This is a genomic window from Streptomyces griseus, from assembly GCF_900460065.1.
Taxonomy (GTDB): domain Bacteria; phylum Actinomycetota; class Actinomycetes; order Streptomycetales; family Streptomycetaceae; genus Streptomyces; species Streptomyces griseus.
Genome location: NZ_UAVD01000041.1, coordinates 1 through 57,671, shown reverse-complemented (window position 1 = coordinate 57,671; position 57,671 = coordinate 1). Strand labels below are relative to the sequence as shown.

The following is a 57,671-nucleotide window of genomic DNA, read 5'->3' as shown; positions in this document are numbered from 1 at the left end:
AAGCCTTTCCCGGTAACGAGACACGGGAAACCACCCTCAGGGTGATTATCACTCGGCGTGCCGAGTGTGGCGATCGTTGACGCACCCCGAGTGACTGCCTACCTTCGAGTGGGCAGGTCAAGGACGGAGGTCGGCGTGAGAAGCAGCGGCGACGGTACGGCGGCGGGTGGGCCGTATCCGCAGCACGGCAGTGGAGCCGACCACGCCATCAGGCAGCCGGTTCAACCGGCAGCGGTGGCAGCGGGCGGCGTGGCAGCGGCGAGCGATGCCGGCGACATCGGCTATCGCGGACCTACGGCGTGCGCGGCGGCGGGGATCACCTACCGCCAGTTGGACTACTGGGCCCGTACGGGACTGGTCGAGCCCAGTGTGCGCCCGGCCTACGGGTCGGGAACCCAGCGTCTCTACAGTTTCCGGGACGTGGTTCTCCTCAAGATCGTCAAGCGGTTCCTGGACACCGGGGTCGCTCTGCAGAACATCCGCACCACGGTCCAGCATCTGCGGGCCCGCGGTTTCCAGGATCTTGAGCGCATGACGCTGATGAGCGACGGGGCAACGGTCTACGAGTGCTCCTCGCCCGACGAGGTCGTCAGCCTGCTCCAGGGCGGGCAGGGAGTCTTCGGGATCGCCGTCGGCGTCGTCTGGCGGGACGTGGAGGCGGCGCTCTCGCAGCTGCACGGCGAGCGGGTCGACACCGGCGAGACGCTCGTCGGCCACAACCCCGCCGACGAGCTGGCGCGGCGCCGCAACCGCGCCGTCTGAGGACCCCGGAGCCCCGCACGGCGGGCAGCGCGCGCAGGACGACGGGACGGTCCGGCACCCCACGGGGCGCCGGACCGTCCCGTTGTCAGTGCCGTAGGGCAGCATCGACGGTGTGAGACCCGCGCCCACCATCCTGCACCTGGACATGGACGCCTTCTACGCGTCGGCGGAGCAGGCGGCCAAGCCGAGCCTGCGCGGCAAGGCGGTCGTGGTGGGCGGCCTCGGACCCCGCGGAGTGGTCGCCACCGCCTCGTACGAGGCGCGGCGGCTGGGCGTGCACTCGGCGATGCCCACCGCGCAGGCCCGGCGGCTCGCGCCGAACGCCGCCTACCTGGTGCCCCGCTTCGCGCTGTACCGGACGGTGAGCGAGAAGGTGATGGAGCTGCTGGGGCGGCTCTCGCCCCTGGTGGAGCCGCTCAGCCTGGACGAGGCCTTCGTGGACCTGGAGGCCGGCGGGACGGCCGACGACTCGGCGTCGGCCCGGGCGACGGGGGAAGGGCTGCGGGCGGCCATCCGCGCGGTGACCGGCCTCAGCGGGTCCGTCGGGCTGGCCGGCTCCAAGATGCTCGCCAAGATCGCCTCCGAGGAGGCCAAGCCCGACGGACTGCTCGTCATCGAGCCCGGCACCGAACGCGACCTGCTCGCCCCCATGTCCGTGCGCATCCTGCCCGGGGTCGGCCCGGCCACCGGCGACCATCTCAGACGCGCGGGGATGACCACGGTCCACGACCTGGCCGAGGCGGGCGAGGCGGAGCTCGTGCGGCTGGTCGGCAAGGCCCACGGCCACGGGCTCTACCGGATGGCGCTCGGGCTCGACGACCGCCCGGTGGTCGCCGAGCGGGACGCCAAGTCCGTATCGGTGGAGGACACCTTCGACGTGGACCTGCACGACCGGGTGCGGGTGCGGGCCGAGGTGGAGCGGCTCGCCGCCCGGTGCGTGGAGCGGCTGCGCGCCGCCGACCGGTCGGGCCGCACGGTGGTGCTGAAGGTGCGCCGCTACGACTTCTCCACCCTGACCCGCTCCGAGACGCTCAGAGGCCCCACGGACGACCCCACGGTGGTCCGTGAGGCGGCGGGGCGGCTGCTGGAGTCCGTCGACACGACGGGGGGCGTACGACTCCTGGGCGTCGGCGTGACGGGGCTGGCCGACTACACCCAGGAGGACCTGTTCGCCCAGGCCGCCGACGCCCGGGAGCTCGCCCAGCGGACCCGGGAGGAGGAGCACCGGGCGCCGACGGAGGGCGACGAGGAGAACACGCCGGCGGAGCCCGGGCCGGACGACGCCGAGCCGCTCGCAGCGCGGCGCTGGCCCGCCGGACACGACGTGCACCACGAGGAGCACGGGCACGGCTGGGTGCAGGGGAGCGGCGTGGGGCGGGTCACCGTCCGGTTCGAGGAGCCGTGGAGCGCACCCGGCCGGGTGCTGACGTTCCGCGTCGACGATCCGCTGCTGCGGCCCGCCGACCCGCTGCCGCTCGTCCGTGACGCGGCGGACTACTCCTCCTGGCCCGCCAGCCTGCCGAAGTCCCGGTCGGGCGCCGACTCCGCCGAGGGCGGGGAGTCCAGACCGTAGTGGCGGTAGAGCTGCAGTTCCTGCTCGGGCGAGAGGTGCCGGCCGACGCCGAAGTCCGGCGCGCTCCTGATGAGAGCGCGTTCGAAGGGGACGCGCAGGGTGTCCTCGACGAATTCGCTGGGCTCCAGGGGGACGAAGGCGTCCCTGCTGAACAGGCCGGTGCGGACAGCCGCCCACTCGGGGACGCCCGTCGCGTCGTCGAGATAGACCTCATCCACCGTTCCGATCTTGGCCCCCTTGCGATCGAATGCCTTGCGGCCGATCAGGCGGCGCGGATCGATGTCCGTCTGCACGGTGCCTCCCACTGGTTCGCGGACTGCTCAGGGCGGTCCTGTCGCTCCACCAGGACCAGACAAATGCAGATCCGTGGCGTCGGCCACTCGAGAAACTCCGGCGCGGTGGCCGCTGGTAGGCTGGCGGTGGCTGCTGACCCCGTGCGGGAGAGTCCTCCGGTGGAGAATCCGGAGGCGCCGAAGGAGCAACTCCTCCCCGGAATCTCTCAGGCCCCCGTACCGCACGGACGAGGTCACTCTGGAAAGCAGGGCGGTTCCGTGCGGGCGCAGGCCCGGGTGGATTCGACCCTCACCGACGGTGAAAGCCGGCACGCCCCCGGGCGGGCCGGTGAAGCTCTCAGGTTGAGATGACAGAGGGGAGGCCGTCCGGGCACCCGCGCCGTGGTGCCCCTCGCAGGTCGTGACAGACCAGGAGGCCTCCACCATGACCCCCCGTCGCACTCCGCTCTCCCAGCTGGAGCAGGGCATTCCGTTCGAGCAGCGCCACATAGGGCCCGACGCGGAAGCCCAGGCGAAGATGCTCGCCCAGGTCGGCTACGGCTCCCTCGACGAGCTGACCGCCGCCGCGGTGCCCGACGTGATCAAGAGCGCGGAGGCCCTGAACCTTCCGTCGGCGCGCACCGAGGCGGAGGTGCTGGCCGAGCTGCGCTCGCTGGCCGACCGCAACCAGGTGCTCGCCCCGATGATCGGCCTCGGCTACTACGGCACCTTCACGCCGCCCGTCATCCTGCGCAACGTCATGGAGAACCCCGCGTGGTACACGGCCTACACGCCGTACCAGCCGGAGATCTCCCAGGGCCGCCTCGAAGCCCTCCTCAACTTCCAGACGATGGTCGCCGAGCTGACCGGACTGCCCACCTCCGGCGCCTCCCTGCTCGACGAGGGCACCGCGGCCGCCGAAGCGATGGCGCTGTCCCGGCGCGTCGGCAAGGTCAAGAAGGGCGTCTTCCTGGTCGACGCCGACACCCTGCCGCAGACCGTCGCGGTCATCGAGACCCGCGCCGAGCCCACCGGCGTCGAGGTCGTCGTCGCGGACCTGAGCGACGGCATCCCCGCCGAGATCGCCGAGCGCGGCGTCTTCGGCGTCCTCCTCCAGTACCCGGGCGCCTCGGGTGCCGTGCGTGCCATCGAGCCCGTCATCGAGCAGGCCCACGAGCTCGGCGCGATCGTCACCGTCGCCGCCGACCTGCTGGCCCTCACGCTCCTCACCTCGCCCGGCGCGCTCGGCGCCGACATCGCGGTCGGCACCACCCAGCGCTTCGGCGTGCCGATGGGCTTCGGCGGGCCGCACGCCGGCTTCATGGCGGTCCGCGAGAAGTTCGCCCGCTCCCTGCCCGGCCGCCTCGTCGGCGTCTCCGTCGACGCCGACGGCAACAAGGCCTACCGCCTGGCCCTCCAGACCCGCGAGCAGCACATCCGCCGCGAGAAGGCCACCAGCAACATCTGTACGGCGCAGGTCCTGCTCGCCGTCATGGCCGGCATGTACGCGGTCTACCACGGCCCCGACGGGCTGCGGACGATCGCCCGGCGCACCCACCGCTTCGCCGCGATCCTGGCCGACGGCCTGCGGAGCGCCGGCGTCGACGTCGTGCACGGCGCGTTCTTCGACACCCTGACCGTGCGGGTGCCCGGCAAGGCCGCCGGCATCGTCGCCGAGGCCCGCGAGCGCGGGGTCAACCTCCGCCTCGTCGACGCCGACCACGTCTCCATCGCCTGCGACGAGACCACCACCCGCTCCCAGATCTCCGCCGTCTGGGCGGCCTTCGGCGCCGAGGGCGACATCGAGGCGCTGGACGCCGCGGTCGCCGACGCGCTGCCCGAGGGGCTGCTGCGCTCCGACGACATCCTGACCCACCCGGTCTTCCACCAGCACCGCTCCGAGACCGCGATGCTGCGCTACCTCCGCAAGCTCGCCGACCGCGACTACGCGCTGGACCGCGGCATGATTCCGCTCGGCTCCTGCACCATGAAGCTGAACGCGACCGCCGAGATGGAGTCGATCACCTGGCCCGAGTTCGGCGCGCTGCACCCCTTCGCCCCGGCCGACCAGGCGCAGGGCTTCCTCACGCTCATCCGTGAGCTGGAGGAGCGCCTCGCGGAGGTCACCGGCTACGACGCGGTGTCCATCCAGCCCAACGCCGGCTCGCAGGGCGAGTTCGCGGGTCTGCTGGCCGTCCGCGCGTACCACCGGGCCAACGGCGACGACCAGCGCACCGTCTGCCTCATCCCGTCCTCCGCCCACGGCACCAACGCGGCCAGCGCCGTCATGGCGGGCATGAAGGTCGTCGTGGTGAAGACCGCCGACGACGGCGAGGTCGACATCGCGGACCTGCGCGCCAAGATCGAGCAGCACCGCGACGAGCTGGCCGTGCTCATGATCACCTACCCGTCCACGCACGGGGTGTTCGAGGAGCACGTCGCCGAGATCTGCGGCGAGGTGCACGACGCGGGCGGCCAGGTCTACGTCGACGGCGCCAACCTCAACGCGCTGGTCGGGCTCGCCAAGCCCGGCAAGTTCGGCGGCGACGTCTCGCACCTGAACCTGCACAAGACCTTCTGCATCCCGCACGGCGGCGGCGGCCCCGGCGTCGGCCCGGTCGGCGTCCGCGCGCACCTCGCGCCGTACCTCCCCAACCACCCCCTCCAGCCCGCCGCGGGCCCGGAGACCGGCGTGGGCCCGATCTCGGCCGCCCCGTGGGGCTCGGCGGGCATTCTGCCGATCTCGTGGGCGTACGTCCGTCTGATGGGCGGCGAGGGGCTCAAGCGGGCCACTCAGGTCGCCGTGCTGGCCGCGAACTACATCGCCAAGCGCCTGGAGCCGCACTTCCCGATCCTGTACAACGGCCCGGCCGGTCTGGTCGCGCACGAGTGCATCGTGGACCTGCGACCGATCTCGAAGGCGACCGGCGTCTCCATCGACGACGTGGCCAAGCGCCTGATCGACTACGGCTTCCACTCGCCGACCATGTCGTTCCCGGTGGCCGGCACGCTGATGATCGAGCCGACGGAGAGCGAGGACCTCGCGGAGCTCGACCGGTTCTGCGACACCATGATCGCGATCCGCGCCGAGATCGAGAAGGTCGCCTCGGGGGAGTGGAGCGCGGACGACAACCCGTTGTCCAACGCCCCGCACACCGCCGCCGCGCTCGGCGGTGACTGGGAGCACGGTTACAGCCGCGAGGAGGCCGTCTTCCCGGCCGGGGTGTCCGCCGCCGACAAGTACTGGCCGCCGGTGCGCCGCATCGACGGGGCCTTCGGCGACCGGAACCTGGTCTGCTCCTGCCCTCCGCTGGACGCGTACGACGACTGAGGCAGGTCGCGGCAGGGCGTGCGCCGTGAGCGGTGCGCGCCGGGCATGCGTCGGGGCCGGTGCGGAGATCTCTCCGGGCCGGCCCCTGTTCGTCGGCCCGCCCTCAGGCGGCCTTCACCACGCGGCCGGTTGCCAGGGGCCGGTGCGGGGCGATGATCTGCCCGTCGGGCAGCAGTTCGCCGGTGTCCTCGAAGAGGAGGACGCCGTTGCACAAGAGGCTCCACCCCTGTTCGGGGTGGTGGGCCGTCAGGCGCGCGGCTTCCCGGTCGGGTGATTCGGCGGTGGGGCAGGGTGGCTGGTGCTGGCACATGGATGGGTTCTTTCGCTGCGTCGAGTCGAGTGTCCTGCGGCTGGATGAGTCGTTCATGGCCGCCCCCGTATCAGTCGGTCCGGTCCCAGTGTTGCCCTACGGGGAAGATTCCGCAGGGATTTCGCTGCAGCACCCGTACTCCTCCCATGACGCATCACCCGCGCGGACGGTTCACCGCAACTGCACTGTCCCTTTGGGTGGTTCGGGGTGGCCGGATGGGGCTAGTCCGAGTGGGCAGCGCAACGCCCCCGCAGTGACCCCTGCCCCGCCCGGCGTCCGGGCGGGGCAGGGCGGGGTCACTGCGGGGGCGCCGTGTCGCGGCGGCGCAGGTCAGGCCGGACTGAGGAGCGGTCCGGGGGCCACGCGCAGGGAGATGACGGGCAGCAGATCGGCGACCCGGTGCGGTCTGTGGGCGGCGATGCCCGGCGGGGCCGGCGCCAGGGGTACGAGGACGTCCGTGGGCGCGAGCACCCCCTCGGCGGGATCGGCCTCGGTGTCGCCGTGCAGCCAGAGGGTGAGCATGTACAGCTCCGGGATGGACAGCAGCCGGACCTGGCAGGCGGTGGACGACCCCTCCGCCTGGCGGAGGGCCAGTTCGGTCGAGGCGAGGTAGGGCCCCTCGAAGAAGTGCGAGAAGGCCCAGCCGTCGGGCGTGAGCACGGTGTCCGCCGCGGCGACCGCGCGGCCCTCGCTCCGGATCAGGAAACGCCAGGCCGTGAGGCGCGTCAGGGGTGCTGTCCTGGTGGGCGAGATCCGGTCCAGCACGTGCACGGGAAGCGGTAGTTCGGGGCTCAGCGGTCCCTGGACGGACCGGAGGGCGGAGGTTTTGGCCTCGCGGACGGCGGTGGGAGAACCGAGGGCCGCGAGAACACTGCGCAGGGCGGGCGCGGGAGCCGGGGGAACATGCAGCGGCATAGTGGGTCGCCTCTCACTTCGGAGACACGGTGGCGCTTGGGCGGGTGCAGACGGCGCTGTCGGCATGGAAGGCCGGAGACGGCCGGTGACGGGCGAGTCGTATCAACGCTCTGCCTCGTTGAGCTGAGTTTATATGACATGTGTTCACACAGTGTTTCCGCTAGCAGTCGCGGATATGTCGCACAAGGCGTCATCCGGCCTTCGCATTGCGGTATTGCTGGTGATTTGAGAGGGAGTCGGCGGCGCCGACCTGGCACCCTTCCGGCGGAGCGGTAGGCCGAAACTCGCCGGTGTTTCCGCCGTGCATACTCCGGGCGAAAATGCTGGGAGCCCCATGCCAAGGGAATGTGCCCCAGGTCTCCTTCAACAAGACTATCGGGTATCGGAAGCCCGTGGGGGCGTTACGGATCACTCCCACTGGGCATTATCGATCGTGATGCGAGCGGCCTGGGCCGCGGGCCGCCCACTGGAGGAGGGACCCCTCGATGGGGGAGAAGGTCGTGGCGGAAGCCGTTGACCTGTCCGATCGACAGGCGTACCGCACCAAGCTCAACCAGTGCCTGGAGGGGCTGGGCAGACTCCTGGCGGAACGGAGGTTCGATCGTCCGCGGAACCTGATGGGGCTGGAGATAGAGCTGAATCTCGCGGGTTCCGACGGGATGCCCCGGATGATGAATCAGCAGGTGCTCCAGCGCATCGCGAGCCGGGATTTCCAGACCGAACTGGGGATGTTCAATCTCGAAGTGAATATCGTCCCGCACCGCCTCGGCGGCCGGGTTTTCGATCAGCTCGCCGAGGAGTTGCGGACCGGTCTCGCCTATGCGCACCGCAAGGCGGGAGAGGTGGACGCGGGGATCGTGATGATCGGAATCCTGCCAACTCTGGGCGAGCACGACGTGGTGTCCGCGAATCTCTCGGACGTGGACCGCTACACCCTGCTCAACGATCAAATGGCGGCTGCCCGGGGGGAAGATTTCCTGCTGGATATCGAAGGCGTCGAGCGGCTGGTCTGCACCTCTCCCTCGATTGCTCCGGAGGCGGCCTGTACCTCCGTACAGCTGCACCTCCAGGTGACGCCCGCCCGGTTCGCCGACGTGTGGAACGCGGCCCAGGCGATCACCGGCGTCCAGATCGCGCTGGGCGCCAACTCCCCCTTCCTCTTCGGCAAGGAGCTCTGGCGGGAGTCCCGGCCGCCCCTGTTCCAGCAGGCCACCGACGTACGGCCGCCGGAGCTGGCCAACCAGGGGGTGCGCCCCAGGACCTGGTTCGGGGAGCGCTGGATCGGCTCCGCCCACGAGCTGTTCGAGGAGAACCTGCGCTACTTCCCGCCGCTGCTGCCGATCTGCGACGACGAGGACCCCCTGAAGGTGCTCGACGAGGGCGGGGTGCCCGAACTGGCGGAGCTGGTGCTGCACAACGGCACCGTCTACCGCTGGAACCGCCCGGTGTACGGGATCGCCGACGGTGTTCCCCATCTGCGGGTGGAGAACCGGGTGCTGCCGGCCGGGCCGACGGTCACCGACGTGGTCGCCAACGCGGCCTTCTACTACGGGCTCGTACGGGCGCTCGCCGAGGAGTCCCGGCCGGTGTGGAGCAGGCTGCCGTTCGAGGCCGCCGAGGAGAACTTCACCGAGGCCTGCCGGCACGGCATCGAGGCCGAGCTGCTCTGGCCCCGGTCGGGCCGCTCCGGCGGGCTGGCCAGGATCCCCGCCGTCCAGTTGGTGCTGGAGGAGTTGCTGCCGCTGGCCGCCGCGGGGCTGGACGCCTGGCACATCGAACCCGCCGACCGGGACCGCTGTCTCGGGGTGATCGAGGAGCGCTGCAAACGGCGCGTCAACGGGGCCTCCTGGCAGGTGGCCACGTACCGCCGGGCCCTCGACGCCGGGCTGGGGCGGGACGCGGCGCTCGCGGCCACCACCCGCCGCTACGCCGAACTGATGCACGCGGGGGAGCCGGTCCACACCTGGCCGGTGGGCTTCCCGGCGCCCTGACGGCTCCCGGGAGGCCGGCGCCGGTCACCGGACCGGCGCCGGCCTCCCGGGCGGTCACTCCTGTGCGACGAGCCCGTTCTGCCCGGCCGCCATGATGGCCTGGAGGATCACCGCACGGATCTCGGCCGGGTCGCTCACCTCGTAGCCGTCGCCGCCGGTGACCCGCGCGATCTCGGCGACCTCGTCGCGGTCCGCGTCCGGGCCCACCGCGATGGCGATGACGGGGACCGGGCGCTCCGGGTCGCGCAGCGCCTTGAGCTCCGCGACGAGTCCGCTCCGCGAGATGCTCCGATCGTCCTGGTTGGAGCCGTCGGTGAGGATCACCAGGGCGTTGAACTTGCCCTTCACGAACGTCGACCGGGCTTCCTTGTACGAGGCCAGCGTGGTGTCGTACAGCCCCGTCGCACCACCGGGCACCGGCCGCAGCCCCGCGAAGGCGGCCGTGAGCTCCTCCCGGTGGGTCCCGCCGCCCTCGGCCGGGTCGCCGAGCCGCTTCGTCGGCATGAGCCGCCGGTAGTCCCTGTCGCCGTCCAGCGTGGTGGCGAACTCCCACAGCCCGATCTCGTCGTTCGGGGTGAACTGCTCCAGCGCCTGGATCAACGACTCCTTGGTGACGTCCATCCGTGACTGGCCCCGCCCCGGGACCGGTGTCGCCATGGACCCCGAGGCGTCGACCACGGTGGTCAGCCGGGCGCTCTGCACGGTGATCGTCCACATCCCGAGCGTCTCCCGGAGCTCCTTCGCCGAGGGCGCCTCGGCGGCCGGCGTGGCGTACGGCTGCGGCTTCCTTCCGCCGGCCGCGGCGACGAGGGAGTCCTCCGCGCTCCCGTCGCCGGCCCGGAAGCCGTGCTCGGCGAAGACGGCCCGGGCGTCCCGGTCACCCAGCAGGGTCATGAAGCGCAGGGCCGCCCGGGACTCCGCGACGCTGAGGTCCGCCTCGTTGACCAGGGTGTACGGGTAGTCCAGCAGCGGAGCGCCGTCCCGCGGGTAGAAGAGGTCCAGCTCACCGCCGCCGGTCGCCTCCGCGTTGTGCGCGAAGGCCGCCTGCTCGGAGACCAGGACCGCCTGGTTCCGCTTCGGATTGCCCTCCTCCGCTCCTGAGGTGCTCCGCGCCAGGGTCCCCAGCACCTGGGCGTCCCCGTCCGACATCCGCTCGGCGAGGGCCTTCGCGGTCTGGGCGACCCGGGTGTCGCTGTCCCCGCCCTGCCGTGCCGACGAGGCGCCGATGCCGGCGAGCGCCAGCAGTCCGGTGGCGCTGCGCGCCGGGTCCGCCGCGCCGAGACGCACCCGGTCGGCACCGAGCTCCGCGACCAACGCGGACCAGGAGTAGGTCTTCTCGGGCCAGCCGAGCTTCCGGGAAGCCGACGGCACCACGGCCAGGGCCACGGGGGAGGAGGCCACCGAGTCGGACGGGGAGACGGGAACGCCCTCGCCCAGTCCCTTGGCCCGCTCCAGCCACAGTTCGGAGTCGGGCAGCCAGACCTGGAAGTCGGGCTTCTCGTCCCCCGCCGCGAGGGATTCGGCGACCTTGTGCGCATCGCGGGCCAGCACCTCCACGACGAGACAGCGGCCGTCGGCCCTCATCTCCTCGGCGGGGGCCCGCTCGGCTATGGAGCGCACGGCCGGGGCGATGTCCGGGGAGGCCACCACGGACAGCCGTACGGTGGACTCCTCGCAGGACCGGGAGAACGACAGCAGGCCGGCCTTGGCCGCCACGGCCGTCCCGGTCGCCACGGTGAGGACGAGGAGGGTGGCGATGACGACCGTACGACGCCGTCGCCGGGGGCTCGGACGGTCCCGGCGTCCTTCCGCCGCGCGGCTGTCGGGCAAGCTATGACGTCCCATGTCGGTGGTGCCCCTCGTTGAGGACGGAACAAGGAAAAAGGGGGACCGCCCCATCGGTGATGGTGGTCGTCCCCCGGCCTGTCGCGCATGATCTTCGTACCTCTATTCGAGACCCTAGTGCGGCGGTCGGTGGGATGAGACGTGATTGCAGAACAAAAGGCAGGTGGACAGGTGGAGGCCGGGCGCGTGGCTGATTCTTTTCCTCAAGAGGCCGTGTCACGAAGGATCTTGCGGTCCGAGGTGCTGCTGGTCCTGGCGCTCTCGCTGGGCGCCAGCGCGGTGTCCTCCCTTATCAGTTTTGTCGGATCACTGACGAAACCAGGGGGTTTGAAGGACCAGGCCGCGACGCTCAACGGCTCGTACGCTCCGGACCGCCCATGGCTTGATCTGTCATGGCAAATGTTCGGGATCGCAACGGCTCTGGTGCCGGTCGCGCTGGTCGCGCATCTGCTGATCCGGGAAGGAGCGGGCCTGCGGTCCATCGGATTCGACCGCACGAAGCCCTCGTTCGACCTCGGCCGCGGAACCCTCGTGGCGGCCGGCATCGGCAGCGCCGGCCTCGCCTTCTATCTGGTGGCCCGCGCCACCGGGTTCAACCTGACGGTCGTCCCCGAGTCCCTGCCCGACGTCTGGTGGAAGTTCCCCGTACTGATCCTCTCGGCGATCCAGAACTCCGTGGTGGAGGAGGTCATCGTCGTCGGCTATCTGCTGCGCAGGCTCGGACAGCTGGGCTGGACGCCGATGGCCGCGCTGGTGGCCAGCTCCGTGCTGCGCGGGTCCTACCACCTGTATCAGGGCATCGGCGGCTTCATCGGCAACGTGGTGATGGGCGTCGTGTTCGTCCTGCTCTACCGGCGCTGGGGCCGGGTGGGTCCGCTGGTCGTCGCGCACGCACTGCTGGACATCGGCGCGTTCGTCGGATACGCGCTGCTCGCGGGCCGGGTCGACTGGCTGCCGACGCCCTGAGCGCCGCGCTGCCGGGACGATGGGGGGCGCGCGGCCCGCGAAGGGCCCCGCGCACCCCGGCGGGCTGTCAGAACGTGGTGAGCAACTCGCCGTCGATCACCGTGACCGCCGTACCGGTCAGCAGGGTGCGCTCGCCGCGCAGCGCGGTACGGACCAGCCCCGAGCGGGCGGAAGCCTGGAGGCCGGTGAGGTCGTCACGCCCGAGGCGGGCCGACCAGAAGGGGGCCAGCGCGGTGTGGGCGCTGCCGGTGACCGGGTCCTCGTCGATGCCGACACCCGGGAAGAAGCCACGCGAGACGTAGTCGTATCCCCGGGCGGGGTCCTCGGCCGCGGCGGTGGCGATGACACCGCGCCGGGAGTGGGACACCAGCGCGGCGAAGTCCGGCGCGAGCGCCCGCACGGCCGCCTCGTCGCGGAGCTCGACGAGCAGGTCCCCGATGTGCTCACCGGTGTCGTGCACCGAGACGGGGTCCGCCCCGAGGGCGTCGGCCAGGCCGTAGGGCACCGGCTCCTCGGTCAGCGGTGAGGTGGGGAAATCGAGGGTCAGGGAGCCGTCCGGGTGCGCGGTCGCGGTCAGGATCCCGCAGCGCGCGGCGAAGCGCACCGGACCCGTGGCCAGATCGGTGGTGTGCAGGACATGGGCGGTGGCGAGCGTCGCGTGCCCGCACATGTCCACCTCGGTGGCCGGAGTGAACCAGCGCAGCGCCCAGTCGGCCGTGCCGCCCGGAGGCAGCGGGTGGGCGAACGCCGTCTCGGAGAGGTTGACCTCGGTGGCGATCTCCTGCAGACGCGCGTCTGCAGGGAACGCGGAGCCCTCCAGCAGGAGCACGCCGGCGGGGTTTCCGGAGAAGGGGCGGTCGGTGAACGCGTCGACGATACGAATCCTCATGGGGCGACCGTAGATTGTCGGTGCGGAGGCGGGCCAAGGCCAATTCCGGGTGGCCGGCCCCTGCCCGTCCCGCCGGAGCGGCCGAGCCCGGCGGCGGTTCGCGGCTCACCGACGGGTCACCGGGACCGACGGAGCCCATCAGGAGGAGAACGCACGCGCCCGGCACCGGGAGCGTAGGCGTCGAGGCACGGGAGAGAGCGGCATGCGCACCCTGGCGATCACGCAGAACATCACCGTCGACGGCTCGATCGAGATGATCACGGACTGGTTCGATCCCCAGGGGCAGCCGGGCGTGGACATGAGCGACGTCCTGGAGGAGAGCCACCGGCAGGACGCCCGCGCCGACGCACTGCTCCTGGGGCGGCGGACCTTCGAGGACTTCCGCGGCTACTGGCCGCTGCAGACCGATGACCCCACGGGCATCGCCGCCTACCTCGACCAAGTGCCCAAGTACGTCGTCTCCGGCACCCTCACCGACCCCGGGTGGCGGAACGCGACGGTGCTCACGGGCGACCCCGTCGAGGAGGTCCGCCGGCTCAAGGCCGAGGAGGGCGGCAAGGACATCGTCCTCACCGGCAGCATCACCCTGGCCCATGCGCTGATCGCGGCCGGTGCGGTCGACGAGTACCGCCTCTTCGTCCACCCGGCCGTCCAGGGGCGCGGCCGGCGTCTCTTCCCCGACGGCTACGAGCTCCCCCGGCTGCGGCTCCTGGAATCGAGGGAGTTCCGCAGCGGGATCACCCTGCAGCGGTACGCCCCGGCCTGACCCCGCCGGAGGAGAGCCTCACGCCCGCGGGGCCGGGAGCACCCGGCCCAGGCGCGCGAGCGGTGACACGGCCATCAGGACCGGCGACAGCATCATGCCCGCGGCCGACACCAGGAGACCGGTGCGGGGACCCCAGCCCTCGGCGAGGAGGCCGCCGAGCAGCGAGCCGAGCGGGGTGAACCCCATCCCGACGAAGGTGATCGTCGCCGCCGCGCGACCCTGCATCCCGTCCGGTGTGACGGCCTGCCGCACCGACATGACCGTGACGTTCACCAACTGGCTGAACGTCCCGAACACGAAGTTGACGGCGACGAGCGCGAGGACCGTCGCGGTCGAGGAACCGCGCAGGGCCGGTACGCACAGCAGCGCACCGTTGCCCAGCATCGCGGCGGAGACGAGCACCACACCGTGGCCGAACCGGCCCGGCAGCCGTGCGGCCAGGACCGAACCCAGGAGCGCGCCCGGACCGGTCGCCGCGAGGGCGAGGCCGACGGCGACGCCCGTCAGCCGCAGTTCGTGCGGGAGGAAGACCAGATAGGCGGTCATCGTGGCCGCGAAGGACAGCTGGAAGGCGGCAGAGGCGAGGCACACGGCCCGCAGCCAGGCGTTCTCGGCCACGAAACGAATCCCCTCCCGGATCCGACGCCTGACCGGGGACGCGCGCTCCGCTACCGGGCCCACGCGCCCGGGCACGGCCTCCGGGCGGCGGATCCGGCTCAGGGACCCGAACGACACCGCGAAGAACAGCGCTCCGGCGGCCACGGCGACCGGAGCCGACAGCAGCGACACCAACGCTCCGCCGAGCGCGGGGCCGCCGATCTGCGCCGCCGACCGGCTGCCCTCCAACGCACTGTTGCCCCGCACGAGTTGATCGCTCCGCACCCTACGTACGAGGGACGCCTGGTACGCCACGTCGAAGAGGACCGACAGGGCTCCGACGGTGAACGCCACCACGAACAGCGCGGGCAGGCCGAGCAGTCCGAGGAGCCCGGCAGCGACCGCCGCGCCCAGGACCACGGCACGCCCGGCGTCGGTGAGCACCATCACCGTACGGGCCCGCCACCGGTCCACCCAGGCGCCCGCGAGGAGCGAGAGCAGCAGGATCGGCGCCTGCCCCACGGCGCGGAGGACACCCAACTGGCCCGCGCCCGCGTCGAGCGTCAGGACGGCGAAGATCGGCAGTACGACGAGCGTCGTGTGTTCGCCGAGCTGAGAGGCCGTCTGCCCCGCCCAGAGCCTGCGGAAGTCGGCGTCGCGCCGCAGGCCCGACGGCGCGGTCGTACCGGAAGCGGGTACGTCGGAGGGAGGGGTGGGGGAGGAAGGAGAAGGGGAGAAGGGCCGCACAGGAACCTCTGGGGTCGCCGGGCACGAGACCCGCGGCCGGCGCACGGAGGCGCACCCGGGCATCGGGCGGGAAAGGGCTCGCCGTGCCGCGACCACAAGGGCAGCACGCGATGACGGGCCGATCTTGGCTACGACGTCAGCGCGCGCTCGGACGACCGGGCATGTCCCTCCGCTCCTGGTGGGGTCACTCCCCGCCCGGAACGCTAACGCGCTCCGGGCGGGGAAGGAAAGGCAATTGAGGGGAGCGCACCCGAAGCGCGTCCGGCGCGGACGGGCGCGACCGGGCGGCGGCGCGGTACCCCTCGGCGTCCGCGACGCGGAGCACCGGAGAGCGGATCGCCACCCGTCACCGCTCGGCCCGCCCGTGCCCCACCACCCCCGCTCCTCCCCACGCCCGTGCCCCACCAACCCGTGCCTCACCACCCCCGTGCCGTTCCCGCCGGTTCGGGCGACGGAAGGGCACGGGAGGCGAGGCCGCCTCACGCGACGGCGGTGCCCTCGAGCTCGACCAACTGGCCGGGGACCGCCAGGCGCGTCACCCCGAGCAGAGTGCTGGCCGGCGCCACTTCGGCCGCGCTCAGCCGCCCCACCAGCGCGCCGTAGTGCCGGAGCAGCAGATCGACGTCCGTGGTGTAGACGTTGAGGCGGACGAGGTTCGCAAGGGACATGCCCGCCTCGCTCAGCACGGCCTCCAGGTTGTCGGCGCTCAGCGCCAACTGCGCCGCCATGTCCCCGTCGTGCCGGGGCTCGCCGTCGTCGCCCATCGCGGTCTGCCCCGAGACGTACAGGGTCCGGGTCTGCCCGGAAACGACTTCACCCTGGTTGAACCCCAGGTCCACCGACCACGTCACCGGGTTCACGGCCGTTCGTTCCAGTGCCACTTCAGCTCCATTCCATGCGGAGAAACAAGGAGATCCGCCTGCCGGCCAGTCGCCGGGCGGCCTCGGCGTCCTACAGGGGGAGCCTTCCAACAAATGACGACACCCTTGGTCATGTATTCGCTACCGTTCCCGTATGCGCGCCGACCGACTGGTCTCGTTGGTACTGCTGTTGCGTCAACGGGGCCGGCTGACCGCCGACACGCTGGCCCGTGAGCTGGAGGTGTCCACCCGTACCGTGCTGCGCGACATCGAGGCACTGTCCGCGGCAGGCGTCCCGGTCTACGCCGAACGCGGCAGGCACGGCGGCTTCGCCCTGCTGCCCGGTTTCCGGACCGAGCTCACCGGGCTGAACCACGACGAGACCCTCGCCCTGCTGGCCGCCGGATCGGGGCGCGGGGAGCAGGTGTTCGGCCTCGGGCCCGCGCTCGCCTCGGCGATGCGGAAGGTGCTCGACGCGCTGCCCGAGAGCCATCAGGCCGCGGCGAGCGACGCGGCCCAGCGGTTTCTCGTCGACCCGGAGACCGACCTGCTCTCCCGCCCCACGGTCACCGATCAGGTACCGGGCACCACCATGATCGAGGTCCGCCGGGCCGTGCTCTCCGGCCGCAAGCTGCGCATTCACTACGCGGCCAATGGCCGGGCCCCGCAGTGGCGCACGGTGGACCCGATCGGCCTGGTGACCGTACGGGACCGGGGCTATCTGCTGGCCACGAGATCCGGCGCGGACCGCACCTACCGGCTGTCACGGATGCTGGCCGCCGAGGAACTGCCCGAACCGGCCCAGCGGCCGAACCGGGTCGACCTGGACCGGATCTGGCGGGACCGCTCCGCGCGGTTCCTCGCCGGCGGCGACCACGTCACCGCGCTGGTGCGGGTGAACCCGGCGCGGCGGGAGGAACTGCTGGGCACCGTGCTGGCCGTCCGCGCGGAGGATCCCGACACGGACGGCTGGCCACGGCTGGAGGTCACCTTCCAGGACGCACGGCACGCCGAATGGGCGATGTGGCGGCTCGGTACGGATGCGGAGGCCCTGGCCCCGCAGTCCTTGCGCAGCGCCCTGCACGATCTGGCCGTCACGCTCGCGGCCCGCTACGGACCCTCGTAGCGCCTCCGACGGCGGGCGGCTCCCGAGGCGCTGCGCTCTGCCGCCCGGCGCGGCTCGGCGACCGAACGGACGAAGGCGATCGTGCGTGAGAGCAGGCCTTCCCGGCGCGAGGCGATGATCTCGTCGACCGGCCGGTCGACGGCCTCGCGGACCGGCTTGCCGTGCACCTTCACCGCGCAGTCGAGGTCGGTGCACAGGAGGAGACCGACCGCGTCGAGGCGTTCGCGTTTGTCCCGCGAGGGACGCTGGGCGGTGAACAGCGACACCTCGTTGAAGCGGCGGGCGAACCGGCACAGGTCGCACATCACCGCGCGCGAACCGTGCGCAGCGTCGTTCGGGGCCTGGCGCAGCAGCACTCCGTGCGCCCGGCCGTCGGCCTCGGTGACGAGGTAGGCGTGTTTCGGGGCGCGCAGGTCTCTCCAGCCGAGGTAGTCGATGCGGTGCCATCGGACGTCGTCGAACCGGGCCGGCAGACGGACCTTCTTCGTGGCCGGGTCCAGGTTCACGATCGCGTCGCGCACCTCTTCCCTGGTCAGGGGGCGCATGGCTGCTCCTTGCGGATCGCACGCGCGTGCGATCTGTGTAGGGCGGGCGGGGGTGGGGAGAACCCTGGGCGTCAGGGCGTCAGGGCGTGGGGGCGGTGGGCGCCGTGCGGCACGGCAGCGCGCGTGACGGCCGGTTCACGGTGCGAGTCGCATGCGATCCGCGACGCCGGGGTCCCGCAGGGGTTTGAGCGCCAGGCGCACCAGGGCCAGGGCGTTGTCGTCACCGGCGATGCGATTGGCGCTGAGCGCGCCGCAGGACACGCACTGGTGGATGATCATCCACTCGCCGTCGGGCCTGACCGCCATGCCCAGGGCTTCCATCCGGGCGCGGCAGTCCGCAGCCCGGTCACCCGGAACCCGCCGGTCGACGTGCAGGCTGACCAGGCAGTTCGGGCAGTGGTTGCGGTGCGTGGTGCCGGGCGCGTCCAGGGAGACGTCCAGTCGGCAGCCGGCGCACCGGAAAGCGTCGCCCCGGTGCCCTCCCCGGCCGTGCAGGACGTCCTTGTACCGCTGTGGCCGCCGTGCGGCCCGGGTGCGGCGGTGGGTGTTCTTCGCTCGTCTCGGCATGGCCGGTCCTCTTCCTTTCCCGCCGGTTCAGAGGTCGCCGAACGCTTCGAGCGGAAAGGGGGGGTGGGCCAGTGGCCGGACGGCCAACCGCATGAGGACGAGCTGGTTGTCGTCCGCGCGGGTGGGGCTGGAGGTCAGCTCGTCGCACCGCACGCAACGGTGGATGACCACCCAGCCGCCCGTGCGCGGCACGGCGACGGCGATCGGCGACATCCGGCCCCGGCAGTCACTGGAGCCGCCGTCGACGGGGTCGAGAAGGTGCGGGACCTGGAGACAGGACGGGCAGTGACGGCGCCGCGCACTGTGATCGGCGTCGGCGGACACGGTCCGGCCGCACCACGCACAGGAGGAGGCGCTGTTCGGGGTGGTGTGTGGAGTGCTGGAGAGAGTTCTGCTGGTGCTGGACACCCGGGGTGCTCCTTGCTGGGAAGTCTGTGATGACAGCAAGAGCAGGCCGAGCGGCCTCGACGAAGAGGCCCACCCCGTACGACGCGACACGCGTGCGGGCGGGGACGCGGGCTGAATTCAGTGCACCGGAGAGTCACGTCCGGAGACCGTCCCGAGGGGCGGCGGAAGAAAGACGGACTGCTGGCTAGACGGTGCAGCGAGGCGCGCGCGGCGCGGGCCGGAACATAAAGATCTCTCTTTTCCAGGGCGCGAAGCCCAGAAGGGACCGAGGAACGCCGTCAGCGTAACCACGGCCCGATCCAGGGGCCAGCCATTATTTCCGGGCGCCCGCGCCCCCTTGTCCGGTCGTGCCCGAAGGCGACGTGGGTGCGAACGTGCCCGGCGATGCTCGGCGCCAAGGTTGCGATCTGCCGCCGTTCGTCCGGCTGAGCTCGACCGACGGACGGAACCCCTCCCGTCCGTCGGCCGTGGTCGCGTCAACGAGCTGTAGGAGTCGTTTCCACCCGTGGGCCCCGCTCCGGCGGAATGCACGCGCCTGCGCGCTTCACGGTCAGCAGGGCAGCACAGGCCGTCCGGGCGCGTTCGGTGACTTCCTTGCGATTCGATAGTTTCCGATATATCGTTGACGCATCGCGACAGATCAACGATGGAAGGAGCGTAGAGATGCGTTCACACGGACACGGATACGAGCACGGACCGGGGCACTACGGGCCCGGTCATCACGGTCGAGGCGAGGGCGACGGTCGTCGGGCCGCTTTCGGGCCGTTCGGGCCGCCGTTCGGCGGCGGTCCCTTCGGGGGTGGACGCGGCCGTGGCGGCGGTGGTCGGGGGAGGGCGCGGCGCGGTGACGTGCGGGCGTCGATCCTGGCTCTGCTGAAGGACCGCCCGATGCACGGTTACGAGATGATCCAGGAGATCGGCGAGCGCAGCGGAGGGGCCTGGCGGCCCAGCCCCGGTTCCGTCTACCCGACGCTCCAGCTGCTGGAGGACGAGGGGCTGATCGTCAGCGCCAGCGAGGGCGGCAAGAAGCTGTTCACGCTCACCGACTCCGGGCGGGGCGAGGCCGAGAACGGTCCCGAGGCTCCCTGGGAGGAGGCCGGGCGCGGCGTGGACTGGGAGGGCGCCAACGAGATCCGGCAGGCCGGATTCGGTCTGATGGAGGCCTTCGGGCAGGTCTGGAAGACCGGCTCCGCCGATCAGCGGCAGAAGGCTCTGACGGTCATCAACGACGCGCGCAAGAAGCTCTACCTGATCCTCGCCGACGAGGACTGAGGCTGGGCCCGCGCGCCGGACGGAGGCGTTACAGGGCCGGGCCGGCGCGTGCGCGGCATCCGGAAGTGCCCCGCGGGACGATCCCGCGGGGCACTTCCGGATGCCGCGGGGGCGTGGTCAGGAGGTGACGAGTCCGCCGAGCTTGCGCAGCGACTCCTGGAGCGCGGCCGTCGCGGAGTCCTTGAGCTTGCCGCCCATCAGGGAGACCGCCGCGCCGGTGAACTCCCCGTCGATGCGCATGGTCGTGGCGTCGCCCTCGGGGGTCAGGGAGTACCGCATGGCCAGGTTGACCCCCATCGGGCCCTTGCCCCGGGTCGCCAGCAGGCGGCCCTCCTCCAGGCCGTCGACCGTCCACATCACCTCGGCCGGGAAGCCCATGAGCTTCATGTTCTCCTCGTAGGTGGCCGCGAGCTCCAGCTCGGCCGGGCCGCCCCGGGGGAAGCTGGTGTGCGTGGCGTTCCACTCCCCGTAGGAGGAGAAGTCGGTCAGGCGGCCCCAGACCTTCTCGGCGGGCGCCTCGATGCGTGCCTCGGCGCTGACTTCAGCCATGCGACCACCCCTGGTTCGTCCGATTCCGGTGCCGCGGAAGGTAGCGGGGGCCGCGTCAACATTCAATACTGGTGGGTCGTCAGATCTGTTGGGGCTGTCTGTTCCGCCAGATCACCGCGGCGTCGAAGCTGTCCGACGCCCGGGGGTGGGGCCCCTCGTCGTGGCAGTGGAAGGCCGACCAGAAGAGGTCTGCGGGCAGGGCGTCGTCGGGTGCGTACACGCGGTAGACGTACTGCAGCCCGTCCTCGGCGAGCAGCGCGACCATCCAGAACACCCGTTCCTCCCCTCCTGTCCCCGTCGTGTCCGTGTGGCGTCAGGGACGTGCGCACGGGGGCTCGCGGTTGCCGCCGGAGCGTGAGGCGCAAGGCGGCGCGCGCTCCGGACCGTCATGGTTGTGTGGTTCGGCGCGATCTCATCCGCAAGGATGACGGACCGCTCCGGTGTCCCCAACTTCGGTGGGATGCCCAATGGGTCGCTTCGGGGATGCCTTTCGGTCGTGGGACTGATGGGGTAGAGGTGTGCAAAACCGGACGCCGCGCATGCCTGACCAGCCCGCACCGAACCACGCCGAGAACGATGCCCGCTTCACCGCGGAACTGGCATCGGTGCTCAACGGTGCGCGCAGGCGCGCGCTCCGCGACGGCGACCGGCAGATCGACACCGCCCACCTCCTGCATTCGCTGATCGAGACGGACCCCGCAGTCCGCGAGGCCTTCGACGGCGGCCCCCGGCTGGCCAAGGTGCTCGGCTATCTCGTCCAGCGCAGCATCGGCTACGGGCTCCGCTGGCAGGGCTCCGTGGAGGACTCCGGCGCCGTCCCGGTGGTGCGCGACCCGACGGCCGACGGCTGGTCGCCCTCGGCCCTCGCCGCGATGGAGGGTGCGCTGTGCCGTGCGGCCTCGCGCGGCGAAGCGCGCGCCGCCGGACTCGATCTGCTCGCCGCCCTGGCGGCCGACACCGAGTGCCGGGCGGTGGAGGTGCTCGCCCGCGGGGGCGTGGACGCGCGGTGGCTGGCCGACCGGGTGGGAGTGCTCACGGCCGGGTGGGCGCGACACGCTTGAGCCCCCGCGACGGTGACGCCTCACCCTCGTCCCGGGGGCGCGGCCGGGGCGCCGTCTCGACAGGTGTCACGTGGATGACGGTGCTGTCGACTGCTGCCATGATGTGCCGATGCAAGCGTCTTCGGGAATTCAGGGCAGAGGTGCCGGGCTGGGGCTCGCACTGCTCTCGGCCTTCGCGTTCGGCGGTTCGGGAGTGGCGGCCAAGCCGCTGATCGAGGCGGGGCTCGACCCGTTGCACGTGGTCTGGCTGCGCGTCGCGGGCGCCGCCGTCATCATGCTCCCGGTCGCCTGGCGCCACCGGAATCTCGTACGGGAACGTCCCGCGCTGCTGGCCGGGTTCGGCCTGTTCGCGGTGGCCGGGGTCCAGGCCTTCTACTTCGCCTCCATCTCCCGCATCCCGGTCGGTGTGGCGCTCCTGGTGGAGTACCTGGCGCCCGCGCTGGTCCTCGGCTGGGTCCGCTTCGTGCAGCGCCGGCCCGTCACCCGGGCCGCCGCGGTCGGTGTGGTGCTGGCGGTGGGCGGCCTGGCGTGTGTCGTCGAGGTCTGGTCCGGGCTCAAGTTCGACCTGCTCGGTCTGCTGCTCGCCCTCGGCGCGGCCTGCTGCCAGGTCGGCTACTTCGTCCTCTCCGACCACGGCGGGCAGGACGGCCGGGACGGCGGGGGCGAGCACGCCGGGCCCCCGCACCCCGTCGGCGTCATCGCGTACGGACTGATCGTCGGCGCGGCGGTCCTCACCGTTGTCGCCCGCCCCTGGGGCATGGACTGGTCGCTGCTCGGCGGCAGCGCCGGGATGAACGGCAACGACGTCCCCGCCTGGCTGCTGCTGGGCTGGATCGTGCTGCTCGCCACCGTGCTCGCGTATGTCACCGGGGTCGTCTCGGTCCGGCTGCTCTCGCCCCAGGTGGCCGGAGTCGTCGCCTGCCTCGAAGCGGTCATCGCGACCGGACTGGCCTGGGTGCTGCTCGGCGAACACCTCTCCGCGCCGCAGCTCATCGGCGGGTTCGTGGTCCTGACCGGCGCGTTCATCGCCCAGTCCGCCGCACCCAAGCCCCCGTCGGGTCCTGTCGCCTCCGGCGACGGCGCGGGGGCCGGCGCGGTCGCCGGAGCCGTCGGGGGAGAGTTGTCCGGCGGCCGGGCCCCGCATTAGTGTGACGGCCATGCATCTCACCGTGCTGCCGCCCCCTGCCGCCTAGCGCGGGCGGCCACTCCTGACGAAGACCGGGCTCGGGCAGTCCCCGAGCGGTTCGTCGCTGTCCGCGTGCGGAGCCGAGCGACCAGCCACCCCGTCCTCCTCTGGAGAAGTCCCATGTCCCTCCCTGTCGGTTCCGCGCTGCCCGTCGGGCGCAGCATGCTGTACCTCGTCGTCGCCGGTGTCGCGTGGGGCACCGCCGGTGCGGCGGCGTCCCTGATCTTCCGGGTCAGCGACCTCGGCCCCCTCGCCCTGTCCTTCTGGCGCTGCGCGGGCGGCCTCCTCCTGCTCGCCGGGGCGCTCGTACTGCGCTCCCGCCGGACGCCCCGGGACCCCGAACCCCGGCGTCGCCGACTGCTCCGGATCCTCGGTACCGGCATCGGTCTCACCGTGTTCCAGAGTGCGTACTTCGCCGCGGTCGAGGTCACCGGCCTCGCCGTGGGCACCGTCGTCACGCTCGGCGCCGGGCCCGTCCTGATCGCGGCGGGGGCGCGTCTGCTGCTGGGCGAACGCCTCGGCCGGGGCGGCCTGGTCGCCGTGACCGGCGCGCTGACCGGGCTCGCGGTCCTGGTCCTGGGCGGCGAGGGCGGTGAGGTCGTGCCGGCCGGGGTGCTGCTGGCGCTGCTGTCCGCCTCCGGATACGCGGCGATCACCCTCCTCACCCGGTGGCTCGGGCGGGACGGCGGCGGCGGGGACGCGCTGACCACCAGCGCCTGGGCGTTCGGCATCGGGGCGGTGGGTCTGCTGCCCATGGCCATGGCCGAGGGGCTCGTGCCGCACACCGCCGAGACGGGGCAGGTGCTGTGGCTGCTGGTCTACGTGGCCGCGGTCCCCACGGCGCTCGCCTACGCGCTGTACTTCGCCGGGGCGGCGGCCGTCCGGTCGGCCACCGTCTCCGTGATCATGCTCCTGGAGCCGGTGAGCGCGGCCGTCATCGCGGTGACCGTCCTGCGGGAGCGGCTGACGGCGGCCACGGTCCTCGGCACGCTGCTCCTGCTGGCCGCGGTGGCCGGACTGGCCCTCGCGGAGGCACATGGCGCGGCGGCGGGACGCCGGAAGGAGGCCGTGGGCGCCGCGGTGTGACGTGTCCCGGACGGACGGCGGGCGCGGCGGCCACGGCTGCCGCGCCCGCCGTCCGTCAGAGCGCGGTCAGATAGTCCGGTACGCCGATGGCCGGATCCAGGTCGTCCGCGGGGACCGGCGCCGCGTAGCCCCGGGTCAGCGGCACGATGCCGGTCCAGTGCGGGAGGGAGCCGTCCTCGGGCTCGTCGTTGGGCCCGCCGGTGCGGACCTTCGCGGACACTTCGTCCAGATCCAGCCGGATCACCGCCGTCGCGGCGAGTTCCCTGGCGTCGGCCGGCCGGGAGTCGCGCGAGCGCCCGGGCACGACCTGGTCCACGATCGCGTCCAGAGCGAGCCGGCGCTCCTCGGGGTCGGTCACCGTCACCGCCGTGCCGTGCACCACCACCGAGCGGTAGTTCATCGAGTGGTGGAACGCGGACCTGGCCAGCACGAGGGCGTCGACGTGGGTCACCGTCAGGCAGACCGGCAGCCCGGGGTCGGCGGTCTTCGCCGACCGCAGCGGCCGCGAGCCCGTCGAGCCGTGCACGTACAGCCGCTCTCCTATCCTGCCGAAGAGGGTCGGCAGGACGACCGGGGAGCCGTCGCGCACGAAGCCCAGGTGGCAGAGGTAGGCCTCGTCGAGAATGGAGTGGACCAGTTCGCGGTCGTAGGAGGCGCGCTCCCTGGACCGGGTGGGCACCGTGCGGTCGGTGGGCAGATAGGGGGCGGCGACGCCGGAGCCCGTGCCGTCGGGCGTTGCGGTGTGCTGCATTTGCTGACTCCATTGCACTAGTGCATACTGTTGTTTGTGCTAGGAGAGTATCGGATCAGTGGGCGGCGCGCAGCGGAGATCGCCGCCAGTGTGGAGCGAGGGGTCGGCTCCGGAGACCTTCCGCCGGGCCATGTGCTGCCTCCCATGCGGGAGTTGGCCGCGCGCCTGGAGGTCAACCCCAATACCGTGGCCGCCGCCTACCGGACGCTGCGCGAGCGCGGCGTGATCGAGACGGCGGGTCGGCGGGGGAGCCGGGTGCGCCCGGCCCCGGCCAGCACGTCGCGCGGATCGCTGCGCATCGAAGCGCCCCCGGGCGTACGGGACCTCGGCGAGGGCAATCCCGACCCGGAGCTGCTGCCGGACCTCGGGCCGGCGCTCGCGGCGGCCGCCGCCGCCGACGCGGCCGACCGCGGCCTGTACGGACAGGCCGCGGTGGTCGAGGAGTTCGCCGCTCACGCCAGGGCCGCGCTGGACGCCGACGGGGTGCCCGCCGGACCGGTGGCTGTGACGTCCGGGGCGCTGGACGCGATCGAACGGGTCCTCGCGGCGCACCTCAGGCCGGGTGACGCCGTGGCGGTGGAGGACCCCGGCTGGGGCAGTGTGCTCGACCTCGTGCCGGCGCTCGGGCTGCGCGCCGTACCGGTCGGCGTGGACGACTCCGGTCCGCTGCCCGCGGAGGTGGAGCGGGCGCTGCGGGCCGGGGCGCGGGCCCTCGTCGTCACCGACCGGGCGCAGAACCCGACCGGTGCGTCCCTGGACGCCGAGCGCGCCCGGGAGTTGCGCGCGGTGCTCGGGCGCCACCCGGACGTGCTGCTGATCGAGGACGACCACGGGCACGCCATCGTCGACCTGCCGCTGCACCCGCTGGCCGGGGTGACGGCCCACTGGGCGTTCATCCGCTCGGCGGCCAAGGCGTACGGGCCCGATCTGCGGGTCGCCACGCTCACCGGGGACGCCGTCACGGTCGACCGGGTGACGGGGCGGCAGCGGCTCGGGCCCGGCTGGGTCAGCAGGCTGCTCCAGCGCGCCGTGCTCCATCTGTGGACCTCGGACGCCGTCGACACCCGCGCGGTGTCCCGCTCCTACGGGGACCGCCGGGACGCGCTCATCCACGCGCTGGCGGAGCGCGGTGTGAGCGCCCGGGGCCGCAGCGGGATGAACGTGTGGGTGCCCGTGAGCGACGAGACCGGAGCCGTCGCCCGGCTGCTCCACGCGGGCTGGGCCGCGGCCCCGGGCGCCCGCTTCCGGCTGGAGACGCCCCAGGGTGTGCGGCTCACCGTCTCCCCGCTGAGCGCGGCGGACATCGGGCCCCTGGCGGACGCGGTGGCCGCGGCGGCCGGCCCCGCACGGCCGGTCAGCTACGGCTGAGCCCGGCGGGGTCCGGTCCTGGTGGCGTTTTCCGGGCCCGGTGGCACGGCCCGGTCCGCCACGGGCTCCGGTGGGGCGGCGGGGCGGGGCCGGCTCTGGGTGAGCGCCGCCCCGACGAGGACGATCAGCGCTCCTACCGGGGTGTTCCAGGCCAGTTGCTCGCCGAGCAGCGCGACGCCGGCCGCCGTCGCGATCACCGGGATGAAGTAGGTGACCATCTGGGCCGTCGTCGGACCGACCTCCTGGACCAGTCCGAACTGGAGCAGGACGGCGAGCCCCGTGCCCAGTCCGCCCAGGGCGAGCACCGAGAGCGTCGGGAGCAGCGGGAAGGACGTGGGCGCCGAAGTGAACACCGGTGTCACCACGGCGAGTTGCAGCGTACCGAGAAAGAGCTGGCTGCCCGTCAGCGCCAGCGTCGACGCCTCGGTTCCGGCCAGGGTGCGGCGTACGTAGATCCAGCCGACCGGATAGCAGAACGAGGCGAGCAGCGCCATGCCCGTGCCCGGCAGGTCCAGGCCGGAGAAGCCCTGCCAGGCTCCCAGCACGGTGAGGACGCCGAGGAAGCCGACACCGAGGCCGGCCACCCGGCGGCGGGTCGGACGGTCCTCTGACAGGGCGACCACCGAGAGCGCCATGCCCCACAGCGGCGAGGTCGCGTTGCAGATCCCGGCCAGCGTCGAGGGGATCGTCAGCTCCGCGTAGGAGAAGAGCGAGAACGGCAGCGCGTTGAGGAGCAGCGCCGCGACCGTGAGGTGCCCCCACGTCCGGGCCGAGCGCGGCAGCCGCTCCCGGCGCATCGCCATGGCGGCGACCAGCACCGCCGTACCCGCCAGCAGTCGGCCGAAGGTGACCTGGAACGGGGCGTACCCCTCCGTCCCGACCTTGATCAGCAGAAAGCTGAACCCCCAGATGAGCGAGAGTCCCGCGAACCGGATCCGCCAGTCGAGAGCGGGGCGCCGCGCGGCGGGCGCGATCGCGGGGGAGGGGGGAGGCGATGGGGGAGGCGACTGGAGAGTCGACGGGGGAGGTGCTGACGCCGGGGCCGTGACCCTCGGCTCGCAAGGAGCGCTCATGAGGGCAACCCTGACGAGGGCAACGTCGTAGGACAAGCGAAAGTTTCTGCGACGATTCGCGTAGCATCGCTTACATGTTGAACCTGGAGCGGCTGCGCACGCTGGACGCCCTCGCCCGGCACGGCTCGGTGAGCGGGGCCGCCGACGGGCTGCACGTCACCACGTCGGCGGTCTCGCAGCAACTGGCGAAGCTGGAGCGCGAGGTCGGACAGCGGCTGCTCGCCAAGAACGGCCGGGGCGTCCGGCTCACCGACGCCGGCCGGCTGCTCGCGGACCACGCCGCGCGGATCCTGTCGCAGGTGGAACTGGCCCAGTCCGACATCGAGGCGCAGCGCGGCGAGGTCGTCGGCGAGGTACGGATCTGCGCCTTCCCGACCGCGGCCCGCGGGCTGTTCCCCGCGATGCTCACCTCCCTGCGCGCGGACCACCCCGACCTCGCCGTCCGCACCCGGGAGCTGGAGCCCGAACAGGGGCTGCGCGCGGTGCTCCGCGGCGACGTCGACCTGGCCGTCGTGCTCGACTGGAGCAACAAGCGGCTGCCCGTGCCCGGCGGGCTGGCCAAGGCCGAACTCCTCGACGACGCACCGGATATCGCCATGCCGGCCGGGCATCCGCTGGCCGACCGGGACGAGGTGGAGCTGGAGGACTTCGCGGACGACCCGTGGGTGTCCTGGCCCGAGGGCGAATTCTGTTACGAGTGGCTGATGTTCACCTTGCGCTCCCGGGGCATCGAACCCCGGATCGCCCATCTGGCCGGTGAACACCACACGCAACTCGCTTTGATCGCGGCCGGGTTCGGCGTCTGCGTGGCTCCTCGGCTGGGACGCGGTCCGGTCCCCGAAGGCGTGCGGCTGGTGCCGGTGCGGCAGACCATGCGGCGCCACGTCCACGCGGTCTGGCGCACGGACGCGGACCGCCGGCCGTCGGTCCGCGCCGCGGTGCGGGCGCTGCGCGCGGCGGGCGAGCGGGCCGCGGCGGGCGGCCGGTGAGCCCCGGAAGCCGCGGTCGGGGCGCGCGGCGGACGGGGGTCAGGCGAGACCGGCGAGCTTGCGGAAGTCCCAGGAGGTGATCGTCTCCGGGGTGAGCCGCAGCCAGGCGTGCCGTCCGTCGTGCGGCATCGCGGTCATGCCGAAGTACTTCGCGGGGAACAGCCGCTCGGGCTCGCCGAGTTCGGGGCAGGGCTCGCCCGTACGGGGCGCCTCGCCGACGAACTCCGCCCGGCCGGTGAGCTCCACGCCGCGCAGCTCCTCGTACCCCTCGCCGTCGTCCACGACCACGGCGATCCTGGCGTCCTTGCGCAGCTGGGACCAGCGCAGGCTGCGCGTGATGGAGTACAGCCAGAGGGAGTCGCCGTCCCAGACGAACCAGAGGGCGCCGATGTGCGGGGCGCCGTCCGGGCCGAGCGTCGCCACCCGGCAGGTGCGCCGTTCGCGGAGATAGGCGTCGCGCTCCCCGGGCGTCATCATGATCCGGCGGCCTCGTCGCTGGGTGTCGGTCATGGTCGCCCTCTCTCCCCGAGTCTGACTATGTGTCAGGAAGCATGGACGCTCTTCCTTCCTGGCGCAACGGCCGCTACTCTCGCGCGCCGGTGGACACGGGAAAGGGAGGAGCGCCCATGCCTTCGAGGTCATCTCAGGAGCGGCTCACGGAACTGCTCGACCCCGCCTCCACCGTCCTGCTGACCGTCGAGTGCCAACAGGGCGTGGTGGGGCCCGACAGCGCCCTGCCCGAACTCGCCGCCGAGGCACGCTCGTCGGGCGCGCTCGCCAACGTCGCCCGCCTCGTCGCCGCCGCCCGCGCGAGCGGAGTCCAGGTGATGCACGCGGTCGCCGAGAGCCGGCCCGACGGCCGCGGCGGCAACCGCAACGCCCGCCTCTTCCGCGCCGCCGCCCGGCTGCCCGTCCAGCAGCACACCGGCAGCGCCGCCGTCCGGGTCGCGGCCCCCGTCGAAGTGGCCGACGAGGACCTCGTCGTCCGCCGACTGCACGGCCTCTCACCGCTGGCCGGCACCGACGTCGACCCGCTGCTGCGCAACCTCGGGTGCCGCACGCTCGTCGTCACCGGCGTGTCGGCCAACATCGCCATACCCAACGCCGTCTTCGACGCGGTCAACCTCGGCTACACGGCCGTCGTGCCGGCCGACGCCATCGCGGGGGTGCCCGCCGAATACACCCTCGCGATGGTCCGCAACACCCTTGCCCTCGTCGCCACCGTCACCACCACGGACGCCGTACTCGTCGGCTGGCGGCAGCCGCGCGGCCGGGAGACGGGGCCGGAGGCCGCGACGGGGGCCTGATCGTGTCGCCCCCGGCGGACATCGCGCGGGCGGGCAGCGGTTGGCCGGCGGGCCCGCCGGCCGGACCGCCCGTGGCGGTGTCGAACAGGCGCTGAGGCAGGGGCAGGGGATTGTGCCGCCCGATACGTCCTCAACCGCGGAGCCCTGATGGGTGCACTCGGACGGGAAGGCCTTGAACTCGCCCGGCTGCGGCCGGGGCGCCACGACCTTCCGGGCGGCGAGGGCCGCCCCGCCGCCCTCCGGGACTTCCCGCGGTCGCGGCGAGCGCCTCTCCCCCCTTCCCGCCACCGCTCCCGGACTGTCCGACCCTTCGGTCGGGGACCAGGGGGTACGCGCCCCGGGGCGAGGCATTCACGCCAGAGGTGTAGTGCCGGGTGGCACCGACGACAGGATCCGGCCGATCCGGGAAGCCGCGTCGAACCCGCGGTGCGATCGGTATTCGGGCCCTCGTAATGAATTGCCGACCGTTTGTGTGATATCAGCGGAATGAAACGATTGGCAGACTTTGGGGCAAGGTCGTCGCCGGGAGATCTTGACTGCTCACCGGGCGTGTAGTTACGTTGAAAATACAGCTAAGTGGCTAAAGTGAGAGCGGCGTAAAAACGGGGAGCTGTTCAGTGGTCGTGATCGAGAAATTCGTCGAGCTTCAGAGCCTCAAGCGAATGCTGAATGAGTGTGCGGTAAAAGGTCGAACGGTGGCCCTTGTGACGGGCTCCGGCGGTGTCGGAAAGACGACACTCCTGTCCAACTTCTCCGGGTATGCGGAGAGTGCGGGCGCCTTGGTCCTGAGTGCGGCAGGGGCGCACTCAGGACAGGACCGTTCCCTGGGCATGCTGTTACGGCTATTTCGGTCCGTCGAGCTGGAAGCTGGGCAGGAGGCGCGGATCGAGCGTCTTCTGACGTTACCGGAAGGGAATTCCCAGGGCTCCTCGCCGAGCGCTTGCGCGGTGGATGAACTCACCGAGATTCTCCTTGAAGCCGCTGATGGGCGACCTCTGGTGCTGGCCGTCGATGACACGCAGTACGCGGATCCGGCCAGTCTGCACGCGCTCCTGCTGATACTTCGCCGACTCGCGTCGAGTCCCGTGGTCGCCGTCTTCACCGAGTGGCGGATATTCAGCTCGAAGCCTCCCCTCGTACTGGCTGAGTTCATCAATCAGCCGTACTTCCACCTTCTGAATTTGCAGCCGCTCTCCCTCGACGGAGTGTCCGGCTGGTTGCGGCGGCGACGCCTCGGCGAGGCGACCGCGGAATTCCTTGCGCCTTCCTTCCTCGCGGCCACAGGTGGAAGTCCACTGTTTCTCCAGGTGCTGTTCCAGGATCAGCGTCGCGCGTTCCACGAACGTGAGCCCGGAGACGTGGATTCCCTTTCCGCGATGGACGCGGCGCTCAAAGGGACGCACTTCAAGGTCGCGGTCGAGGCATGTCTGCATCGCTGGGATCCTCAATTGCTCGACGTGGCGCGCGGCCTGGCCGTCCTCGGCGCTCCGGCGTCGGCCGATGTGCTGGCGAGGCTCCTCGACAGCGAGCAGCGGACGGTGGTGGAGGCCTTGGACGCGCTCGCGGCGACGGGGCTGCTCCGCTCCGGCTGGTTCAGCCACCAGGCGGCCCGTGCCGCCGCGTTGAGCGGCCTCGACGGCGAGACGCTCACCGCCCTCTACGAGCGCTCCGCCCTGCTGCTGCACTCCGACGGGGCGGTGCCGTCGGAGGTCGCCGAACGCCTGGTCGCCGCGGGGGGCATCGCCGAGGACTGGTCCGTGGACGTCCTCCGCAACGCGGCGTGGCAGGCGTTGAGGGAAGGGAATCCGGGGCGAGCGGCCGAGTTTCTCGAAGTGGCCCACCAGGCCTGCAGCGATGTCCGGGAACGGGCCGAGGTCCTGGGGGCGCTGGCCCGGGTCCTGTGGCTGACCAAGCCCACGGCGGTGACCTCGCTGCTGGAGCCGCTGTGCCGCTCGCTCCAGCAGGGGAACCTGTCCGTGCGGGACAGCGTGGCGCTCAGCACCTTCCTCGCCTGGCAGGGGCGCGCGGACGAGGCCGCCCTGGTGCTCGGGCAGGTCGACACGCGAGGAGACACGTGCGACCTGGCCGGTGAGGCCGAACTGGCGCTCGCGCGGCAGTGGATCCGATGGGTCGTGCCGTTCAAGGGAACGGACGCCGCGGATGAGGCCTCCCCGGCGTACCGCGTCGAGGAGGCGGCCGAACGCGCCTCGTGGAGCGACCTCGTCAGGAGTGCCGAACAGGTCCTGCAGTGCTGCAGGATCGCCGACGCCCTGCCGGTCGTGGTGCTCTCCGCCCTGCTCGTCCTCGCCTTCGACGACAAACTGGACGAGGCCCAACGCTGGTGCGAAACGCTCGGACCGGAGGCCGAGGCGCTGCAGGCCGTCGCATGGGTGGCGATGCTCGCGACCGTCCAGGGGCTGGTGGCCGTCCGCAGGGGAGACCTGATCGACGCCGAACGTCATTCCCGCCGCGCCCTGACCGTGATGCCCCAGCACAACTGGGGTGCGGCCCTGGGGCTGCCGCTTTCCGGTCTCGTCCACGCCACGACGGCCATGGGCAGGACGGACGAGGCGGAGACGCTCATCAAGGAAGCGCTTCCCGAGGCGCGTCGAAATCCTTTCTGGCTGCACTTCCTGCATGCGCGGGGACGTTTCTACCTGGAGAACAACCGTCCCTACGCGGCGTTGGCGGACTTTCAGACCTGCGGGCGCCTCCTCGGCGGAACCCCGCTCGGCCACGCGAATTTCGTGTCATGGCGGTGCGATCTGGCGGAGGCTTGGTTGCGTCTCGATGACGCCCGCAGCGGCAAAGCCCTCCTTGAGGAGCAGTTGACACGCGTGAACGCCGACGACAAGCGCGTGCGGGGGCGCACCCTGCGGATCATGGCCGCGACGCTCAAGCAGCCGGCCCGGGCGTCCATGCTGAGGGAGGCCGTGAAGGTACTCCTCGATTCCGGGGACCGGCTCGAATTGGCCCTCGCCCTCGCCGATTCGAGTGAAGCCGAACTGGAGTGCGGGAGGTTCGCCGAATTCAGGCTCATTTCCCATCAGGCGAAGCGGATGGCCAAGATGTGCGGGGCCGAGCCGCTCTACTGGAGGCTGCAGAATTCCGGCAGCGTGGAGGAACCGGGCGAGACTCCCGCCTTGCGGAAGACCATCCATCAGTTCGCCCTGCTCAGTGACGCCGAGCGCAAGGTCGCGGCTCTGGCGGCACAGGGAAGGAGCAACCGCGAGATAAGCCAGACCCTGTTCATCACGGTGAGCACGGTGGAGCAGCACCTCACCAAGACGTACCGCAAGCTCGGAGTGAGCAGTCGCTTCGGCCTGCCGGTGGAGCTGGGGCTGGTGGGCTCGGCGGACCACTGAGCCGCGCCGCACCGCCGATCCCACGACGGCCGCCCGGGGTCACGACCCTCCACCGAGACCCGGGCGGGGGCTCAGGGGTGGGCGGCAGGGGTGTGCGGCAGGGGTGGGCGGCAGGGGTGGCCCGGGAAGCCGCGCGGGCCGCGTCGTGCCTGGTGGGGACGGTGACGACGGACGGTGATCTGGGGCAGTACGGGTGCACGGCAGGGGTGAGGTTAGGGGTGTGATCGCTGTCGCCGCGCAGGGCGCGCCCGTTACGTTGAGGTGCGAAATGCCGAGACGATATTGAGGCTTGTCAGCCGGCGGATGTGTCGGCCGACTGCGCTGAGACGGGGTTCCTTGCCGATGTCCGTAGCCGTGGATCGGGACCAGTGGTTCCGCCGATACGCACCTGCGTCGCCGGGCACGATCACGTTAGTCTGCCTGCCGCACGCGGGCGGTGCGGCGTCACAGTTCCTTCCCGTGGCCCGCGGACTGGCCCCTGACGTGGACGTGGTCTGCGTGCAGTACCCGGGCCGTCAGGACCGGCGGAAAGAGACGCCGATCGACGACGTGCACACCCTGGCGGACCGGATCTGCGAGCTGCTGGCGCCCACCCCCGATCAGCGGCTCGTCATCCTGGGGCACAGCATGGGCTCGGTCGTCGGCTTCGAACTGGCGCTGCGCATCGAGCGTTCGGCCCCGGGCACACTGCTCGGGCTGATCGCCTCCGGCCGCCGGGCTCCGGTGATCCACCGGGACGAGAACGTCCATCTGAGGGGCGATGACGACATCATCGCGGAGATCCGTGCGCTGAGCGGCACCGATCCGAGTCTGCTGGCGGACGACGAACTGCTGCGCATGGTCCTGCCGACGCTGCGGGCCGACTACCGGGCGGTCGAGACCTACCGCTACCGGGAGGGCGATCGCCTCAGGGCTCCGATCGGCGTGCTCGTGGGCGACAGCGACCCCAGGGTGAGCACCGACGACGCCCGCGCCTGGGAGCAGCTCACCGAGGGCGGCTTCTCGATGCGTACGTTCCCCGGAGGGCACTTCTACCTGAACGACCAGCAGGCCGCGGTGACATCGGAGGTCAGGGACCGCATCGCCGCCTTCCGGGACCTGTCCCGTGTGTCCTGACGACTAGGCCGACGCCGCCCGGGGGCCGGTCGGCCCGTCGGCGGGAGGCTCCCGGCGGGGCCGGCGCCCCGGGGCGTGCGCCGGGCGACCGGAAGCCCGCGCCTCCCGGCGCCCGCTGCCCGGACTGATCCGCCCCCGCGATCTCCTCCGCTCCTGTGCAGGTACCCGGCCAGGACGTGTACGGCGCTGAGGGCGTTCCGCCGCGCGCCGGTACGCACCGTCCACGCGTCCGTCCCAGCCGTCCCAACATCCCATCCGTCCGTGCGTCCGTCCCGTTCGTCCCCTGCCCGCGCGTCCGTCCGTCCCTGTTCGTTTTCCTCATGACCCGGAGGTGGCTTCAGCAATGCTGGATTCGGCGACTGACGTCGACGGCGGTACCGGCTGTGAGCCGATCGCCGTGGTCGGGGTGTCCTGCCGGCTCCCCGGAGCCGCCACACCCGAGGAGTTCTGGCGGCTGCTGGCGGACGGACGCAGCGCCGTCGGGCAGGTACCGGCGGGCCGATGGCAGGAGGAGCCCCCCGAGGAGGCGGCCCGCCGCGGCGCGTTCCTGGACGAGGTGGACCGGTTCGACGCGGCGTTCTTCGGCATCTCACCGCGCGAGGCGCGGACCATGGATCCGCAGCAGCGGCTGACGCTCGAACTGTGCTGGGAGGCGCTCGAGGACGCCGGAATCGTCCCGGAGACACTGCGGGACCGGCCGGCGGGCGTGTTCGTCGGCGCCATCGCGGACGACTACGCCCGGCTGCTGCACGGCCAGGGCATGGCGGCGGTGGGCGCGCACAGCCTCACCGGCCTGCACCGAAGCCTCATCGCCAACCGGGTCTCCTACCGCCTCGGTCTGAACGGGCCGAGCCTCACCGTCGACACCGGCCAGTCGTCGTCCCTGGTCGCGGTACACCTGGCGGCGGAGAGCCTGCGCCGGGGAGAGTCCGAGATCGCGCTCGTCGGCGGGGTGCACCTCAATCTCGTTCCGGAGAGCGCCGCTGCCGCCGCCCGGTTCGGCGCGCTGTCGCCCACGGGCCGCAGCCACACCTTCGACGACCGCGCCGACGGATTCGTGCGCGGCGAGGGCGGAGCCGTGGTGGTGCTCAAGCCCCTGGACCGGGCACGGGCCGACGGCGACGTCGTCCACTGTGAGATCCGGGGCAGCGCGGTCAACAACGACGGTGGCGGAGCGAGTCTGACCAGCCCCAGCGCCCGCGCCCAGACGGAGGTCCTTCGAGCGGCGTACCGGCGTGCCGGAGTCACCCCGGAGCGCGTCGGATACGTCGAACTGCACGGCACCGGTACGCGTGTCGGCGACCCCGTCGAGGCGGGGGCGCTCGGCGCCGCGCTGTCCGCGGGCCGGCCGGCCGACAGCCCGTTGCTGGTCGGATCGGTGAAGACGAACATCGGCCATCTGGAGGGCGCCGCGGGCATTGCGGGACTGGTCAAGACGGTCCTGTCGCTGGCGCATCGCCGGATCCCGCCGAGCCTGAACTTCACCCGGGCCCATCCGGACATCCCCCTGGACGAGCTGCGGCTGGGCGTCGTCCAGGAGGCCACGCCCTGGCCCGAGAGCACCGGACCGGCCTTCGCCGGGGTGAGTTCGTTCGGCATGGGGGGCACCAACTGCCATGTCGTTCTGGCCGCGACGCCAACGCCAACGCCAACGCCGACGCCGACGCCGACGCCGACGCCGACATCGGCATCGGCATCGGAGAGGCCCGGCGACAGGGACGGAAGCGGCGCGGGGGAGCGGGCCGACTCCCGTCCGGTGCCCTGGGTGCTTTCCGGCCGCTCCGCAGCCGCGCTCCGCGACCAGGCGGACCGGCTGAGGGCCCGTGTCGCGTCCGAACCGGACCTGCGGCCCGAAGACATCGGCCACACCCTGGCCGGACACCGCACCCTGTTCGATCACCGTGCCGTGGTGCTCGGCGACGACCGTACGGCCCGGGTGGCCGCGCTGACGGCGCTGGCCGGCGCACAGGCCTCACCGGACGTGGTGACGGGGCAGGCCGTCCCGGGTGACAACGTGTTCGTCTTTCCCGGCCAGGGGTCGCAGTGGACCGGCATGGGGCTGGAGCTCCACGAGGAGTTCCCGGTCTTCGCCGAGCATCTGCTGGCGTGCGAGCGGGCGTTGCGGCCGTACGTCGACTGGTCGTTGCTGTCGGTTCTCCGCGGGGAGCCCGGTGCACCGCCGCCGGACCGGGTGGACGTGGTGCAGCCCGCCCTGTTCGCCGTGATGACGTCGCTGGCACGGCTGTGGGAATCGCTGGGGGTGCGTCCGGCGGCCGTGGTGGGGCACAGCCAGGGCGAGATCGCGGCCGCCTACGTGGCGCGGGCCCTGTCCCTGGAGGACGCGGCCCGCATCGTCGCCGTACGGAGCCGGGCGCTGCGGCGCCTGTCGGGCCGGGGCGCGATGGCCGTGGTGTCGATGTCCGCGGACGAGGTGGAGCGACGGATCGGCGGCGCGGGCCCCGCCCTGTCGGTCGCGGCGGTGAACGGGCCCGTGTCGACGGTGGTCGCCGGCGAGCCCCGGGCGGTGGACCGCTTCGTGGACCGGGTGGCGGCGGACGGGGTCCAAGCACGCCGTCTGCCCGTCGACTACGCCTCGCACTCGACGCAGACGGAGGAGATCGGCGAGGACCTCGTCCGCTCGCTGGCCGGCGTCTCCGCGCGCCCGGGAGGGATCCCGTTCTATTCGACGGTCACCGGCGAGGTGGTGGACACCGCCGGTCTGGACGCCGACTACTGGTTCCGGAACCTGCGGCGGACGGTCCGGTTCGAGGAGACCGTCCGCCTGCTGCTGGCCGACGGGTACCGGCAGTTCGTGGAGTGCAGTCCGCACCCGGCGCTGCTCGCCGCCGTGGACGACACGGCTGCCGCGGCCGGGGTGCCCGCCGCCGGCACGGGCTCGCTGCGCCGCGGTGACGGTGGCCGGCGCCGGTTCCTGGCCAGTGTGGCCGAGGCCCACACCCAGGGCGCCTCCGTGGACTGGTCGGCGGTCCTCGCCGACCCGGACGGCCGGCGCGTGCGGCTGCCGGCCTACGCCTTCCAGCGCGAACGCCACTGGTGGCAAGCGCCCGCCGGTCCGGTCCCGGGACCCGTCGCCCCGCCGTCCTCCACCCCGCCCGTCCCGGCCCCGGACACCGACGAGGGCGAGGAACAGCCCGCCCCGGCAGCCGGTCCGCGGTCCCTGGCGGACCGGCTCGGCCCGCTCCGCGAAACCGACCGGGACCGGACGATGCTCGACCTGGTCCGGGACGGGGCGGCGCTGGTCCTGGAGCACGACTCCGCCGACGGCGTGGACGCCGACCTGACATTCCGCGACCTCGGCTTCGACTCGATGACGGCCGTCGAGATGCGGAAGCGGATGAACGCCGTCACCGGCCTGCGCCTGCCCTCCACCGTCCTGTTCGAGCACCCGACCCCGGCCCGGCTGGCCCGCCACCTGTGGAAAGAGCTGCTCCCGGCGACTTCCGAGGCCCCGGCCGTCCCCGCCGGCACGGTCCCCGACGAGGACGAACCGGTCGCGATCGTCGGCATCGGCTGCCGCTTCCCCGGTGACGTCCGGTCCCCCGAGGACCTGTGGCGGCTGCTGGCCGAAGGGGGCGACGCCATCACGGAGTTCCCCGAGGACCGCGGCTGGCGGCTGGAGGAACTGTTCGACCAGGACCCGGAGAACGGTCCGCGCAGTTACGTCCGCCAAGGAGGCTTCCTGCACGACGCGACCCAGTTCGACGCGGCCTTCTTCGGCATCAGCCCGCGCGAGGCCGACGCGATGGACCCGCAGCAGCGGCTGCTCCTGGAGACCTCGTGGGAGGCGCTGGAGCGGGCCGGGATCGACCCCGCCGGGCTGCGCGGCAGCGACACCGGCGTGTTCCTCGGCGCGACCTCGCAGGACTACGGCTCGCGTCTCGACGACGCGCCGGCCGGCTACGAGGGGTACGTCCTGACCGGCAGCACCTCCAGCGTGGCCTCCGGGCGCGTGGCGTACACCCTGGGCCTGCAAGGACCCGCGCTGACCGTCGACACCGCGTGCTCCTCCTCACTGGTCGCCCTGCACCTGGCCCGCCAGGCGGTGTCGCGCGGCGAGTGCACCATGGCCCTGGCCGGCGGCGTCAGCGTGATGGCGACGCCCGGCATGTTCACCGAGTTCAGCAGGCAGCGCGGACTGGCGCCGGACGGGCGCTGCAAACCGTTCGCCGAGGCCGCCGACGGCACCGCCTGGGGCGAGGGCGTGGGCGTCCTGCTGCTCGAACGGCTGTCCGTCGCGACCCGCGAAGGGCATCGGGTGCTGGCCCTCCTGCGCGGGTCCGCGGTGAACCAGGACGGGGCCAGCAACGGCCTGACCGCACCCAACGGAGGTGCTCAGCGCCGCGTCATCCAGCAGGCGCTGGACGCGGCCGGACTCGCGGCGGCCGACGTGGACGCGGTCGAGGCGCACGGCACCGGCACGACGCTGGGCGACCCGATCGAGGCACAGGCCGTCCTCGCCACCTACGGCCAGGACCGCCCGGCCGACCGGCCGGTGCTGCTCGGCTCCCTCAAGTCGAACATCGGCCACACCCAGGCCGCCGCCGGAGTCGCCGGTGTGATCAAGATGGTCCTGGCGATGCGGCACGGCATGCTGCCCCGCACCCTCCACCTGGACCGCCCCTCCTCGCACGTCGACTGGGACGCCGGAGCCGCCGCGCTGCTGCCCGAGCCCGCCCCCTGGCCGACCGTGGACCGGCCACGTCGCGCCGGAGTGTCGTCGTTCGGCATCAGCGGCACCAACGCCCACGTCATCCTGGAACAGGCACCGCAGGCACCAGACGAACCAGAGGCACCGCAGGCATCAGAGGCACCGCAGGCATCAGAGGCACCGGAGGCATCAGAGGCACCGGAGGCACCGGGCGGGGAGGGAGCGGACCCGGAACCCGTAGCCCCCGGCCGGGTCCCGGCAGCCGCGCCGTGGCCGCTGTCCGCCCGTGACCCGCACGCGCTGCGCCACCAGGCCCAACGGCTGCACGACTGGCTGCTCGACCACCCCGGCACTCCGCCCGCCGACGTCGCGCACACCCTCCACACGGGACGGGCCGCGCTCACCCACCGGGCCGTGGTGGTCGGCGCCGACCACGACGCGTTCCTGACCGGACTGCGTGCGCTCGCCGACGGCGAGACCGCCCGCCACCTGATCCAGGACGCGGCCACCGCCGACCGCAGAACCGTCTTCGTCTTTCCCGGCCAGGGCTCCCAGTGGGCCGGGATGGGCGTACGGCTCATGGCGGAGTCACCGGTCTTCCACGAGCACCTGACCGACTGCGCCGACGCGCTCCAGCCGTACCTGACGTTCTCACCGCTGGCCGTCCTGCGCGGCGAACCGGACGCACCCACCCTCGACCGGGTCGACGTCGTGCAGCCGGTGCTGTTCGCCGTGATGGTCTCCCTGGCCCGCAGCTGGGAGACATACGGTGTCCGGCCCGACGCGGTTGTTGGGCACTCCCAGGGCGAGATCGCCGCCGCACACCTCGCGGGCGCGCTGTCGCTGGACGACGCCGCCCGGATCGTGTGCAGGCGCAGCCAAGCCCTCGCGGTGCTCGCCGGCCGGGGCGGCATGGCGTCCCTGCCCCTGCCGCTGTCCGAGACCACCGAGCTCATCGGCCGCTGGGGCGACCGCCTGGAGGTGGCGGCCGTCAACGGCCCCGGAGCCGTCGTCGTCGCCGGAGACCCGGAGGCCCTCGCCGAACTGCTCGCCGTGTGCACCGAACGCCGGGTGGCGGCACGGCGCATCGCCGTCGACTACGCCTCGCACTCCGCGCAGGTGGAACCCGTCCGGGAACGACTGGCCACCGAACTGGCCGGGATCACGCCGCGGCGCGGCGACATCCCCTTCCACTCCACCGTCACCGGCGCCGAGATCACCGACACCAGCACACTGGACGCCGACTACTGGTTCCACAACCTCCGGCAGACCGTCCGCTTCGCCGACGTCGCCGGCGAGCTGTTCGCCACCGGACACCTGAACTTCGTCGAGATCAGCCCGCACCCGGTCCTCACCCTCGCCCTCCAGGACACCCTCGAACACCACGGCGACGACGGCACGACCGCGACCGTCACGGGCACCCTGCACCGGGACGACGCCGGCCTGGCGAACCTCCTGACCTCCCTGGCGCGCCTTCACGTGACCGGAACGCCCGTCCGCTGGGACCCGCACGCCGCCAACACCCCCGCGCACCCCGTCGAACTGCCCACCTACCCCTTCCGGCGGCAGCGCCACTGGCTGACCCCTCCGAGCAGCGGGCCGGACCTGTCCGCGGCGGGACTCGACACCACCACGCACCCGCTGCTCCCCACGGCCGTACCGCTCGCCGACCACGGCGGGGTCGCGCTCACCGGCACGCTGTCCCTCCAGACCCACCCCTGGCTGGCCGACCACACCGTGCTGGGCACCGTCCTGCTGCCCGCCACGGCCTTCGTCGAGCTGGCCGTCCAGGCCGGCGACCGGACGGGCTGCCCGGACATCGAGGAACTGGTGCTCCAGGCGCCCCTCGTGCTGCCCACCACCGGCACCGTACGCACCCAAGTGGTCGTCGGAGCCCCGGATGCGGACGGCCGTCGGCCCGTCGGCATCCACACCGCCGGCAACGGCGAGCGGCCCGCGTGGACCTGCCACGCCCGCGGCACTCTCGCGCCCGCCGCAGACGCGGCCTCCCCGACGGAGACGGCTCCCTGGCCACCGGCCGGTGCCGAGGCCGTCTCCGTGGACGACGCCTACACCCACCTCGACGGACTGGGCTTCGGTTACGGGCCCGCTTTCCGCGGGCTGCGCCGACTCTGGCGGCTCGGCGACGACCTGTTCTGCGAAGTCGAGCTGGACACCGCGCTCACCCCGGACGCCGGCGCCTACGGACTGCACCCCGCCCTGCTCGACGCCGCCCTGCACCCGCTGGTGCGGTACGACGACCGGGTCCGGCTCCCCTTCTCCTGGACCGGGGTACGGCTGCGGGCCAGTGCCGCGACCGCGCTGCGGGTGCACCTGGGCAGGCGACCCGACGGCGGCACCCGGCTGACGGCGACCGACCCCGCCGGCGGCCCGGTCGCCGAGGTGGACGGGCTGATGCTGCGCCCGGTCGACATCGGGCAACTCGCCGCCCCGGCCGCCGAGCACGATCTGTACCTGGTCGACTGGACGCCCTTCGCGGCGCCGGAGATCCCCCGGGCAGCGCCCGACCGGGCTATCGTCGACCCGTCGCCGCACAGCGCCCACCCCCGGGGCGTCGACACGTACCCGGGGCTCGCCGAACTGGCCCGCGCGGTGGACGACGGCAGGCCGGTTCCGGAGCTGGTCTCCTACCACCCCGGGCCGACCGGCACCGTACCGGCGGCGAGCCCGGGTCACCCCGCCCGGACACACGACCTGGTGACGCGGACGCTCGGCTTCCTCCAGGACTGGCTGGCCGACGACCGCTTCGCGGAGGTTCCGCTGGCCGTCATCACCCGCTCCGCCGTCCGCACCGGCCCGGCCGACGGGCCCGACGACCCCGCTGCCGGCGCGATCTGGGGCCTGCTCCGGTCGGCACAGTCGGAATACCCCGGCCGGTTCCTCCTGCTGGACGCCGATACGGATACGGATGCGGACGCGGACGCGGATGTCGACGCCGGCGCCGAGGCCGACGCCGTAGCAGACGCCGGTGCCATCGACGCCGGTGCCGTCCCTGCCGATCCGACCGCCGGCGCCCTGACCGCCGCGATGGCCGCCGGCGAGAGCCAACTGGCGCTGCGCATGGGCGAGATCCGTACGCCACGGCTCGTCCACCGGCCCCGCACGGGAGGCGGCACCCCCTTCCGCCCGGCAGCGGGCGACACCGTCCTGATCACCGGCGGCACCGGCACCCTCGGGCGGCTGCTCGCCCAGCACCTCGTCACCCGGCACGGCGTCCGACGGCTCCTGCTGACCGGCCGACAGGGGCCCGACGCGCCGGGGGCCGAGAGCCTGCGCGCCGAACTCACCGGCCTGGGCGCCGAAGTCACCTTCGCCGCATGCGACACCGCCGACCGGGACGCGCTCGCCGCACTGCTCTCCGGCATCCCGGCCGCGCACCCGCTGACCGCGGTGTTCCACGCCGCAGGAGTGCTCGCCGACGCCACACTCCTCGCACTGGAGGAGACGCACGTCCGGACGGCCCTGCGCCCGAAGGTGGACGCCGCCTGGCACCTGCACGAGCTGACCCGGCACATGGACCTCACCGCCTTCGTCCTGTTCTCCTCGGTGATGGCCACGCTCGGCGGACCGGGCCAGGCCAACTACGCCGCGGCCAACGCCTACCTCGAAGCCCTCGCCCGGCAGCGCCGCGCCGACGGACTGCCCGCGCTCTCCCTGGGCTGGGGCCAGTGGGCGCGGGCCAGCGGCATGACCGGCCACCTCGGCCGTGCCGACCTGGCCCGGATGCGCAGGGCCGGAATCCGCCCGCTGCCCACCGAGGAAGCACTGCTCCTGCTGGACGCCGCGCTGGCCGGTCAGGACGCCCACCTCGTCCCGGTGAAGATCGACGCGGTCCCGTCGCCCGCCACCGGGATGCTGCGGGCCTTGGCCCCCGCGCCCGCCCGGCGCACCGCCGCGGTCACCCCGCCGAGTGCGGCGGAACCCTCGGACGGCGACTTCCGGGCGCGGCTGGAAGCGCTGTCGGGCACCGAGCGCGCCGCCCGGCTGCTCGACCTGGTCCGCGCCCACACCGCCGTCGTCCTCGGCCACACCTCCCCGGCCCACGTCGACACCGACCAGTCGTTCCAGGACGCCGGGTTCGACTCCCTCACCTCCGTCGAACTGCGCAACCGGCTGGCCTCGTTGACCGGACTGCGACTGCCCGTGACGCTGCTTTTCGACCACCCCACCCCGGCCGCCGTCGCCGGCCTGCTGCACGCGTCGCTGTTCCCGGCCGACGGTCCGCTCGGGGCCGACGCGCCTCCCTCGGCCGAAACCCCGGGCGCGGGCAGGGCCACCGAGCCGGTCGCCATCGTCGGAATCGGCTGCCGCTTCCCGGGCGGGGTGAGTTCACCCGACGACCTCTGGCGCATGGTGGCCGACGGCGTGGACGGTGTGGGGCCCTTCCCCGCCGACCGCGGATGGGACCTTGAGCGGCTCTACGACGCCGACGCCGGAAGCCTTGGGCACAGCTACGTCCGGCAGGGTGGATTCCTGCACGACGCCGCCGAGTTCGACGCCGACTTCTTCGGGATCAGCCCCCGCGAGGCGCTCGCCACGGACCCGCAGCAGCGGCTGCTCCTGGAGGTCGCCTGGGAGACGCTGGAGGACGCCGGGGTGGACCCGGCGGCCCTCCGGGGGAGCCGTACGGGTGTGTTCGCCGGGCTCATGTACCACGACTACGGTTCGCGCCTGAGCGCCTCCCCGTCGGAACTGGAGGGCTACCTCGGCAACGGCAGCGCGGGCAGCGTGGCCTCCGGCCGGGTGGCGTACACCTTCGGCTTCGAGGGCCCGGCGGTGACGGTGGACACGGCGTGTTCGTCGTCGTTGGTGGCCCTGCACATGGCAGCGCAGGCGCTGCGCTCCGACGAATGCTCGCTGGCTCTGGCGGGCGGCGTCTCCGTGATGTCGACGCCGCAGACCTTCGTGGAGTTCAGCAGGCAGCGGGGCCTGTCGGCCGACGGGCGGTGCAAGGCGTTCGCGGCTGCGGCGGACGGGTTCGGTCCCGCCGAGGGGATCGGCCTGGTGCTGCTGGAGCGGCTGTCGGACGCCCGTCGCAACGGGCACCGGGTGCTCGGGGTGCTGCGTGGATCCGCGGTGAATCAGGACGGTGCGTCGAACGGTCTGACGGCGCCCAACGGCCCCTCGCAGCAGCGGGTGATCCGGCAGGCGCTGGCCAGTGCCGGTCTGTCCGCGGCAGATGTGGATGCCGTCGAGGCCCACGGCACGGGTACGAGCCTGGGTGACCCGATCGAGGCGCAGGCGTTGCTGGCGACGTACGGCCAGGGGCGGGCGGAGGGCCGTCCGTTGTGGCTGGGTTCGGTGAAGTCGAACATCGGGCATACGCAGGCGGCGGCGGGTGTGGCCGGGGTCATCAAGATGGTGATGGCGATGCGGCACGGTGAGTTGCCGGCGACGTTGCATGTGGATGAGCCGTCGCCGCATGTGGACTGGTCGGCGGGGGACGTACGTCTGCTGACCGAGCCGGTCCCGTGGCGGGCCGAGGGCCGCCCGCGCAGGGCTGGGGTGTCCTCGTTCGGGGTCAGCGGAACGAACGCGCACGTGATCCTGGAGGAGGCGCCCGCGGTCGCACCTCTCCCCGAGCCCCCGGCCGACCACTCCGGCCCGCTGCCGTGGATGGTGTCGGGTCGCGATACGGCGGGCCTACGGGGACAGGCGGCGCGGCTGGCGGAGCTCGTACGGGTCAGGCGGGCTGCGGGCCCGGTCGACCGCGAGTGGCTCGCGGGCGTCGCGAAGGGGCTGGCCGGCCGGGCCGCCCTGGAGCAGCGAGCCGTGGTGGTCGGCACGGAGGTGGAGGAACTGCTCGCGGGCCTCGAAGAACTGACGAAGGCCGAGCTGTCGCTGCCCGCACGAACCGGCTCCGGCGTCGTCTTCGTCTTCCCCGGTCAAGGTGGTCAGTGGGTGGGGATGGGGCGTGAACTCCTCGACTCGTGGCCGGTGTTCGCTGATCGGCTGGCTGTGTGCGAGCGGGCGTTGGATCCGTTCGTGGACTGGTCGTTGCGTGAGGTGTTGACCGGTTCGGACGAGAAGTGGCTGGGCCGGGTGGATGTGGTCCAGCCGGTGTTGTGGGCGGTGATGGTGTCCCTGGCGGAGGTCTGGCGGGCGGCGGGCGTGGAACCCGATGCCGTGGTCGGTCACTCGCAGGGGGAGATCGCCGCTGCTGTGGTCGCGGGTCGGTTGAGCGTGGAGGACGGCGCCCGGGTCGTTGCCCTGCGCTCGGGGGCACTGCGGGAGTTGGCCGGTCGGGGAGCGATGGCGTCCGTCGCGTTGGATGCGGCGGAGGCGGAGGGGGCGCTGCCCGCGTCGGTGACCGTGGCGGCGGTGAACGCTCCGGGACAGGTCGTGGTCAGTGGACCGCCGGACGAGGTCGCCGAGCTGTGCGTACGGCTCGATGAACAGGGCATCCGCGCCCGTCGCATCGAGGTGGACTACGCCTCCCACCACGCGCACGTGGAGGCGATCGAGGAGGAGTTGCGGACCGGGCTGGAGGGACTGTCCTCGCACGGCAGCGACACGGCGATGTGGTCGACGGTCACCGGCGAGCTGATCGACGATGAGGAACTCGACGCCGGTTACTGGTACCAGAACCTCCGCCGACCGGTCCTGTTCGCCGATGTTATGCGCCGGTTGGAGGACGCGGGATCGCAGGCCTTCGTGGAGATCGGTCCGCACCCGGTGCTGACGCTGGCGATGGAGCAGACGGTCACCGACGGGAGGGTGCTGCACACGCTCCGGCGGAACCGGCCCGAGACCGCCCAACTGCTGAGCAGCCTGGGCGCGGCCTGGGCCGCCGGTCTTCCGGTGGCATGGCGGGACCTGCTGCCCGCCGGGGAACCGGTGGCGTTGCCGACGTACGCCTTCCAGCGACAGCGCTACTGGCTCGACGCGCCCGCCACCACGGTGGACGCCCCACCGGCCGGTCTGACACCGACGGACCATCCGCTGCTCACCGCCGTGGCCGTCCTGCCCGGCGACGACGCCCGGCTGTTCGTCGGCCGGATCGCCCTGCACACCCACGGCTGGCTGCGGCCGTACACGACGGCCGGTTCGGTGGTCGTACCGCCCGCCGTCGTCGCGCAGATGACCCTGCACGCCGGTCGCAGTGTGCACAGCGCCCGACTGGCGGACCTCACGATCGTCGAACCCCTGCTGATCCCCGACGACGAGGCGGTCCAGGTCCAGCTCCTCATCGGCGGTCCGGACGACGACGGGGCCCGACGGGTTGACCTCCACGCCCGACCGGCCGACGGCACGGACGCCGACTGGAGCAGCCACGCCACCGGACTGCTCCGCACCCACCCCGGAGACGAACCGGCCCCCGTCGCCGCCCCCTGGCCCCCGGCCGACGCGGAACCGATCCCCGAAGACGTCGTACGCCGTGCCCTCACCGAAGGGGGCTACGACACCGAGGACGTACTCGCCCGGCTGGGACGGCTGTGGCGATCCGGCGACGACGTACTGGCCGAAGGGCGCCTACCGGCAGGAGAGGAGCTCGCCTCCGACCGGTTCACCCACGCGTTGCTCCAGGCCGTCGGCGCGCTGACGATGGAGGCCACCCCCGAACCACGCCAGGCCGCCCGCTGGCGCGGGTTCGCGGCCCTCCCCGGTCTCACCGGAGACGTCCGGGCACGGGCGACCCCGACCGGCCCCGACACACGGGCGCTGCGCCTGACGGGCCCGGACGGCACGCCGGTGGCCGACGTGGGTGAGCTGACCCTGCGGCCGCCGACCGCAGCCCAGCTGCGTGCCCGGCGCCGGCCACTGCATCGCCTGGTCTGGGAAGCGCTCGGTGCGCCTTCCCAGCCCTCCGCACCCGGCCGCTACGCCGTGGTGGGCGGCGAAGAGGACCACCTGTTCCAGGCGCTGCGACGCCAGGGCGCCGACGTCCGCCCGTGCGCGGAACCGGCCGAGGCGACCGCAGCGGAGACCGTCCTCGTACCGGTCGGGCCGATCGGCACTCCCGCACCCGGCCAGGCACACACCGCGGTGGCCCGTCTCCTGCCGATCGTCCAGTCGTGGCTGGCGGACGAACGGTTCGCGGACGGCCGCCTCGTACTGGTGACCCGCTCCGCCGTGTCCACCGACGGGGGCGACGTCGCGGACCTGGCCGGTGCCGCCGTCTGGGGCCTGGCCCGGTCGATCCAGGCCGAGCACCCCGACCGGCTGGTCGTGGTCGACATCGACGAGCGCGACGAGTCGGTACGCGCCCTGCCAGCCGTTCCGGCCACCGGTCGGCCGCAGGCGGCACTGCGGGCGGGCGCGCTGTTCGTGCCCCGGCTGCGGCCCGTGCCGCGAACACGTCCGCCGGAGGGCCGGGAGGCGGACGGGGCACCGCTCCTGGACCCCTCCGGAACGGTCCTCGTCACCGGCGCCACCGGCACCCTCGGCGGTCTCGTCGCACGCCACCTGGTCCACGAGCACGGCGCCCACCGACTCCTTCTCGTCGGCCGCCGGGGCGCCACCGCGCCCGGCATGCCCGCGCTGGTCGGCGAACTGACCGAGGCGGGGGCGGACGTGACCGTGGAGAGCTGTGACGTCGGCGACCGGGACGCGCTGGCCGCGGTGCTCGACGCGGTGCCCGTGGAACACCCGCTCACCGCGGTGATCCACGCGGCCGGAGTGCTCGACGACGGGACCGTCACCTCGCTCACCGGCGACCGGTTCGCCTCCGTCTTCCGCCCCAAGGCCGATGCCGCGTGGCACCTGCACGAGCTGACCCGCGACCGGCCCGCCCTGCGGAGCTTCGTGCTGTTCTCCTCGGCGGCGTCCACCCTCGGCACCCCCGGACAGGGCAACTACGCCGCCGCGAACGCGTTCCTCGACGGGCTGGCCCACCGCCGCCGGGCCTTGGGGCTGCCCGCCACCTCGATCGCCTGGGGCCTGTGGGCGGAACGCAGCGGGATGACCCGGCACCTGGGCGAGGACGACATCCGCCGCATCATCGGCGGGGGCGCCGCCGAGATGTCCAGCTCCGAGGGGCTCGCACTGTTCGACGCCGCCCTCGCCGCCGACCTGCCCTTCACGGTGGCAGGCGTCGACACCACCCGACGGGCGGCCGGGGTGCTGCCTCCCGTGCTGTGGGAGACGAACGGCGCGGTGCCGCGCACCGCCGGCGGAACGGCCCCGGAATCCGAGACGTTCGCCCGGCGACTGGCCGGCCTGCCGGAGCGGGAGCGGGAGGAAGCCGTACTCGCCCTGGTCCGCCGCACGGTGGCGGACGTCCTCACGCACGCCGACGCCGAACGTGTGGACCCGGACCGGGCGTTCAAGGAACTCGGCTTCGACTCGCTGACCGCGATGGAACTGCGGAACCGGCTGGCCGCCGCCATCGAGCACAGGCTGTCGGCGTCGCTGGTCTTCGACTTCCCCACCCCGCGGGCCCTCGCCGCGCACGTGCGCGGCGAGCTGTTCGGATCCGCCGTCATCGACCCGGTGTTCGCCCACCTCGCCGAACTGCACACCACCCTGTCGGCCCTGGAGGCCGACGAAGCGGTCCGCCACAGGCTCGTCGCCCGCCTCCAGGGGCTGGTGGCCGTGGTCACCGACACCGCGAAGCACGGGGGCCGGCCCCCGGAGCCCGAGACCGACGACGACAGCGACATCGAGACGGCCACCGCGGACGAGGTGTTCGCGATTCTCGACCAGGAATTCGACGACTCGGCGGCCCCCCACGGGCCGCAGGGAGGTAGTGCACGATGACCGAGGACGCGAAGCTCCTGGACTACCTCAAGCGGGCCACATCGGAACTGCGCCAGACCCGGAGGCAGCTGAGCGAGGCCGAGGCGCGCGGGCGCGAGCCGCTCGCGATCGTGGCCATGAGCTGCCGGTTCCCCGGCGGCGTGGAGTCGCCCGAAGACCTGTGGGACCTGGTCGCCGCGGGTGGCGACGCCATCTCCGACTTCCCGGACGACCGGGGCTGGGACCTCGACGCCCTGTACGACCCCGACCCCGGGCACAGCGGTACGTCCTACGTCCGCGAGGGCGGCTTCCTCCCCGACGCGGGCGACTTCGACGCCGAACTGTTCGGGATCAGCCCGCGCGAGGCCCTCAGCATGGACCCGCAGCAGCGGCTGCTCCTGGAGACGTCGTGGCAGCTGTTCGAACGCGCGGGCCTCGATCCGCTCGGTCTTGCCGGCAGCCGGGTGGGCGTGTTCGTCGGCACCAACGGTCAGGACTACGCCCACAGGTCCGGCACCGACCAACAGGAGGACGAGGGCTACTCCCTGACCGGGAACGCGGCGAGCGTGGCATCGGGCCGGGTGGCCTACGTGTTCGGGCTGGAGGGTCCGGCGGTGACGGTGGACACGGCGTGCTCGTCGTCGCTGGTGGCGATGCACCTCGCCGCGCAGGCGCTGCGTTCCGGCGAGTGCTCCATGGCGCTGGCCGGCGGCGTCTCCGTGATGTCGACGCCCCGGACGTTCGTGCAGTTCAGCCGGCAGCGGGGGCTGTCCGCCGACGGGCGGTGCAAGGCGTTCGCCGCCTCGGCGGACGGCACGGGCTGGGGCGAGGGCGTCGGCCTGCTGCTGCTGGAACGGTTGTCGGACGCGGTGGCGAACGGGCACCGGGTGCTCGGGGTGCTGCGCGGTTCGGCGGTGAATCAGGACGGTGCGTCGAACGGTCTGACGGCGCCGAACGGTCCGTCGCAGCAGCGGGTGATCCGGCAGGCCCTGTCCAACGCCGGCCTCGGTGCTGGTGACGTGGATGTCGTCGAGGCGCACGGTACGGGCACGAAGCTGGGCGATCCGATCGAGGCACATGCCCTGTTGGCGACCTATGGCCAGGACCGGGCGGAGGGGCGTCCGTTGTGGTTGGGCTCGGTGAAGTCGAACATCGGGCATACGCAGGCGGCGGCGGGTGTGGCCGGGGTCATCAAGATGGTGATGGCGATGCGGCACGGGCTGCTTCCGGAGACCCTGCACGTGGACGAGCCGTCGCCGCATATCGACTGGTCGGCGGGTGAGGTGCGTCTGCTGACGGAGCCGGTGGCCTGGTCGGGGAGGAGCGCCTGCGCCGGGCCGGGGTGTCCTCGTTCGGGGTGAGCGGCACGAATGCCCACGTGATCCTGGAGGAGCCGTCGCCGTGGAGACGCCCGCCGTCGCGGAGCCTGAGGCTGTTGTGCCGGTGGTGTCGGGTCCGGTGCCGTGGTTGGTGTCTGGGCGTGGGGATGCGGGTCTGCGGGGGCAGGCGGCGCGGTTGGCCGGGTTCGTCCGGGGTCGCGGTCAGGGCGTTGATGACGTTGATGTCGCGGGTGTGGCTGCGGCGTTGGTGGGTCGTGCGGTGTTGGAGAACCGTGCGGTGGTGGTGGGTGAGGGTGTCGCTGATCTTGTCGCTCGGCTGGATGTGCTGGCTGAGGGTGGGTTGGTTGATGGTGTGGTGTGTGGGTCGCCGGTGGGTGGGAAGTCGGCGGTGTTGTTCACGGGGCAGGGTTCGCAGTTTGCCGGTATGGGTGCGGGTTTGTATGGGCGTTTCGGGGTGTTCGCCGGTGTGGTGGACGAGGTGTGTGCGGTGGCGGACGGGTTGTTGCCGGAGCCGTTGCGTCCGGTGTTGTTCGGTGAGGGTGGCCGGGGTGGGCTGATCGACCGGACGGTGTTCGCGCAGGTGGGGTTGGTCGCGCTGGAGGTGGGGCTGTGGCGGGTCCTGGTGGAGTGTGGTGTTCGGGCGGATGTCCTGGTGGGGCATTCGGTCGGTGAGGTCAGTGCGGCGGTGGCTTCGGGTGTGCTGAGTCTGGCTGATGCGGTGCGGTTGGTGTGTGTGCGTGGCCGGCTGATGGAGGAGGTTCCGGCCGGTGGGGTGATGGTGTCGGTTGCTGCCCCGGAGGAGGTGGTCCGGGAACGGGTTGCTGGGATTGCGGGGGTGTGGGTTGCCGCGGTGAACGCGCCGGGGTCGGTGGTCCTGGCGGGTGAAGCGGATGCTGTCCGTGGTGTGGTGGACGGTCTGGTCGCTGACGGTGTGCGGACCCGCTGGCTCCCGGTGAGTCACGCGTTCCACACGCCGTTGATGGATCCGGCGCTGGAGGAGTTCTCCCGGGAGATAGCCGGCTTGTCCTTTGAAGCGCCTCAGATACCTGTTGTCTCGACGGTGACCGGGGAAGTCGCGGGGGCTGATTTCGGGAGCGCGGCCTACTGGGTGGAGCACGCCCGGCGTCCCGTTCGTTTCGCTGATGCGGTTGGTGTGGCGCGGGGCTTGGGGGTGCGGGTATGGGCCGAGGTCGGTCCGCAGCCCGCACTGTCCGCTGCGCTGGATGTGCGTGAGGGCGAGGTCGTCGCGAGCTTCCTGCGGCGCGACCGCGACCAGGCGACGACCCTGCTGACGGGACTCTCCCGGCTCCATGTCCACGGGGTCGATGTGGTGTGGGATTCCTGGGTGCCCCGAGGGACGGATTCCGTGGACCTACCGACGTACGCCTTCCAGCGGCGTCGCTATTGGTTGGAGGGGTCGGCGCGGTCCGTGGTGGGGTCGGATGTCGATGCCAGTACGGCGGAGTTCTGGGAGGCGGTCGAGCGTAATGATCTGGGGGCTCTGGGTCTGGACGGTGACACGCCCTCCGACAGGGTTCTCCCGGTTCTGACGGAGTGGCGGCGTGGCCGTCGCGAACACCATGCGCTGGCCGGGCTGCGCTACCACGTCACCTGGAAGCCGGTACCGCAACCCGCTGACACCACCCCTTTCCTGACTGGCACCTGGCTGGTAGTCAGCCATGACGAAGACGTTTCGGTTCCGCTGGTGGCGCTGGTCGACGGCCTCGGAGCCCGGGCGGAACTTCTGATCGTCGAGCCGGGCACGGGACGGGCCGCACTCGCCGACCGGCTGCGCGCGGTGGCCGAGAACGCCGAACCCCTCGCGGGTGTGGTGTCCGCCCTCGCGCTCCCCGGCGGCGCCGCCCCCGGGGAGTGGCACGCGACGGCCGACAACCTCGCGCTGGTACAGGCGCTGGGTGACACCGGCGCGACCGCGCCGCTGTGGTGCCTCACCAGGGGCGCGGTCGGCACCGGCACCGATGACCCGGTGCGTGATCCCGAAGCGGCCGCGGTATGGGGTCTAGGCCGGGTCGCGGCACTGGAGCACCCCGATCGCTGGGGCGGACTGATCGACCTGCCCGCCGACCCGGACGCCTCGGTCTACCAGCGCCTCGGGCACGTGCTGACCGGCGCCACCGGCGAGGACCAGATCGCCGTCCGCGCCACCAGGATGCTCGCCTGCCGGCTGCGCCGTGCCACGGCCCCCGCGCTCCGCGACGAACCGGAGTGGTCGCCCGGCGGCAGCACCCTGATCACCGGCGGTACCGGTGCCCTCGGCGGCCACGTCGCCCGCAGGCTGGCCGAGCGCGGCGCCGAGCACATCGTGCTGCTCAGCCGACAGGGCCCGGACGCCCCCGGGGCCGACGACCTCCGCCGGGACCTGGAAGCACTCGGCAGCCGGGTCACCGTTCGCGCCTGTGACATCAGCCGCCGCGCGGACGTGGCCGAGGCCATCGCCGCCGTGCCCGCCGCGCACCCCCTGACCACGGTGGTGCACGCGGCCGCCGTACTGGACGACGCCCCGCTGTCGGCTCTCACTCCCGAGCGGCTGGCCTCGGTGCTGGACGCCAAGGCGACCTCCGCGCGGTATCTGGACGAGCTGACGCGCGACCTGCCCCTGGCGTCCTTCGTGCTGTTCTCCGCGTTCGGCGGCGTCCTCGGCAGCGCCGGCCAGGGCAACTACGCCGCGGCCAACGCCGTCCTGGACGCGCTGGCCGACCAGCGCCGTGCCGCCGGACTTCCGGCCACCGCGATCGCCTGGGGAGCCTGGGCCGGTGACGGCATGGCCGCGCGTTCCGCGGCCACCGTGCTGCGGCTGCGGCGCACCGGTGCCCGGCCGATGGCACCCGAACGCGCGCTCGCCGCCCTGGGCCGAGCGCTGGGGGACGGTGAGACGCACGTCCTGGTGGCGGACGTCGACTGGTCCCGGTTCACCCCCGCGTACACCGCCGCACGGCCCAGCATGCTGCTGGCCGACCTGCCCGACGCGCGCGGCGCTTCCGTGCCGAACGGGGCGCCCGCGGCCGACGGCACCGGCCCGGCCCTCCCGGAGGCGGCCCGGAGGCTGGCAGCCCTGTCCGGTTCCGAACGGCACGCGGCCGTCCTCGACCTCGTCCGCGGCCAAGTCGCGGCAGTCCTGGGGCACGGCGACCCGAACGCGATCGGGTCCGAACGCCCCTTCCGGGAGCTGGGATTCGACTCGCTGACCGGACTCGACCTGCGCAACCGGCTCACCGCCGCCACCGGCCTGACCCTGCCGGCCACCCTGGTCTTCGACCATCCCACCGTCGGCCTCCTGACCGCCCGCGTCGACGCCGAACTGGGCACCGAAGCCGAACCGGGCGCGGCCGACGGCACGCCACAGACGCGGGCGGACGGGCCCGGGCCCGTGGCACCCGGGCCGGACGGCGACGAGCCGATCGCGATCGTGGCGGTGGCCTGCCGACTGCCCGGAGGCGTGCGGTCACCCGAGGATCTCTGGACGCTGCTCGCGGACGGCGTCGACGCGATGAGCGACTTCCCCACGGACCGAGGCTGGGACCTCTCCCGGCTGCACGCCCCGACGGACGGGCCGGGCACCTCGTACGTCCGGCAGGGCGGATTCCTGTCCGACGCGGCCGAGTTCGACGCCGGGTTCTTCGGGATCAGCCCGCGCGAGGCGCTGGCGATGGACCCGCAGCAGCGCCAGCTCCTCGAAACGTCGTGGGAGGTGCTCGAACGCGCCGGGATCGACCCCCGGTCGCTGCGCGGCACCCGCACCGGGGTGTTCGCCGGAACCAACGGCCAGGACTACGAGAGCCTGCTCACCGACGTGCCCGACGGCGAGGACTTCGCCGCCACCGGAAACGCGGCGAGCGTCCTGTCCGGGCGGGTGGCGTACGCGCTCGGCCTCGAAGGCCCCGCGGTGACCGTCGACACCGCCTGCTCGGCCTCCCTGGTCAGCATTCACCTGGCGAGCCAGGCACTGCGCCGCCAGGAGTGCTCGCTCGCCCTGGCCGGCGGCGTCACCGTGATGAGCACCCCGCGTGCGTTCGTCAGCTTCAGCCGCCAGCGCGGCCTGGCACCGGACGGCCGCTGCAAGCCGTTCTCCGCGCGGGCCGACGGCACCGCGTGGGGCGAGGGCGTGGCGGTCCTGCTGCTGGAACGGCTCTCCGACGCCCGTCGGAACGGCCATCCGGTGCTCGCCGTGGTCCGCGGGTCCGCGGTCAACCAGGACGGCGCGTCGAACGGTCTGACGGCGCCGAACGGTCCGTCGCAACAGAGGGTGATCCGGGCGGCGCTGGCCGACGGCGCCCTGACCCCCGCCGACGTCGACGCGGTCGAGGCCCACGGCACGGGCACCGTGCTGGGCGACCCGATCGAGGCACAGGCCCTGATCGCCGCGTACGGAGACCGTCCGGTGAACCGTCCCCTGCGGATCGGCTCGATCAAGTCGAACATCGGCCACACCCAGGCCGCCGCCGGCGCCGCCGGTGTGATCAAGATGGTGCTCGCCCTGCGGCACGGAACGCTGCCCAGGACCCTGCACGCCGAGGAGGCGACCCCGCACGTCGACTGGTCGGCCGGCGAGGTGGCGCTGCTGAGCGAGGCGGTGCCGTGGGACCGCGACGACCGCCCGCGCCGTGCGGGCGTCTCCTCGTTCGGCGTGAGCGGCACCAACGCCCACATCGTCATCGAGGAAGCACCCGAACTCCCCGCGCTCGAACTCCCCGCAGTGGAACCTTCCGCTCCCGAACTTCCCGCGCTCGAACTCCGGGCAGTGGAACCTTCCGCTCCCGAACTCCCCGCTCCCGAACTCCCCGCATCCGAACCGCCGCGCCCCGAGGGCACGTCACCGACGGAGCCACTGCCGGTCCTGCTGTCCGCCCGCGACGACGCCACGCTCACCGCCCAGGCCTCCCGGCTCCACGACCACCTCGCGGCCCACCCGGAGCTGACGCTGCCGGACGTCGCCCACGCGCTGGCCACCTCCCGCGCCGCCCTGGAACACCGTGCCGTGATCCTGGCCCCGGACCGGGACGAGCTGCTCGGCACGCTCGCCGCGCTGACCGACGGCAGGCCCGCGCCCGCCGCCCTGCGCGGAGTGGCGGGGGAGGGCCGGGTCGCCGTGATCTTCCCCGGCCAGGGCAGCCAGAGCGTCGGCATGGGCCGCGCCCTGTACCGCAGCCACCCCGCCTTCGCCGCGTGCCTGGACGAGGTGTGCGCGGCCTTCGCCCCGGAACTGGAACGCCCCCTGCTCGACGTCCTGCACGCCGAGCCGGGCAGCACCAAAGCGGCCCTCCTCGACCGGACCGAGTACACCCAACCCGCCCTGTTCGCCATGGAGGCGGCGCTCTACCGGCTCGTCGAGGGCTGGGGGCTGCGCCCCGACCACCTGCTCGGCCACTCCGTCGGCGAGCTGACCGCCGCCTACGTCGCCGGAGTGCTCACCCTGCCCGACGCCGCGCGGCTCGTCGCCGCCCGGGGCCGCCTCATGCAGGCGCTGCCGGAGGGCGGCGCGATGCTCGCCGTTGCCCTGGCCCCCGATGACCTGACGCCACTGCTCGACGGCCACGGGCACCGTGTCGACATCGCGGCGTTGAACGGCCCCGCCGCCACGGTGCTCTCCGGCGACGAGGACGCGGTCCTGGACATCGCCGCGCGGTGCGCCGAACGCGGCGTCAAACACCGACGGTTGAACGTCAGCCACGCCTTCCACTCCCACCGGATGGACGGCATGCTCGCCGATTTCGGGGACCTCGCGAGCGAGCTGGACCTCGCCCCCGCGCGGATCCCGATCGTCTCCAACGTGACCGGCACCGCCCTCACCCCGGACGAGGCCACCGCACCGGAGTACTGGGTGCGGCACGTGCGGGAGACCGTCCGCTTCCACGACGGCATCCGCTGGCTGTACTCCCGCGGCGTCACCGTCTTCCTCGAACTCGGCCCGGACGGCGTGCTCTCCGCGATGGGCGCCGGATGCCTCCCCGACGCCATGGACGAGGTGACGTTCGTACCGTCGCTGCGTCCTTCCTGGCCGGAGCCGCGCGCCCTCACCGCCGCGGTCGGCGAACTGCACACCCGGGGCGTCCCGTTGGACTGGCGGTCCATCGCGTCGGAGTGGGGCGGCCGGACCGTGCCCCTGCCGACCTATCCGTTCCGGCGGCGGCGCTACTGGCCGGAGCCCACCGCCGCCCCGGTCCCCGCGGCCGACCCGTCGGACACCCGTTTCTGGGACGCCGTGGCCCGGCAGGACATCACGTCGCTCACCGACGAGCTCGGTGTGGCCGAGACGGCGGCGCTGCCCGAGCTGCTGCCCGCGCTGTCGGCCTGGCGCGAACGCCGCGACACGGAATCCGCCGTCCGGGACTGGCGCTACCGGATCACGTGGCGGCGGCTGACCGAGCCGCTCCGGCCCCGTCCCACCGGCACCTGGATCGTCGTCGCGCCGTCCGCCCCCGAGGTCGCCGCCGACACGGCCGGTGTGCTCTCCGCGCTGGACCGTTGCGGCGCGCGAACCCGGCTGCTCACCGTCGGCCCGGACGGCGACAGCGACGCCGACGCCCATGCCGATGCCGGTACGGCACTGCGCGCCGCGCTCGACGCGGCGGACGCCCCACCGGCCGGGGTCCTGTCACTGCTGGGCCTCGACGGGCGGGCGCACCCCGGCCGCCCCGAGGCCTCCGCCGGTCTGATCGGAACCGTACGGCTGATCCAGACGCTCGCCGAGGCCGAGGCCGAGGCCGCGGAGAAGTCGAAGGGGGAAGCCGAGACCAGGCTCTGGTGCGTGACGCGCGGTGCGGTCGCCGTCGACCGCGCCGAGACCGTCACCGACCCCGCCCAGGCCCAGATCTGGGGTCTCGGCCGGGTTGCCGCCCTGGAGCACCCGCGCGGCTGGGGCGGGCTCGCCGATCTGCCGGCCGAGCCCGACGACACCGCCTACGACCGCCTCTGCGCCCTCGTCACCGGGGGTACGGGCAGCGCCGGAGGCGGCGGAGACACCGGGGGCCGGGGTACGGGCGGCGCCGGGTACCGGGACATCGGCGAGGACCAGGTCGCCATCCGGCCCGCGGGCGTCCTCGGCCGGAGGCTCGTCCGAGCCCGCGCCACCGCCCCCGCTCCCTCCGCCGACGGAGGCTGGCAGCCCCGCGGTACGGTCCTGATCACCGGCGGGACCGGAGGGATCGGCGCGCACCTGGCCCGCCGGCTGGCCGCCGAGGGCGCGGACCACCTCGTGCTCGTCAGCCGCACCGGCGCCGAGGGCCCCGAGGCGAGCCGTCTCCTGGCCGAGTTGGGGACGCGGGTGACCGTCGTCGCCTGCGACGTCACCGACCGCCACGCGGTCACCGGGCTCGTCACCAGGGTGGCCGCCGAGGGCCACCCGATCCGGTCCGTACTGCACGCCGCCGGCGTCAGCCACCACGCGTCCCTCGCTGACACCACCCCGGACGAGATCGCGGACACCCTGGCCGCGAAGACGACCGGCGCCGACGTACTGCACGAGGTGTTCGCCGACACGGACCTGGACGCGTTCGTTCTCTTCTCCTCGATCGCGGGCGTCTGGGGCAGCGGCGGCCAGGCGGCTTACGCGGCGGCCAACGCCCACCTCGACGCTCTCGCTGAGAACCGCCGGGCCCGGGGGCTTCCCGCCACGTCGGTGGCGTGGGGGGCCTGGGCCGGCGTCGGCATGGCCACCGTCGGCGACGCCGCGGAGCACCTGCGCCGACGCGGGATCACCGTCATGGACCCGGACCGCGCCGTCGCCGTCCTGCGCCGCGCCGTCGCCGACGACGAACCCCAACTCACCGTCGCCGACGTGGACTGGGACCGCTTCGTCCCCCTCTTCACCGGAGCCCGCCCGAGCCGGCTCCTCGACGAACTCCCGGAAGCGACCCAGCTCTCCACCGCCGCGAACGCCGATCCCGCGCCCGTTCCGGACGGCCTCGGCCGTCGGGTCGCGGCACTGCCGGAGGCCGACGGAACCCGGCTGCTGCTGGACCTCGTACGTGCCGAAGCCGCCGCGGTCCTCGGCCACGCCGACCCGGACGAGGTCGACGCCGCGCGAGCCTTCCGCAGTCTCGGATTCGACTCACTCACCTCGGTCCAGCTGCGCGACCGGCTGGCCACCGCTCTCGGCACGCGGCTGCCCGCCACGCTGGTGTTCGACCACCCCAGCCCGGACGCCCTGGCCGAACACCTGCGGGACACGCTGCTCGGGCTGCGTCCGCAGCGGTCGGGCGGGAGCCTGCCCGCCCGGGGCGGGCAGAGCGGGCCCGCGGGGTCCGAGGGCGGCGACGACCCGATCGTCATCGTCGGCATGGGCTGCCGCTTCCCCGGCCGGGTGGAATCCCCGGAAGACCTGTGGGACCTGGTCGCCGCCGGTGCCGACGC

34 protein-coding genes and 1 riboswitch are annotated in these 57,671 nt (G+C 72.9%); of the genes, 19 read left to right on the top strand and 15 right to left on the bottom strand.

All coding sequences use genetic code 11. The annotated features are described in order from the left end of the window. Positions 1 to 135: 135 nt before the first annotated feature. Together DTB53_RS29970 and DTB53_RS29965 are read left to right on the top strand one after the other, a co-directional pair. A complete protein-coding gene (locus DTB53_RS29970) occupies positions 136 to 762 on the top strand; it encodes a MerR family transcriptional regulator (protein ID WP_003970464.1) in 627 nt (208 codons plus the stop codon). 112 nt (positions 763 to 874) lie between these two features. Then, complete coding sequence (locus tag DTB53_RS29965) at positions 875 to 2,335, top strand: DNA polymerase IV (protein WP_012381743.1); 1,461 nt, start codon at positions 875 to 877, stop codon at positions 2,333 to 2,335. Here the strand turns inward: DTB53_RS29965 and DTB53_RS29960 are convergent. Continuing rightward, positions 2,257 to 2,628: a PRC-barrel domain-containing protein gene (locus tag DTB53_RS29960; RefSeq protein WP_003970466.1), complete on the bottom strand. Its 372-nt coding sequence runs from the start codon at positions 2,626 to 2,628 to the stop codon at positions 2,257 to 2,259. The genes DTB53_RS29965 and DTB53_RS29960 overlap by 79 nt on opposite strands. Positions 2,629 to 2,762: 134 nt before the next feature. Then, positions 2,763 to 2,860, top strand: a riboswitch (glycine riboswitch). A gap of 192 nt (positions 2,861 to 3,052) precedes the next feature. Here DTB53_RS29960 and gcvP point away from each other — a divergent pair. Next, on the top strand, positions 3,053 to 5,938 hold the full coding sequence (gcvP, locus tag DTB53_RS29955; protein ID WP_003970467.1) for an aminomethyl-transferring glycine dehydrogenase: 2,886 nt from the start codon (positions 3,053 to 3,055) through the stop codon (positions 5,936 to 5,938). A gap of 103 nt (positions 5,939 to 6,041) precedes the next feature. On the opposite strand, the gene DTB53_RS29950 is transcribed toward gcvP, so the two are convergent. After that, entirely contained in the window at positions 6,042 to 6,248 is a 207-nt protein-coding gene (locus DTB53_RS29950; protein WP_012381745.1) for a DUF5999 family protein, read from the bottom strand. Positions 6,249 to 6,578: 330 nt separating this feature from the next. Next, positions 6,579 to 7,163 carry a hypothetical protein gene (locus tag DTB53_RS29945; RefSeq protein ID WP_003970469.1) on the bottom strand — a complete coding sequence of 195 codons (585 nt, stop codon included), beginning with the start codon at positions 7,161 to 7,163 and terminating at the stop codon, positions 6,579 to 6,581. A 485-nt stretch (positions 7,164 to 7,648) separates the two neighbouring features. Between DTB53_RS29945 and DTB53_RS29940 the strand changes: the two genes are divergently transcribed. Beyond that, positions 7,649 to 9,154, top strand: a complete 1,506-nt coding sequence (locus tag DTB53_RS29940; protein ID WP_003970470.1) for a glutamate-cysteine ligase family protein — start codon at positions 7,649 to 7,651, stop codon at positions 9,152 to 9,154. Positions 9,155 to 9,208: 54 nt separating this feature from the next. On the opposite strand, the gene DTB53_RS29935 is transcribed toward DTB53_RS29940, so the two are convergent. Beyond that, on the bottom strand, positions 9,209 to 10,999 hold the full coding sequence (locus DTB53_RS29935) for a substrate-binding and VWA domain-containing protein (RefSeq protein WP_012381746.1): 1,791 nt from the start codon (positions 10,997 to 10,999) through the stop codon (positions 9,209 to 9,211). A 186-nt stretch (positions 11,000 to 11,185) separates the two neighbouring features. Between DTB53_RS29935 and DTB53_RS29930 the strand changes: the two genes are divergently transcribed. Further along, positions 11,186 to 11,965 (top strand): CPBP family intramembrane glutamic endopeptidase, encoded by a 780-nt coding sequence (locus DTB53_RS29930; protein ID WP_003970471.1) that lies wholly within the window; start codon positions 11,186 to 11,188, stop codon positions 11,963 to 11,965. 67 nt (positions 11,966 to 12,032) lie between these two features. Here DTB53_RS29930 and DTB53_RS29925 read toward each other — a convergent pair whose 3' ends face one another. Continuing rightward, positions 12,033 to 12,854, bottom strand: coding sequence for a PhzF family phenazine biosynthesis protein (locus DTB53_RS29925; protein WP_012381748.1), 822 nt, complete (start codon positions 12,852 to 12,854; stop codon positions 12,033 to 12,035). Between the two features lie 202 nt (positions 12,855 to 13,056). Here DTB53_RS29925 and DTB53_RS29920 point away from each other — a divergent pair, with 202 nt between their 5' ends. Further along, complete coding sequence (locus tag DTB53_RS29920; RefSeq protein ID WP_003970473.1) at positions 13,057 to 13,620, top strand: dihydrofolate reductase family protein; 564 nt, start codon at positions 13,057 to 13,059, stop codon at positions 13,618 to 13,620. An 18-nt stretch (positions 13,621 to 13,638) separates the two neighbouring features. Here the strand turns inward: DTB53_RS29920 and DTB53_RS29915 are convergent, their stop codons facing one another. Together DTB53_RS29915 and DTB53_RS29910 are read right to left on the bottom strand one after the other, a co-directional pair. Further along, positions 13,639 to 14,964, bottom strand: a complete 1,326-nt coding sequence (locus DTB53_RS29915; RefSeq protein ID WP_012381749.1) for an MFS transporter — start codon at positions 14,962 to 14,964, stop codon at positions 13,639 to 13,641. Positions 14,965 to 15,443: 479 nt separating this feature from the next. Further along, positions 15,444 to 15,839 (bottom strand): RidA family protein, encoded by a 396-nt coding sequence (locus tag DTB53_RS29910; RefSeq protein WP_030706233.1) that lies wholly within the window; start codon positions 15,837 to 15,839, stop codon positions 15,444 to 15,446. Between the two features lie 139 nt (positions 15,840 to 15,978). On the opposite strand from DTB53_RS29910, the gene DTB53_RS29905 reads away from it, so the two are divergent. Then, the gene (locus DTB53_RS29905; protein WP_012381750.1) at positions 15,979 to 16,950 is read left to right on the top strand and encodes a helix-turn-helix transcriptional regulator; all 972 of its coding nucleotides are present in this window, start codon (positions 15,979 to 15,981) and stop codon (positions 16,948 to 16,950) included. On the opposite strand, the gene DTB53_RS29900 is transcribed toward DTB53_RS29905, so the two are convergent. The 3 genes from DTB53_RS29900 to DTB53_RS29890 all read right to left on the bottom strand — a co-directional run bounded on the left by DTB53_RS29900 (position 16,935) and on the right by DTB53_RS29890 (position 18,470). Further along, a complete protein-coding gene (locus DTB53_RS29900) occupies positions 16,935 to 17,495 on the bottom strand; it encodes an FBP domain-containing protein (protein ID WP_012381751.1) in 561 nt (186 codons plus the stop codon). The genes DTB53_RS29905 and DTB53_RS29900 overlap by 16 nt on opposite strands. 135 nt (positions 17,496 to 17,630) lie before the next feature. Continuing rightward, on the bottom strand, positions 17,631 to 18,062 hold the full coding sequence (locus DTB53_RS29895) for an RNHCP domain-containing protein (protein WP_003970478.1): 432 nt from the start codon (positions 18,060 to 18,062) through the stop codon (positions 17,631 to 17,633). Positions 18,063 to 18,089: 27 nt separating this feature from the next. After that, a complete protein-coding gene (locus DTB53_RS29890) occupies positions 18,090 to 18,470 on the bottom strand; it encodes an RNHCP domain-containing protein (protein ID WP_003970479.1) in 381 nt (126 codons plus the stop codon). 663 nt (positions 18,471 to 19,133) lie between these two features. Between DTB53_RS29890 and DTB53_RS29885 the strand changes: the two genes are divergently transcribed. After that, positions 19,134 to 19,742: a PadR family transcriptional regulator gene (locus tag DTB53_RS29885; RefSeq protein WP_003970480.1), complete on the top strand. Its 609-nt coding sequence runs from the start codon at positions 19,134 to 19,136 to the stop codon at positions 19,740 to 19,742. Between the two features lie 117 nt (positions 19,743 to 19,859). On the opposite strand, the gene DTB53_RS29880 is transcribed toward DTB53_RS29885, so the two are convergent. Continuing rightward, on the bottom strand, positions 19,860 to 20,291 hold the full coding sequence (locus DTB53_RS29880; protein ID WP_003970481.1) for a type II toxin-antitoxin system Rv0910 family toxin: 432 nt from the start codon (positions 20,289 to 20,291) through the stop codon (positions 19,860 to 19,862). A 79-nt stretch (positions 20,292 to 20,370) separates the two neighbouring features. Further along, positions 20,371 to 20,565, bottom strand: a complete 195-nt coding sequence (locus DTB53_RS29875; RefSeq protein ID WP_003970482.1) for a hypothetical protein — start codon at positions 20,563 to 20,565, stop codon at positions 20,371 to 20,373. Positions 20,566 to 20,809: 244 nt separating this feature from the next. On the opposite strand from DTB53_RS29875, the gene DTB53_RS29870 reads away from it, so the two are divergent. From DTB53_RS29870 to DTB53_RS29860, 3 genes are all read left to right on the top strand, one after another. After that, on the top strand, positions 20,810 to 21,352 hold the full coding sequence (locus tag DTB53_RS29870) for a Clp protease N-terminal domain-containing protein (RefSeq protein WP_012381754.1): 543 nt from the start codon (positions 20,810 to 20,812) through the stop codon (positions 21,350 to 21,352). A gap of 109 nt (positions 21,353 to 21,461) precedes the next feature. Then, the gene (locus DTB53_RS29865; RefSeq protein WP_012381755.1) at positions 21,462 to 22,499 is read left to right on the top strand and encodes an EamA family transporter; all 1,038 of its coding nucleotides are present in this window, start codon (positions 21,462 to 21,464) and stop codon (positions 22,497 to 22,499) included. A 159-nt stretch (positions 22,500 to 22,658) separates the two neighbouring features. Beyond that, the gene (locus DTB53_RS29860) at positions 22,659 to 23,624 is read left to right on the top strand and encodes a DMT family transporter (RefSeq protein WP_042497581.1); all 966 of its coding nucleotides are present in this window, start codon (positions 22,659 to 22,661) and stop codon (positions 23,622 to 23,624) included. Between the two features lie 55 nt (positions 23,625 to 23,679). Here the strand turns inward: DTB53_RS29860 and DTB53_RS29855 are convergent, their stop codons facing one another. Beyond that, on the bottom strand, positions 23,680 to 24,375 hold the full coding sequence (locus tag DTB53_RS29855) for a pyridoxamine 5'-phosphate oxidase family protein (protein WP_012381757.1): 696 nt from the start codon (positions 24,373 to 24,375) through the stop codon (positions 23,680 to 23,682). 36 nt (positions 24,376 to 24,411) lie between these two features. Here DTB53_RS29855 and DTB53_RS29850 point away from each other — a divergent pair, with 36 nt between their 5' ends. Next, entirely contained in the window at positions 24,412 to 25,743 is a 1,332-nt protein-coding gene (locus DTB53_RS29850) for an aminotransferase class I/II-fold pyridoxal phosphate-dependent enzyme (RefSeq protein ID WP_012381758.1), read from the top strand. Here the strand turns inward: DTB53_RS29850 and DTB53_RS29845 are convergent. Continuing rightward, a complete protein-coding gene (locus DTB53_RS29845; RefSeq protein WP_012381759.1) occupies positions 25,734 to 26,816 on the bottom strand; it encodes a DMT family transporter in 1,083 nt (360 codons plus the stop codon). The two genes, DTB53_RS29850 and DTB53_RS29845, sit on opposite strands and share 10 nt — an antisense overlap. 74 nt (positions 26,817 to 26,890) lie before the next feature. Between DTB53_RS29845 and DTB53_RS29840 the strand changes: the two genes are divergently transcribed. Then, the gene (locus DTB53_RS29840; protein WP_012381760.1) at positions 26,891 to 27,805 is read left to right on the top strand and encodes a LysR family transcriptional regulator; all 915 of its coding nucleotides are present in this window, start codon (positions 26,891 to 26,893) and stop codon (positions 27,803 to 27,805) included. A 39-nt stretch (positions 27,806 to 27,844) separates the two neighbouring features. Here DTB53_RS29840 and DTB53_RS29835 read toward each other — a convergent pair whose 3' ends face one another. Continuing rightward, complete coding sequence (locus DTB53_RS29835) at positions 27,845 to 28,315, bottom strand: pyridoxamine 5'-phosphate oxidase family protein (protein ID WP_003970490.1); 471 nt, start codon at positions 28,313 to 28,315, stop codon at positions 27,845 to 27,847. 116 nt (positions 28,316 to 28,431) lie between these two features. Here DTB53_RS29835 and DTB53_RS29830 point away from each other — a divergent pair, with 116 nt between their 5' ends. The 6 genes from DTB53_RS29830 to DTB53_RS29810 form a co-directional block, all read left to right on the top strand. Continuing rightward, entirely contained in the window at positions 28,432 to 29,112 is a 681-nt protein-coding gene (locus DTB53_RS29830; RefSeq protein WP_042497587.1) for an isochorismatase family protein, read from the top strand. A 617-nt stretch (positions 29,113 to 29,729) separates the two neighbouring features. After that, positions 29,730 to 32,477, top strand: a complete 2,748-nt coding sequence (locus DTB53_RS29825; protein WP_012381762.1) for a helix-turn-helix transcriptional regulator — start codon at positions 29,730 to 29,732, stop codon at positions 32,475 to 32,477. Between the two features lie 342 nt (positions 32,478 to 32,819). Further along, entirely contained in the window at positions 32,820 to 33,593 is a 774-nt protein-coding gene (locus DTB53_RS29820) for a thioesterase II family protein (RefSeq protein ID WP_012381763.1), read from the top strand. Between the two features lie 343 nt (positions 33,594 to 33,936). After that, on the top strand, positions 33,937 to 47,982 hold the full coding sequence (locus DTB53_RS29815) for a type I polyketide synthase (protein WP_012381764.1): 14,046 nt from the start codon (positions 33,937 to 33,939) through the stop codon (positions 47,980 to 47,982). Continuing rightward, on the top strand, positions 47,979 to 49,322 hold the full coding sequence (locus tag DTB53_RS38045) for a type I polyketide synthase (protein WP_440862152.1): 1,344 nt from the start codon (positions 47,979 to 47,981) through the stop codon (positions 49,320 to 49,322). Before DTB53_RS29815 ends, DTB53_RS38045 begins: the two co-directional genes overlap by 4 nt. Positions 49,323 to 49,725: 403 nt before the next feature. Then, positions 49,726 to 57,671: type I polyketide synthase (locus DTB53_RS29810; protein ID WP_440862151.1), on the top strand; the 7,946-nt coding region annotated here is incomplete at its 3' end.

Excerpts from the sequence above, each read along its gene's own strand:
- DTB53_RS29820 (WP_012381763.1), top strand. The coding sequence starts at position 32,820 with ATGTCCGTAGCCGTGGATCGGGACCAGTGGTTCCGCCGATACGCACCT.
- DTB53_RS38045 (WP_440862152.1), top strand. The coding sequence starts at position 47,979 with ATGACCGAGGACGCGAAGCTCCTGGACTACCTCAAGCGGGCCACATCG.
- DTB53_RS29880 (WP_003970481.1), bottom strand. The coding sequence starts at position 20,291 with ATGGCTGAAGTCAGCGCCGAGGCACGCATCGAGGCGCCCGCCGAGAAG.
- DTB53_RS29885 (WP_003970480.1), top strand. The coding sequence starts at position 19,134 with ATGCGTTCACACGGACACGGATACGAGCACGGACCGGGGCACTACGGG.
- DTB53_RS29895 (WP_003970478.1), bottom strand. The coding sequence starts at position 18,062 with ATGCCGAGACGAGCGAAGAACACCCACCGCCGCACCCGGGCCGCACGG.
- DTB53_RS29860 (WP_042497581.1), top strand. The coding sequence starts at position 22,659 with ATGTCCCTCCCTGTCGGTTCCGCGCTGCCCGTCGGGCGCAGCATGCTG.
- gcvP (WP_003970467.1), top strand. The coding sequence starts at position 3,053 with ATGACCCCCCGTCGCACTCCGCTCTCCCAGCTGGAGCAGGGCATTCCG.
- DTB53_RS29830 (WP_042497587.1), top strand. The coding sequence starts at position 28,432 with ATGCCTTCGAGGTCATCTCAGGAGCGGCTCACGGAACTGCTCGACCCC.
- DTB53_RS29855 (WP_012381757.1), bottom strand. The coding sequence starts at position 24,375 with ATGCAGCACACCGCAACGCCCGACGGCACGGGCTCCGGCGTCGCCGCC.
- DTB53_RS29835 (WP_003970490.1), bottom strand. The coding sequence starts at position 28,315 with ATGACCGACACCCAGCGACGAGGCCGCCGGATCATGATGACGCCCGGG.
- DTB53_RS29945 (WP_003970469.1), bottom strand. The coding sequence starts at position 7,163 with ATGCCGCTGCATGTTCCCCCGGCTCCCGCGCCCGCCCTGCGCAGTGTT.
- DTB53_RS29920 (WP_003970473.1), top strand. The coding sequence starts at position 13,057 with ATGCGCACCCTGGCGATCACGCAGAACATCACCGTCGACGGCTCGATC.
- DTB53_RS29865 (WP_012381755.1), top strand. The coding sequence starts at position 21,462 with ATGCAAGCGTCTTCGGGAATTCAGGGCAGAGGTGCCGGGCTGGGGCTC.
- DTB53_RS29840 (WP_012381760.1), top strand. The coding sequence starts at position 26,891 with ATGTTGAACCTGGAGCGGCTGCGCACGCTGGACGCCCTCGCCCGGCAC.
- DTB53_RS29815 (WP_012381764.1), top strand. The coding sequence starts at position 33,937 with ATGCTGGATTCGGCGACTGACGTCGACGGCGGTACCGGCTGTGAGCCG.
- DTB53_RS29950 (WP_012381745.1), bottom strand. The coding sequence starts at position 6,248 with ATGTGCCAGCACCAGCCACCCTGCCCCACCGCCGAATCACCCGACCGG.
- DTB53_RS29940 (WP_003970470.1), top strand. The coding sequence starts at position 7,649 with ATGGGGGAGAAGGTCGTGGCGGAAGCCGTTGACCTGTCCGATCGACAG.
- DTB53_RS29900 (WP_012381751.1), bottom strand. The coding sequence starts at position 17,495 with ATGCGCCCCCTGACCAGGGAAGAGGTGCGCGACGCGATCGTGAACCTG.
- DTB53_RS29845 (WP_012381759.1), bottom strand. The coding sequence starts at position 26,816 with ATGAGCGCTCCTTGCGAGCCGAGGGTCACGGCCCCGGCGTCAGCACCT.
- DTB53_RS29935 (WP_012381746.1), bottom strand. The coding sequence starts at position 10,999 with ATGGGACGTCATAGCTTGCCCGACAGCCGCGCGGCGGAAGGACGCCGG.
- DTB53_RS29905 (WP_012381750.1), top strand. The coding sequence starts at position 15,979 with ATGCGCGCCGACCGACTGGTCTCGTTGGTACTGCTGTTGCGTCAACGG.
- DTB53_RS29925 (WP_012381748.1), bottom strand. The coding sequence starts at position 12,854 with ATGAGGATTCGTATCGTCGACGCGTTCACCGACCGCCCCTTCTCCGGA.